Genomic DNA, 55,040 nt, shown 5'->3' with positions numbered 1-55,040 from the left:
TGGCGACTCTGGCAGCGATGCAGGAACCACGAGCCACGATGCCGGCGTTGGCGGGCATGAGACTGGCGGGCGTGAAAGTGGCGGATATGAAGCCGAAAGCCGCGAGCGGGTCCAGGCGGCCTACTTTGACGCGGTGGTAACGGACGATCGTGAGGCTTTTCTTGTTCCCGGACACGCTCCCAAGTCCCGCCTGTCGCCGATCAACCAGCGGCGGCTTGCGAACTTCAAGGCCAATCGCCGGGGATACTGGTCGCTCTGGATCTTCCTGGTGCTGTTCGTCATGGCCATGCTGGCCGAATTCCTGACCAACGACCGTCCGATCCTCGTCTCCTACAAAGGCGAGTTGCTGGCACCGGTCTTTGTCGATTACCCGGAAGAAAAATTCGGCGGGTTCCTGGCAGTCACAGACTATCGTGACCCGTTCATCCAGGAAGAGATCAACGCCAACGGCTGGATGATGTGGCCGCCGGTGCGCTATTCGTATCGCTCGGTCAACAACGACATACCGGTTCCGGCACCCGCACCACCGTCCTGGACGATGGACAAGGAAAAGCGCTGCTCGCGCTATCCTCTCGGCGCGGAAGATCCCAATTGCGTCATCGGCAACTGGAACTGGCTCGGTACGGACGATCAGGGCCGTGATGTGCTCGCGCGCCTTGTCTACGGCTTCCGCATTTCCGTTCTGTTCGGTCTGGCGCTGACGCTGGCCTCTTCCGTCATCGGCATCGCGGCTGGTGCCGTGCAGGGTTACTATGGCGGCTGGACCGATCTCCTGTTCCAGCGCTTCATCGAGATCTGGACGGCGGTACCGACGCTTTACCTCATCCTGATCGTGTCGTCGTTCCTGGTGCCCGGTTTCTGGACCCTGTTCACCATCCTGCTCGCGTTTTCCTGGGTGGCGCTTGTCGGCGTCGTGCGCGCGGAATTCCTGCGGGGCCGGAACCTGGAATATATTTCCGCGGCACGGGCGCTTGGCGTTTCCAATCCGGTGATCATGTGGCGGCACCTGCTTCCCAACGCCATGGTGGCGACACTCACCTTCATGCCGTTCATTCTCAATGGCTCGATTTCCACCCTGACAGCGCTGGACTTTCTCGGCTTCGGCCTGCCTCCAGGGTCGGCGTCCCTTGGTGAATTGCTGGCGCAGGGCAAGAACAACCTTCAGGCACCCTGGCTCGGAATTACCGGCTTCATCGTCATTTCGCTGATGCTGAGCCTGCTGATCTTCATCGGCGAGGCCGTGCGCGACGCGTTCGATCCGCGCAAGAGCCTGGGGTGAGGAAAACAAGATGACAAAAGACACCCTCCTGTCCGTTGAAGATCTCTCCGTCGCCTTTGCCCAGGGCGGCAGGAAGAACCTCGCCGTCGATCGGGTCTCCTTCGACATCAAGAAGGGCGAAACCGTCGCGCTGGTGGGCGAAAGCGGCTCCGGCAAGTCGGTGACCGCCCAGTCGGTCCTGCGTCTTCTGCCATATCCCGCCGCCTCACACCCTTCCGGCCGGATCCTGATGAACGGTCAGGATCTTCTTGCGGTCAAGGAAGCCGAAATGCGCAAGGTGCGTGGCAACGGGATCTCCATGATCTTCCAGGAACCCATGACCTCGCTCAATCCGTTGCACTCGGTGGAAAAGCAGGTTTCGGAAATCCTGAAGATCCATGGCGGCATGAGCGAAACCAAAGCGCGTGAGCGCGTGCTCGAACTGCTCAACCAGGTGGGTATCCACGAGCCGGAAAAACGCCTCAACTCCTATCCGCACCAGCTGTCCGGCGGGCAGCGCCAGCGCGTTATGATCGCCATGGCGCTGGCCAACGAACCGGACCTGCTGATTGCGGACGAACCGACGACAGCACTCGACGTGACGGTTCAGGCGCAGATCCTTGAGCTGCTGAAGGACCTGCAGCGCCGGCTCGGCATGGCGATGCTGTTTATCACCCATGATCTTGGCATCGTGCGCAAGTTCGCGGACCGTGTCTGCGTGATGACCAAGGGCAAGATCGTCGAACAGGGGCCGGTTGCCGATATCTTCGACCGGCCCCAGCACGCCTACACCAAACATCTTCTCACGGCTGAGCCCAAAGGCGAGCCGCCGGCAACGGACAAAAGCAGGCCGATCGTCGTGCAGGCTGACGACCTGAAGGTGTGGTTCCCGGTCAAGCGCGGCCTCCTGCGCAAGACCGTCGATCACATCAAGGCGGTCGACGGTATCGATATGGAAGTGCGCCAGGGCCAGACACTCGGGATCGTCGGCGAAAGCGGATCGGGCAAGACGACGCTCGGCCTTGCGATCCTGCGCATGATTTCCTCAACCGGACGGATCGTGTTCAACGGCAATGAAATCCAGAAGAATTCCTGGAAGGAAATGCGGCCGTTGCGGCGGGACATGCAGATTGTCTTTCAGGATCCCTTCGGTGCGCTGAGCCCGCGCATGTCGGTAGCCGACATTGTCGGCGAGGGCCTGCAAGTGCATTTCCCCGGCATTTCCGCCGATGAGCGCGACCGCAAGGTGGCAAAGGCTCTGGAGGAAGTCGGCCTCGACGCTGCCACCCGTCATCGCTATCCGCATGAATTCTCCGGTGGTCAGCGTCAGCGCATCTCCATCGCCCGGGCCATGGTTCTGGAGCCGAAATTCGTGATGCTGGACGAGCCGACATCGGCTCTCGACATGAGTGTCCAGGCCCAGGTGGTCGACCTGTTGCGCGATTTGCAGAAAGCGCACGGACTGGCCTACCTGTTCATTTCCCACGACTTGAAAGTCGTCCGGGCTCTGGCCAACGAGGTCATCGTCATGCGTCAGGGCAAGGTTGTGGAGCAGGGATCTTCCGAACAGATCTTCGATGCCCCTCAAACGGACTACACCAAGGCCCTGATGGCCGCCGCCTTCCGCCTGGAAGCGGCACCGGAAGGTGTGGTCAACGCCTAGTCGGTCCGGGCGACGCGGAAGGACAGGTCCTTCCGCTCCATCCTCAGCTGGGCGACAACCCGAGTCTTAAGATAGCCACTCGCTTACCCGTCGTTTGTGGCTGTTACGCCTGTCTCCGCACAGCGCGGAAACCCGCCACCGACGCCACTTGCGCTGTCTGCCATCTGCTCCGCCAGATCGACATCGCGCAGCAGAGGTATGTAGCCGCCCAGCTCATCCGCTTTCAGATAGGTGCTGACCAGAATGCGATCAGGCCGTTGCTCGAACGCCAGGCACCCGTCGACGCCGACTTCCATATTGCCCTCGATCTTGTCCCGTTCCGACTTGTCCATCGTCAGGAGATAGGATTGAAAGGCCTTGAAAGCGGGGATGCTGTCGTTCGGCAACCGATAGATTTCAAACCGCCGTCCTTCCTGCAGCTCGGTGCGTAGTTCCGCCCGCTCGGCCTTGGAGGAAACGCGGACGAAAGCAAGTTTCTCCTCCATCACCAGTTTGCCGGTCTTCTTGTCCTTCACCGTCAGCATCATGCGTGCCCCGCCTTCCGGGATGCGGATGCTGACCGGATATCGGACGGCAACCCGCAAGGTCGCCGGGTTGGTTTTCAGGAGGTCGAAATCGGCCAGTTTGACCATGGTGGCGAGTGGAACATGGCTGCAGGCAGTCAACACAAGCAGGGGTACGCAAAGCATGACCGCCAGCAGCGGGCGGCGAGAAAGAGTGGTCAACATGGGAAGGGTATTTCGATCCGAAGACGGGAATGTGTGATTGTCTGTGGCAGGGATGGGCAAGGCCTGGGCAGACCTCGCCCGTTTGCCGGTCATGAACAGGGCGGGATCGGATCCTTGAGGTCGCTGCGATTTCCCTGCTGCGTGTGTCTCAAGTCGAGATTTTCCGCCAGAGCCACGAAGGTCTCCAGTTCCGATGTCTTGAGATATGTCGAAATCAACATCTCGCCGGTATCGGCAGCATCAAGCTTGCAGCCGGTGACTTCGATCGACAGGGATCCGCCAATCGTTTGCTGACGAGACTTGGGCATGGCCAGATACTTGGCCTGCAGTGCCCGCAACTCAGCCACTTGTTTCGCCGGGATCCGGTACACGAACACCAGATTTTCGGGTGCCTCCGCACGCACCTCGGCTGCCTGTTCGCCAGGCATGGTCCTTTGCAGTTCGATCCGTTTTTCCTGGATCACACGTCCGGTCTTCTTGTCGGACAGAACAACATGAACCCTTGCGGCTCCATCCGGGACTTTCATTCTATCGGGATGACGGACCGCTAGCCGGAAGTGGTCCGGGTCGGTCGTGGCGGGATTGAACCGGTCGAGCGGGGCCGCAAAGGACGATGCGGTGCCAAAGATCGTCAGGATGAAGGCAAGAAGAAGGGTTCTCGCGCGTACCCGAAGGTCCGCGCCGCAAGACGAAAATACAGACATGAGGAGAGGCTCCGATTTAAATTTCGATGATTAATTATCGTAAAACAATAAAAAATAAAAGTAGAAAATTTATGCCTCGCACGTGCTGCCAATCCCTTGATTGGTCGCAACCAAGGGGGAATTCTGGAAATTCGGGTGAAAACCTCGTTTTATGAATGTCCTGAAGACGGTGACTGGCCGCGTCAGCGCTCCGGCATCGACCAGTCGTCGGGCTGCTTCTTGCGTTCTCGCAGTCTGATGGCAAGGCCGATGGAAACACCGACGCCGATGGCGACGGTCAGATCAATCAGGACCGTCAGGATCAGGGTGGTCAGCAACAGCAACCGGTCAGCCATCGGGGCGCTCAGATAGGACTTCCACTTGTGCGGTTCGCTCATGCTCCAGGCCGTCAGAACCAGCAGGGCCGCCATGGCGGGCAGGGCCAGATATCCGGCCAGAGGCGCCGCAATCAGCATGATCAGCAAGATCGCGAGCGCATGCACCAGCCCCGATACCGGCGTCTTGCCGCCCGCACGAATATTGGTGGCCGTACGTGCGATGGCCCCCGTGGCGGGCAGACCGCCGAAGAGCGCCGAGGCGATATTTGCTGTTCCCTGTGCCAGCATTTCGGCGTTGGGACGGTGACGGCCCTCGATCATCCGATCGGCGACCATGGCAGACAGGAGCGATTCCACCCCGGCCAGGAACGCAATCACGATGGCTGACGGAAACAGCTCCACCACCCGCTCGACCGAGACGGTGGGCAGCGCCGGAAACGGCAACGTGTTGGGCAGGGCACCAAAGCGGGAGGCAATTGTCTCCACCGGCAGGGCGGCCATGACCACGGCCAGCGAGGCCAGCGAAACGGCAACGATCAGCCCTGGAAAGGCGGGGGCCATACGGCGCAGGACGACGATCATCACGAGCGTGACCAGCGCAAGTCCGCTGGCGGCAAGGGAGGCGCTGTCCCGTGCCTCCCAGAGAACGGGAAGTTTTTCCAGGAAGTCCGCCGGAACTTCTGTGATCTGAAGGCCGAAAAAATCCTTGATCTGGCTCGAGGCAATGATGATCGCAATGCCGATGGTGAACCCGTTGACCACCGCTTCCGGCACATAGCGGATCAATCTGCCGATCCGGAAATACCCGCCGGTCAGAAGCAGTATGCCGGCCATGAAAGTGGCCAGAACCAGTCCGTCATATCCGTGATCGGCGATGACACCGTAAACCACCACGATGAAAGCGCCGGTCGGCCCACCGATCTGCACCCGGCTGCCGCCGAGAAGCGAGATGAAGAAACCGCCGACAATCGCAGTCACCAGCCCTTTGGCCGGATCGGCTCCCGACGCGATGGCGATTGCCAGGCTGAGGGGCAGGGCAACCATGGCAACGGTTATCCCGGCGACAAGGTCGGCACGGAAAAGCGGCAGGGAATAATCCTGCAAGGTGGTTACGATCTTGGGGAGCCGCATGAAGGCACCGGAGAAGCAGCAAGGAAGGATGTCCGCACACTCTTCCGCACTGCACGCCCAAAATCAACTGTTTGTTGAAACAGGGCTGCCGCGGCGCTTGGTCACGGCAAATGGGAGCACGGAAACAAGCGGATCTGACGTCGTATCCCGCTGCAACCAATAGAAGAACCCGGCGAGTGTGCTATCCGATCCAGCAGGTCGCGAAGAAGCCGTTCTTTTCCTGATCCTTGCCGATGGACCGCCGTGTCTTGAAGCCGATCAGGCCGTCGGCTCCGCCGACATCATGCCCAAGGCCTTCAAGCCTCTGCTGCAGGTTTCGTACCGCGCCACGGGTGGTTTCCTTCATCGGTTTCCAGTCACCGGCAAAACCACTGTTGTTGCCATACCTGTCCGCCAGGTGACCGACGAAGAGTGCGTAAGTATCGCTCTCGTTGTAGTCCTTGATGACATAGAAGTTTTCTGTGGCAATGAAGGCCGGGCCATAGCGGCCGGCAGGCAGCAGGATGTTGCCCGGCCGGTTGACCTCATTGGCTGGAAACGGCTTGCCGCTGACGCGCTTGACGCCTTCACGCACGAAGTCGGAAATCTTCTGGCGGTTGTCCGGACCTTCCCGCGTGCAGGAGACGTTGTCCGGCAAATACACTTCATAGCCCCAGTCCCTGTCAGCTACCCAGCCGTGAGCCGAGAGGTAGTGGGCAATGGAAGCCATGGTGTCGATGTCGGAGGTCCAGATGTTGCGCTTGCCGTCACCGTCGAAATCGACCGCGTATTTCCAGAAGGAAGACGGCAGGAACTGCGGTTGTCCCATGGCGCCGCCCCACGAGCTCTTCATGCCCTGCCGGGACACGTCCCCATTTTGCAGGATCTTCAATCCGGCGATCAGCTCGCCTTTGAAGAAGTCCGGCCGCTGCCCCATGAAGGCCTGCGTTGCCAGAACGCGGATCGCGTCATAGGGGATCTTGGCGCCGCCATAGCCCGATTCCCTTGCCCAGATTGCAAGGATGATCCGGCTGGGCACGCCGTATTTCGCTTCGATCCGCGACAGCACCGCCGCGTGTTTCTGCATCAGGGATCGCCCGCGGGGTACAAGGGCGTTGAACTGGCTGTCCCGGAAGTAGCGGCTGGGGGAGCCGAACTCGGCCTGAAAGTTGATCTTGGGCGGCTTGCCCTTGCCCCCCGGTCCAACCAGCCCTGGCAGGGACGTGTCGGGTGTCAGACCCTTCAGTTCCCGGTCCAGCGTAGCCTGGGAAATGCCTTGCTGGCGCGCTGCCGGAACGACTTCAGACGACAGGAACTGCCGGAACTGGGCATCATATTGACCTGCCCCTGCGGGCAGGATGGTGACGGCAAGGCAGGTCAGGGTCGCAAGAACTAACTTCGGCATACGGCAGATCACATCGGGCTCCCGGATCACGACAGGTCAAGGCAGCGTAACATGTTCAGGGTCTTCGTCCGACCGTGCTTAAAGGTCTGTCCAAGCCAAATTGCGCCCGGCCTGGTTCATCAGCCAGGATTTCTCGAAACGGTACCAGCTGCCACCGCGTCTCTGGTCATGATGGCGGGAAATCGGTGCGGCCATCAGATGGCACATCAGCAAGGTGCCGACGGCGCCATGACCGACGAACAGGACCGGGTCTTCCTCGGGAATGTGGCGCAGGGCGCTTTTGACGCCATTGACGATCCGGTCCTGGGCGTCGATCGCACGTTCCCAGCCGCGAACGGAATGATGGGGATCGGCAAAGAAAAGATCTGCAGTCTGCTCGAACTCTTCAGGTGGCAGAAAGCCGGTCGCACTCCGGTCATTCTCGTGCAGGAACGGAAGCGACCGCTGAAAGACGCGGAGGCGGCCGGAGAAGACCTGCGCGGTATCAAGCGCCTTCTTTTCGGCACTGGAGATTACCTGTCGGATGTCCTTGGCAAACGGCAGGGCGGTGGCTTTCGCCGCGCGCTCCCGGCCCGTATCCGACAGGCCCCACTCGGGAACGGGAACGTCCGGATCGATAAGGACTTCCGGATGGGTCAGGTAAGCGCACCAGGTCATCAGAGCGTTCCGTCGAGCCAGCCCTTGATCAGTTCAAAGGCGATGGAAATCGAAGGCGGTATCTTGTGGCCCTCGGGATGCGTATCGGCCAGCATTTGCCGCACTTCGTCCCGGTCGCACCATTTGCAGGCTTCAAGCTCGTCGTCCTCGATGGCGATGTCGAAGGAGGTCGCCTTGCCGATACAGCCGAGCATCAGGTTCGCCGGAAACGGCCAGGGCTGGTTGGCAATCAGGCGGACGTCGCCAACCACGATGCCGCTTTCTTCCAGCGTCTCGCGGCGGACGGCCTGTTCGATGGTCTCACCCGGTTCCATGAAGCCGGCAAGGGTCGTGTATATGCCTTCCGGGAGCCGCGCCGGACGGCCGAGCAGGGCCTTGTCACCGCTCTCGTCGGTGATCAGCATGATCACACATGGGTCCGTGCGCGGAAAATGCTGACCGCCGCAGGACGGGCAATCACGCCGGTATCCGGCTTCGGCCAGATGGCTCTTCTCGCCGCAGCGCGAACAGAATTGGTGGGTGCGGTGCCAATGGACCAGTGCGCGGGCCTGCGCAAGCGCGCCCATGTCTTGTGGTGCGAAGGAATTCTGCAAGGCTAGGGCGCGCAAGTCGATGAGCTGCAGGTCGGTACGCTCAGCAAGGTCTTCATCTGTCGCAGACAGGGTGGTTGCAAACAAGGCTTCCCCGTTTTCCGGCCGCAGCCCGAGGAAGATCAGTTCGTCCCGCACGGCTCCGAGCGAAAGTGCCGCCTCCAGGCGGTGCCCGACGGACAGGCTCTCTCCTGCTGCAAAGACCAGCGTCCGGTCCGTCGATAGCACGATCCGTGTGTCCGGCTTGTCCAGAAGGCTGGCCAGATAAGCGGTGTCGCCACGCCGCGTCGATTGCCGGTCGAGCGTATTGCCGAGGAAACTCATTTCCATGGCCAGGGAACCGGCAGATGTGGCGTGCATGTCAAAGTCCTTGGAAAAGAAAGAGGCGGGAGATCAGGAAACGCAGGCTTATCACCTAGTGCATTTTCCGGTTCGGAGAAACCGCTTCCTACTGTTGTCGCCGATCACATCTGAATGCAGATTGAAACAGCCGCAAAGCAGGTTCGTCCGGATGTCAGTCGTCGTCACCGGCAATGGCGTCTCGCAGTTTTTCGATCAAGGCTTCCACCTTGTCGTGGGAATACTCCTGCGCGGGCACAGCGCCCCACACCGGCCCGGGCCAGGCGGGATCATCCCGGAAACGGGCAATCACGTGAACATGCAGTTGCGACACCTGATTTCCGAGAGCACCGACATTGAGTTTCTCGCAATCGGTGACTTGCCGCAGAACCTGGCTGGCTTGGGCGATTTCACTCATTAACTGCATCTGGTCGGCCTCTTCCAGATCGATGATCTCGACCAGGTCCGACTTGCGGGGAATGAGCAGTAACCAGGGATAATTGGCATCTTTCAGCAGGCGGACAGTGCACAGCGTCAGATCGGTGACGAAGTAACTGTCGCCTTCGAGACGGGGATTGAGGGCAAAGGATGACATGAAATGGCTCCGGCAGAATTTTCCGAAGGCTACACGCTTCGTGCCGGGTTTGGGAGTGCGATTTCCCGGCAAACAAAAAACCGTGTTGCCCTCTTGCCAAACCCCATCCCCCTTCTGATATAAGGCGCTCGGGAGGTTGGTGGTGGACGAGCCACTCGCCAACCGGGTCAGGTCCGGAAGGAAGCAGCCCTAACGAGCCTCGGCACGGGTCATCGTGCCAGCCTCCCACCCTATTCAAAGCCTCAAGCTTTACCAAAAAGCACCGCCGGTTTTCCGCGGTGCTTTTTTGTTTTCCGAGGTGCGGTCCGCTTCGTTTCAGATCGGTAAGTTGACAAAAAGGTACATTGGTACCAAAGTAACATCATGCAAAAATCAATTGAACGCGTTCAGACCGGTGTGCGTCTGGAAAAGCGGCTGCTCAAGGTCCTCAAGGGCCTGGCCGAGCATCTGGATATCAGCCTCGGTGATCTGATCGAGGGCATGGCGCTGCATGCCTTTGAGAACAAGCCACCGTTTTCGGAAGAGACGCTGGAAAAGATCCGGCAACTCAAGAGTGTCTACGATCTGGATCTTGGCGCGGCCGACAGCCACAAACTGAAGGATGAAACGGTTGTCGGAGCTTAGGGATTACGCAGAGCTTGCCGCCCGCTTCGAAGCCGGACGGCTGGATGCGAAAGGCTTCAGCCATGTGGATCATGTCGGCGTGGCCTGTCAGATGCTGCAGCAATACGAGTTTCTTGATGCAGCCTGCCGATATGGCAACGCGTTGCGCGGTCTTGCAGCCAGGGCAGGTGTTCCGGAAAAATTCAACACGACCATTACTTTGGCTTTCCTTGGCATCCTGTCGGAGCGAATGGCGGAGACGCCGCACGAATCCTTCGGCGAGTTCCTTGCGAAGAACCCTGACCTCAACTCGCGGGCGCTTATGGGGACGTGGTATTCGGATGCGCGGCTCGGGTTGGAAAGCGCACGGCACAGGTTTCTGTTGCCGGACAGATATCGTGGCTGAACCAAATCAGCGGCTAGCGGCGCTTTTTGCCGAGACGTTTGGCGTTGGCACGCACGCGCTTGGCAAAGGGCCGCACACTTTTGGCGGCGACCGACTGGCCTAAACCTGTTGAAATTCGGCTTGCGGCAGACAGAGATTGCCGACCCAGCCAGAAGCGCTGAACCGATTTCATTCCGTGACGCATCACCTCCGCGTTCAGCGCAAGCGCGCTTTCCGTGACAGCGGCTGTTTTTTCGCTGACCATCCGATGCAGTTCCGGATTTGAGTTCAGCGTGCCCGTCTGCAGGCTCGCGGCCCAGTTCTGGCTGCGCAGAGCAATGACGACAGGGGCCTGGAACCACAGGCTGAACAGGTCGTTCGAGAGTTTTCCAGACATATCGTCTCCGGGGTGAAAACCGGCAGGAAATCAAGACCGGCAGGGACTCAACGCCTGGGTTGGGCAAACGGTTCCCCACGGGCGGCGGGAACAGTTGCCGGGCCACACAGAAAAACTTTCAAAAGCCCGTCCCACTTTTCGAAAAAATGGTTATGGTGCCGCTCATGGACGAGACAGGCTTTTCCGAAAGTGGCGGCGGACAGACGCCGGGATTGATGGCGGGTCAGGGCGCGGCAAAACCTGCACCCGATGATGGCGCTTACCGTGTTCTTGCGCGCAAGTACCGGCCGAAGACCTTTGAGGATCTGGTCGGCCAGGAGCCCATGGTGCAGACGCTGGAAAACGCGTTTGAAACCGGCCGGATCGCGCAGGCCTGGATGCTGACCGGTGTTCGTGGTGTCGGCAAGACCACCACTGCCCGTATTCTGGCACGGGGCCTCAATTACGAAGTGCCGGGTGTCGCCGACAAGCCGACGGTGAAGCTGACCCAGGAAGGCACGCACTGCAAGGCCATCATGGAAGGCCGCCATGTCGATGTCATCGAGATGGACGCCGCCTCTCACACCGGCATCAACGACATTCGCGAGATCATCGACGCGGCCCGCTATCGCCCGGCGACAGCGCGGTACAAGGTCTACATCATCGACGAAGTGCACATGCTCTCGAACGCCGCTTTCAACGGTCTGCTGAAGACACTGGAAGAACCTCCGGAGCATGTGAAATTCATCTTCGCGACGACGGAAATCCGCAAGGTTCCGATCACGGTCCTGTCGCGCTGCCAGCGTTTCGACCTGCGCCGGATCGAACAATCGAAGCTGATCGGTCTGCTGCGCCGGATTTCCGATGCCGAAGGCATCCAGATCTCCGACGAAGCTCTGATGCTGATCGCTCGTGCGGGTGAAGGCTCGGCGCGTGATTCCCTGTCCCTGCTCGATCAGGCCATGGCCCATGGCGCCGGTGCCATCGAGGCAAAAGACCTGCGCCAGATGCTTGGTCTTGCGGACCGCGCCCGGGTGATCGATCTGTTCGGCCACATCATGGCGGGCCGGATCGAGGACGCATTGGGCGAATTGCAGGCGCAATATGAAGTCGGTGCGGACCCGGCCATCGTGCTGACGGACCTGGCGGATTTCACCCACCTTGTTACACGGATGAAGGTTGCGCCGAAATCGGCCGACGAAGCCTCCGTTACCGAAGCCGAGCGCGCGCGCGGCCGTGAATTTGCCGAGCAAATCTCCGTCCGGCTGCTGTCCCGCGCCTGGCAGATCCTTTTGAAAGGCGTTCAGGAAGTTCAGACCGCCTCCAAGCCGCTGGCAGCAGCGGACATGGTTCTGGTCCGCCTAGCCTACGCGGCGGACCTGCCGGACCCGGGCGACCTGATGGCCCAGATCAAGAACGGCCAGAACCCGTTTGCCGGTGCTGCGCCATCCGGCGGCGGCTCGGCCCCGTCCGGAGGTGGAGGTCCGTCAGCCATGGCTGTCGGCATGACCTACGCGTCTGGCAATTCGGGTGGTGGCCCGACCATGCAGGCGAGCGGACGTCCGCAGCTTTCAGCCATTCAGGGTGGCAGGCCGGCACCTCAGGTCGCGCCGCAAACCGCACCCGAGCCGCAGGCCCAGCCGGCCTATAATCTCAAGAGCCTCTACGATTGCGCCGCCCTTGCGTCCGAAAAGGGCGATATCCCGTTCAAGGTGAAGATCCAGCGGCTGATGCGGCTGGTGAAATTCGAACCCGGCAAGATCGAGATCCAGCCGACCGACGATGCTCCGGCCGACATAGCCGGCGAGTTCGGCCGCAAGCTGACCGAATGGACCGGACAGCGCTGGTTTGTCGTGGTCTCCCGCAATCAGGGCCGGCCGACCATCCACGAAGAGCAGGAGGCCAACCAGCAGCAGCTTCTGTCCGATGCGAAGTCGCACCCGACTGTTGCCGCCCTGCTGGCACAGTTTCCGGGTGCCCGCGTGGTAGACGTGAAGGTTCAGGTCACCGAGGAAGACGATGCCGCCCTGGCGGACCCGATGGTCAGTGATCCGCTCCTGAGTGAAGCGCTCGGCGATGATGAAGACGATTGATCCGCGCTTCTTGTTCTTCTAAATGCAGTCCCCAGATAGGTAAGGTCGCGGAAATCCGCGCCATGTGAAGGTTTGGAAGGAGTCGTTCCATGGATTTCCTCAAGATGATGAAACAGGCCAAGCAAATGCAGGAGCAGATGGGCTCTCTGCAGGAGCAGATCGTTGAGATCGAGGCTGAAGGCTCGGCCGGTGGCGGTCTGGTCACCGTGCGTCTCAACGGCAAGAGCGATCTGAAGTCGCTGTCGATTGACCCGTCTCTTCTGAAAGAAGAGGAAAAGGAGATCCTCGAGGATCTTCTGATCGCCGCCCACACCGAAGCCCGTGCCAAGGTCGAGCAGGCAATTCAGGAAAAGACGCAGGATCTGATGGGAGGCCTCGGCCTGCCCGCCGGGATGAAACTGCCGTTCTGATACCGGCTGAAGGGCGCACTGGCCATCAGAACTGTGTGCTGTGCCCGTCGTCCGGCCTATCCAGCCGTCTCCCGATCAACGGAGACGGGGTTGCGGCCGGTGTGATGCGGCAGATCTTTCAGATGGTCGGCAACGCGCGTTGAAGAGAAAACCATGGCGCAGAAAAGTGTGGCAGGGCCGGAAATCGAACGGCTGATCCAGCTCCTGGCGAAGTTGCCGGGGCTCGGCCCGCGTTCGGCTCGCCGTGCCGCGTTGCATCTGATCAAGAAGAAGGATCAGCTGCTGGTGCCGCTGGCGGACGCCATGGGCATCGCGGTCCGGGAAATAGGCATCTGCTCCACGTGCGGCACAGTTGATACCTCCGATCCCTGCACAATCTGTTCCGATCCCAAACGGGACCAGAGCGTTCTGGTCGTGGTCGAGGATGTTGCCGACCTGTGGGCACTGGAACGCGCAGGCGCTGTCAATGCCCGCTACCACGTCCTTGGTGGAAACCTGTCACCGCTCGATGGCATCGGACCGGATGATCTCAACCTCGCGTCGCTGATCGATCGCTGCGGGTCGGAAGGTTTTTCGGAAGTCATCCTGGCCATCAACGCCACCGTGGAGGGCCAGACCACGGCTCATTACATCATGGACCAGCTTTCCCACCTTGACGTCAATGTCACCCGCCTGGCCCATGGTGTGCCGGTCGGCGGCGAGCTGGACTATCTGGACGAAGGCACGCTGGCGCAAGCGTTGAGAGCCCGGACGCGGTTCTAAAATCGCTTCGAAATCTGATTGCCCGGGTTATTGCCGGCCTCTACATTCTCACTTCTCGTACAGGAACGCGGCGCAAAACAGATCGCCGGGAAACCGGTAGATTTCGCGGCTTGAGGAAAAGCCCGCCGTCTCGCCCATTGCCACCCAGTCCTGCGGTGTTTCGGGAAAATCATGCGTGCTGATGTGCTGCCAGAGGTGGTCGTATTCGGCATCGGTAAGTGACCGGAACCGGTGGCGCAGCTCTTCTTTCCAGCGGCGCGTATAGTCAACCCGGGTCTCGCCGGTCAGGCACACAGGTTCGGCACAGACGAAGACGCCGCCCGGCTTGAGCGCATCGCGGATTGCCGCCAGCATTTCCTGTTTCTGTGGCCGTTGCAGGTGATGGATGGAATAGCCGCACCAGATGAAGTTGGCGCCGGCCGGGCGTTTCCGGATGCCCTCGACCATATCCTCTTCGGCAAGCTCGACGTCATAGGGCACGTCTTTCATGACCCGGGCCGCACATTGAAGCGCGGGGCGCGACAGGTCGAGGCCCTCGTAACCCTCAACCTTGCTGCCTTCAAGCACCGCATGTGCCAGACTGGCATCGCCGCAGGCCAGATCCAGAAACACGAACGGTCTGTCAAAACGCGTGGCGATCTCATCGCGCAAAAGCTGACCGATTTCCCGGTGGTGCATTTCGTTGGCCTGCACCAGCTTCTGGTAGATACCCCATTCAAACTGGAACATGTTGAGGGCTTCAGGCGCCAGAACCGTACTGACGTCAGTGTCGGGGTTGAAGTGAAGATGCAGCATCGGACAGCCCGGACGATAGAATTTGGAACCGGCTTCAAACAGCCGTCTGACAAATGCTAGTTTCGGAAGGCTGATTTCACAACATTAAGTTTAGATCCGCTCCGGTGTAGGCGCCTGTGTTCGTGCACGGGCTTGCACATGATCAGCGCTGCACTTATGTCGAAGCGGTCGTTCACGAGAAATTTGAAGGTGTCATGTTCCAAGCTGCTTCCCGCGCCATGTCCGAGGTGTTCGAACCGCCGTTCCGGGCAATTTTCTGGAAGATGCTCGGGTTTACAATTGGCGTGCTGGTGGTCATCTGGATTGCCCTGCAAGGTGTGATCGCCGCCTTCGTTGCGCTGCCTTATGCCTGGATGGATACGGCGATTTCCGTTCTGACGGGCATTGGCGCTGTTTTTGTGCTTGGTTTTCTGATCGCACCGATCTCTGCCCTGTTTGCCGGCCTCTTCCAGGACGAGATTGCCGATATCGTCGACAAGAAGGACTACCCCGGCGACCGGCCCGGCAGAGCACTGCCGCTGTCGCAGTCGATCGTGCAGACCATCAAGTTCACCGGTGTCGTCATTCTGGGGAACCTGTTCGCGCTGGTTCTGCTGCTCGTTCCCGGCGTCAATCTGGTTGCCTTCTTCATCGTGAACGGTTACCTGCTCGGACGGGAATTCTTTGAATTCGCAGCCATGCGGTTCCTCCCGGCGGCAGAAGCGAAGGCGTTCCGCAAGGCACGCGGTGGAACTGTTTTTCTGGCTGGCCTGGTCATCGCCGGCCTGCTTGCGGTGCCGATCCTCAACCTTGTGACACCGATCTTTGCCACCATCTTCATGCTGCATCTCTACAAGCTGCTTGCAGCCCGCACGCCGATGTCCGCTTCGGCCAGGTAAGAAGAGGCACTCCGGGTGCCTTTCCGGGGGGGCAGCGACCCACCGTTAATTTGCAAAGACAGTCCAAGACACTTGCATCGGGCGCTGCGATCTGAAGAACTGCTCCCCGGAACGGAGGGGCACAATGCAGGATTTGCTGACGGAGATCGCGGAGGCGGCTGCCGCCAACACCGACAAAGGCAATGTCGCGACCTATATTCCCGAACTGGCCGGGATAGATCCAAATCAGTTCGGCATGGCCATTGCGCTGGCCGATGGCCGGGTATTTACCGCCGGCGACGCCGATGTGCCGTTCTCCATCCAGTCGGTTTCCAAGATATTCGCGCTAGCCCTGGCACTAGGCCGGGTGGGGGATCAGATCTGGCACCGGGTTGGCCGCGAGCCGTCAGGGCTTTCCTTTGATTCGGTCCTGCTTCTGGAGCGCGAGGCAGGCATTCCGCGCAATCCTTTCATCAATGCCGGCGCACTGGTGACGACAGATACCTATTTGGCAGGTTCCACACCGCGCGAGGCGCTGGGGGAACTGTTGCGCTTCATCCGTGCGGCCTGCGACGACGACAGCATCCACATGAACGAGGAGGTCGCGAAGTCGGAACTGGCCACCGGACACCGCAATTTTTCGCTCGCTCATTATCTGGCGTCCTACGGCAACCTGAAGGCTTCCGTCGACAAGGTGCTCGGCACCTACTGCCATCAGTGCGCCGTTGAAATGTCCTGCCGGCAGCTTGCGCTTGCCGGACGCTTTCTGGTGGATGCTCCCGGAATGCCGGGCCTCGTTTCCATCGAACGCCGCCGGCGGATCAACGCTCTCATGATGACCTGTGGCCATTATGACGGCTCGGGCGATTTCGCCTTCCGTGTCGGCATGCCGGGAAAGAGTGGTGTTGGCGGCGGTATTCTGGTGATTTCCCCAAGCCGGGCCTCCATCGCCGTCTGGTCGCCAGGTCTCAACAGGTACGGCAATTCCAAGCTCGGCACTGAGGCAATGGAGCATTTTGCCCGCAAAACCGGCTGGTCGGTGTTCGGGGTTCCCCACGGCGGGGAAGCGGCTCACCTTTAGGTCACTTTATGCCACCGGATGAATTTAAACGATATAGAAGTAGTTTCCGGGCAATTAGGCCTATAGGATATTTTGACCTTTGGAAGCGTTGGCGCTATTACGCACCTAGACAACGCTTTGATTTGCTTACGTTTGCGTAAACGTAAACCGGGGTGAGGTGAGTTGAGGTTGGGTCGTTTGTCCATGAGGCCGCGCCGGTTCGTCCGGGGTCGGAAACAGGTATGAACGGGTCATCTTAAGCGCATTTCGCTCTAGCGTCGTACGGGAGAGGAATTCCATGTCGAACGCCGATCTGCGGGGCAACCGCCCGCTGTCGCCCCATCTTCAGATTTACAAGCCCATTCTGACGATGGTCATGTCGATTTTGCACCGCATCACTGGCGCGGCGCTCTATTTCGGCACCGTCCTGCTGGCCTGGTGGCTGATCGCCGCTGCGGCGGGCCCCAGCTACTTCGATTTCGTCAACGGCATCTACGGCTCGTTCATCGGCCGTCTGATCCTGTTCGGCTTCACCTGGGCGCTCGTGCATCACATGCTCGGCGGCCTGCGTCACTTCATCTGGGACATGGGCGCGGGCTTCGGCAAGGAAGCGCGCGAGTGGCTCGCCAAGGCGACCATCATCGGTTCCGTCGCTGTCACGCTGATCCTCTGGATCATCGGCTACGCGGTTCGCTAAGGAGAGTGTCATGACAGATATGCGCACACCCCTGAACAAGGTACGCGGCCTGGGATCTGCCAAGGAAGGCACCGATCACTTCTGGAAGCAGCGTCTCACCGCTGTTGCCAACGTGTTCCTGATCTCGTTCTTCGTGATCCTCGTGATCGCAATGCAGGGCTCCTCCCACAGCGACGTGGTCGAGACCCTCAAGAACCCGCTCGTTTCGATCATTCTGCTCCTGGTTATCCTCTCCGGCGTCTATCACATGAAGCTCGGCATGCAGGTGATCATTGAAGACTATGTGCATGGCGAAGGCATCAAGTTCCTCACGTTGATGGCGAACACCTTCTTCTGCGCCTTTATCGGTTTCGGCTGCGTCTTCGCAGTTCTCAAGATTGGCTTTGGAGGCTGACCCGAATGGCCAAGACCTATGAATTTGTCGACCACACCTACGATGTGGTTGTCGTCGGTGCCGGTGGCGCCGGCCTTCGGGCGACGCTCGGCATGGCCGAGCAGGGCCTGAGGACGGCCTGCATCACCAAGGTGTTCCCGACCCGCTCCCACACGGTTGCCGCCCAGGGTGGAATCGCCGCGTCGCTCAAGAACATGACGCCGGACTGCTGGGAATGGCACATGTACGACACGGTGAAGGGTTCCGACTGGCTCGGCGACACCGACGCCATGGAATACCTGGCCCGCGAAGCGCCCAAGGCGGTCTTTGAGCTGGAGCACTACGGTGTACCGTTCTCCCGCACCGAAGACGGCCGCATTTATCAGCGTCCGTTCGGCGGTCACATGCAGAATTACGGCGAAGGCCCCCCCGTGCAGCGCACCTGCGCCGCGGCGGACCGGACCGGCCACGCCATCCTGCACACGCTTTATGGTCAGTCCCTGCGCAACAATGCCGAATTCTACATCGAGTATTTCGCGCTCGACCTGATCATGTCCGAAGACGGCGTCTGCCAGGGTGTCATCGCGTGGAACCTCGACGACGGCACCATACACCGCTTCGCCGCCAAGATGGTGGTTCTGGCCACCGGCGGTTATGGCCGCGCCTTCTTCTCGGCAACCTCCGCCCACACCTGCACCGGTGACGGTGGCGGCATGGTGGCCCGCGCAGGCCTGCCGCTGCAGGACATGGAATTCGTCCAGTTCCACCCGACCGGTATCTACGGCTCGGGCTGCCTGATCACTGAGGGCGCGCGCGGCGAGGGCGGTTATCTGGTCAATTCCGAAGGCGAACGCTTCATGGAGCGCTACGCACCGTCGGCTAAGGACCTTGCCTCCCGTGACGTGGTCTCGCGCTGCATGACCATGGAAATCCGCGAAGGTCGCGGCGTCGGCAAGAACAAGGACCACATCTTCCTGCACCTGGATCACCTCGATCCGGCGCTGCTGGCGGAACGCCTGCCGGGCATCTCCGAAAGCGCCCGCATCTTTGCAGGCGTGGATGTGACCAAGGATCCGATCCCGGTCCTGCCGACCGTTCACTACAACATGGGCGGCATTCCGACCAACTACTGGGGCGAAGTGCTGAACGCGGACGGGGACAACCCGAACCGCATTCAGGAAGGCCTGATGGCCGTCGGCGAAGCCGGCTGCGCATCGGTCCACGGTGCCAACCGTCTTGGCTCCAACTCGCTGATCGACCTTGTGGTCTTCGGCCGCGCAGCGGCGATCAAGGCGGCTGAGGTTGTCGATCCCAAATCTGCCGTGCCGACGCCGAATGAAGCCTCCTGCGAAAAGATCATGGACCGTTTCGACAAGCTGCGGAACGCTTCCGGTTCGATCCCGACCGCGGACCTGCGCGACAAGATGCAGCGTGCCATGCAGGAAGATGCTGCCGTCTTCCGTACCCAGGAAAGCCTGGAGCAGGGCTGCAAGCGTCTGAGCGAGATCTGGGGTGAACTGAAGGACATCAAGGTTTCCGACCGGTCGTTGATCTGGAATTCCGACCTGGTGGAAACACTGGAGCTGGAGAACCTGATGGCCAACGCCATCACCACGGTCTACGGCGCGGAAGCCCGCAAGGAAAGCCGCGGCGCCCATGCTCGCGAGGACTACAAGGACGGTCCGTTTGCCGGCCGCGACGACGAGAACTGGCGCAAGCACACACTCTCGTGGGTCGATGAAGCCGGCAACGTCAAGCTGGACTACCGTCCGGTGGTGCTCGATCCGCTGACCACCTTGGAGCAAGGTGGCATCGACCCGAAAAAGATCGCGCCGAAAGCGCGCGTCTACTAAGGGGACGGCACAGTGAGCCAGGTGGCAACCCTTTTGGACACGAGAAGTCCGTTCGGCACTTATCCCGCCGAACGGATGGTCCGGGCTGCCTGGCGTCTTGCCGACAGGCACGATCTGTCCAGGGGCCTGCGCAAGCGTATCCGCGCCCTGGTGGCACGGTTCTTCAAAGGCCCCTACGACCTGGAAGCCGACGGTCTGAAGTTCCGGATCTATCCGGGCGAAAATTATGACGACCGCAAGATCCTGGCCAAGGGCCGCCTGCCGGAACGCGAAGAGCACAAGCTGATCGAACCGTATCTTGGCGAGGGCAAGGTCTTTGTCGATATCGGCGCCAACATTGGCTCCTACTCGATTTTCGCCGCCGGTCTCGGCGCTGAGGTCGTTGCGATCGAGGCCAATCCGCAAACGGCGACAAAGCTCGGTTTCAACGTGCGTGCGAACGACCTTGAAAAGGTCACCGTGGTCAATTCGGCCGTGGGCCCGCGCGACGATACCCTGCCGCTCTGGCAGGAACCGAGCAACTGCGGCTTTGCCACCTTCGTGAAGGATCTGACCACGGGCGAATGGGCGGGCGACTGGACTCCGACTTTCGTCAAGGTCCGTCCGCTGACAGCCATTGCCGACGAACAGGGCCTGACCCGGATCGACGTATTGAAAGTTGACGTGGAAGGCTTCGAGGACCGCGTGGTCCTGCCTTTTCTGAGGCACGCGGACCGGAGCCTCTGGCCCCGCGTGATCCTGCTTGAAACCAATTGCCGGCCCTATTGGACCGAGGATTGCCTGAGTGAACTGGCAAACCGCGGCTACGGGGTGACCGGCCAGACGAATGACAACATGGTCTTTGAGCTCACTGCCTGAGCGAAAGACGATTTGGCCCTGGACGCGAAACCAAGGGCCCAACGCGGAGCAGTAACGAGATGGTTCAGCTGACGCTTCCCCGGAACTCCCAGGTGACGGAAGGCAAGGTGTGGGACAAGCCGGAAGGCGCCACCAACCTGCGTGAATACCGCATCTATCGCTGGAATCCGGACGATGGCCGCAACCCGCGCGTCGATACCTATTTCATCAATGCGGACGATTGCGGCCCGATGGTGCTCGACGGCCTCATCTACATCAAGAACAAGATCGACCCGACGCTAACCTTCCGCCGATCCTGCCGCGAGGGCATCTGCGGGTCCTGCGCGATGAACATCGACGGCACCAATACGCTGGCCTGCACCAAGGGCATGGACGAGATCGCGGGCGACGTCGTCAAGATCTACCCGCTGCCGCACATGCCGGTGGTCAAGGACCTTGTTCCGGATCTGACCAATTTCTATGCCCAGCACCGTTCGATCGAGCCGTGGTTGAAGACAGTATCGCCAGCCCCGGAAAAGGAATGGCGCCAGTCGCATGAAGACCGGGTGAAGCTTGACGGGCTCTACGAGTGCATTCTCTGCGCCTGCTGCTCCACTTCCTGCCCGAGTTACTGGTGGAACGGTGACCGTTATCTCGGCCCGGCAGTCCTTCTGCAGGCCTATCGATGGCTGATCGACAGCCGTGACGAAGCCACCGGCGAGCGCCTGGATAATCTGGAAGATCCGTTCCGGCTTTACCGCTGCCACACCATCATGAACTGCTCGCAAGCCTGCCCGAAGGGTCTGAACCCGGCGAAGGCGATTGCCGAGATCAAGAAGATGATGGTCGAACGCCGGGTTTGATTGACTGGCAACTGGACATTGAAAGGCCGTCCCTCGGGGCGGCCTTTTTGTCTTTTGCGTCCGTCATTGCGGACAAGTGCAGCCGTGGCGTCCTTGTCCGGAATGACGCGGGAAAACAATGTCGAGTTACCCGGCCTCCTGCTCCGTCCGAACCGGAATTGATCCGTAACTGCCGCAATCACGAGAAAAGAACCGCAGGCCTCACGCCTTCGCCCGACACACCAGAAGTGAGCTGTTGCACCAGCCCCGGAAACCGGGGACACGTCCAAGCATGCGGGTGAGGGCGATTTCGGCGGGTTTCAGCGGGCCCCATTCGAAGGTCTTGCCGCGCAGGTGGTGGAACAGCTTTCCGTGGCGGTTGGTTTCCTCGTACCAGGGGCTGAGCATCGGCAGATAAGGCAGGCAGGAGAGATAGCCGATGCCGTGAACCGACTCGATCGTGACGGCGCGGCCGATGATGTCGGACCATTCGTTCAAGGTCATGCGCACCTGATGCTCGGCATAATGCAGGTGCTTCAGCTTCAGCCGGTCGAGACGGTAGAGCTGGGGCACGACCGCAAGGATCAACCCGCCGGGGGCGACGACCTCGCCGCATTGGCGCATCACCGATTCGATCGCCGGCCCGCGCCCGGGCAGATGCTCCAGCACATCCAGCAGCGCGATGATATCCGGTTGCCAGGGAAGGTCGTCGCGGTGTTCGGCAAGGCGTGTGGCATCCAGCACGATGTCCGGTTCGAAGGCCGCTTCGTAATCCGCGCCGCAATAATCGAAATCAAGACCGGTAGCGGCGAGATACTCTTTCGAAATCGATGTCGAGCAGCCAATGTCCAGAATACGCGGCGATCGACCGAGGTCTTGTGACCAGCTCGAAATAGTGCGGGAGACGATGTCGAATTTCACCGTCCCGTAAAGGTTTCTCTGGGCGTTCGCGAGTTTCTTGACCAGATACTGGGAATGTACGGTGACATCGGATTGCTCAACGTCCGTTACGTCTGATCTCTCTGTTCGATCCAGAGTTTGGTGCACACTGCCTCTCCTTCTGTCGCCAAGCGGTGAATGCCGGGTTCGTAGGTGTAGGTGGTCAGGTCGGCCATCAGAACGATCAGCTCGCCAAGGATCAGTTCGACCACTTCATCGGCAACGCTGCCGGAGCCTGGAATGAAATTGGCCGGGTATCCGTCATTGACAAGGCAGATCTGCCGGTCTGCCTCTGCAGAGCCGGACAGCTGGAAAGCCTTGATGGAGGGATGAATGTCGTAGGATGACGACTGTTCCAGATAGTCGACGTCGATCTCGATTCGCCGGGAACTGGCGCTGGCCACCAGGCAGCCGGGCCGAAGCTGCTGCAGCACATCCCGGGTTATCGACAAGCGGCCGGTCGCCCCGACAACCAGGTCGCAGTACTCAAGGTCCGTGGGAACGAGTGTCGCAGGATATCCGGACAAGCGGGCTTCGGCGATTTTCAGTGGGTCGACATCGATCAGCGAGACGACCACATCCAGCCGGCGCAAGGCCTTGGCCACGCCGAAGCCGATCCAGCCTGCGCCGAAAACGGCGGCCCTCCGGCCGGCCAGCGTGTTGCCCAGATCGCGCATCAGCCCGTCGAGGCACCGGGCGATTGTTTCGCCGCAGCGCACCGCTTCCAGACGCTTCAATTCGCTGTCGGCACAATGCAGCACAGGCACCTTAAGCTGCGTCTGGCCTGCCCGCCAGACACCCTGCTTGGTGATCTCCACCACACCTTCAACAAGGTCCAATTGGTCCTGAAACTGCTCGTGCAGCAATTCAACCGCGTAACCACCGACTTCCTGAACGACGAGCTTCTGGTTGGAGGCCCGGCAGTCGTCCAGGCTCTTTTGCAAGGCGCCCGCCAGAACCTGCTTGAATTCCGGCTCGGTCTTCGGACACTGAACCTTGTCGCCATATACGGCCTGCCATTTCAGCCGTGTCACATCGCTGCCGGAAGAATAAGGGATGCCAATGATCGCGTCGAAATCCATGACGCCTTCCAGTGCATCGATCATGCGCCGGGTATCGTCGAAGAGATGGGCCACCAGCAGATACCGGTGTCCCTCGCTCCTGAAGAGATCAAGTCGCTTTACCAGCTCCGGCAGATAGTTCGCGCGGCGGGCATAGCCGGGCGCGGCCACAGTGGTTTTTTCGCTTAATGGATACATTGTCATTTATTCCGAGGGTTCTGCCATTCTGGCACCGCGCCACCGGTACGCACAAGTGCGAGTTGTGAAATAGAACGGAAAAATAAGGCAGCAATCCAGCGTCTTTTTGCTGTCTGCACGGGAACTGCACAAACAATACTGAAAAGCCGCTCGGTCATGCCCTTTTGTCTCCCGGTCAGTCTTCGATGCTCACCCTGTTGACCGGGTACCCGCCCGTCGGGGCCCTTCTGGCAGAGGGTTTATTTGAATGACAAGCGATATTGAAAATGACGCCGTTGAACAACCGGAGGAGCAGCCTCAATTTTCGGAGCGCCGCTCCCCAAGGGCCCAGCCTTTCCGGACGCCCTCCTTTCTTGGGTCTCCAGCAGTGAAATTTGTGCTGATCGGGATACTGACGGTGATGTTGCTCGTGCCGAGCCTGTTCGTCTGGGTTCTGGTGGAAGAGCGAGCCGACAGGGCCCGTGACGTTGCACAGGACATTGCCCGGTCCTGGGGAGGCATCCAGGAGATCAACGGCCCCTATCTGGTCGTGCCGTTCAGCGAGACCTACACCGTCTCATCCGGGGAAAGCGCAAAAACCGAAATCCGGTGGCACACAGCCATCCTGTTTCCGGAACGACTGGATGTGAGTGGTGACATCTCTGTCCAGGAACGCCGGAAATCGATCTACGCGCTGCCGGTCTATCATGGCAACGTGACCATGAAGGGCCGGTTTGCTGCCGCACCTGCTGAAAACTTCCAGCCGCAGTTCGGCGGGCAAATCGACATTGCCGCAGACAAAGCGGTTCTGGTGGTCGGCATTGGAGACATCACCGCCCTGAAAAGCGAGATTGCTCTGGTGCTGAACGGCAGCGGCTCGGTGCCGTTCGAACCCGGGCTCGGACCATTGACCCAGGAGCCGATGCGGCGGTCCGTTTCGACCTTGAATCCATCCGGGATCAACGCGCCGGTCGCAGCCGGCTTGTGGCGCAACGGGTTTTCGTTCGACATACCCATCCAGCTGAATGGCTCCACGGCCTTCTACGTTGCTCCGGCAGGCCAAACGACCAGTGTTTCCCTGCAGTCCGACTGGCCGCATCCCGGCTTTACCGGAGCATTTCTGCCGGAGACGAGAGACATCGGCGAAACAGGGTTCACCGCGTCCTGGACCATCCCATATCTTGCCCGCGGCATTCCCAAGCTGGTGCTTGGCACGCATATGCCACTGCAGGACAAGGTTCTGGGGGTGGAATTCGTCGAACCCGTCAATTTCTACCAGACCATCTCAAGGTCGCTGAAATACGCTGTCTGTTTCATCAGTCTGACCTTCCTGGCGGTCTTCGTTCTGGAGATGCGCTCCGGGTGGCGGGTGCACTGGATCCAGTACGGTCTGGTCGGGCTGTCGTTGATCATATTCTATGTCATGCTGCTCGCCCTTGCCGAGCATGTCGGGTATGGCCCCGCCTACCTTCTTGCCGCGGCTGCCGGAACGCTTCTGAATGCGATCTATATCGGCACATCGCTCAGAAGCCGCCTTGCCGGAGGCGTGATGCTTGCGGTCCTGGCAACCATATTCGGTGTGCTCTACGCTCTCATGCAGGAGCAGGACTACGCGCTCCTGATCGGTTCGTTGATTGCATTCCTGGCTCTCGCCGTCACCATGTTCGCAACCCAGCGGATCGACTGGACAGGACATCAGCAGGCCGCGACAAATCGGGAAGCTGAACCGGCCTGACGGATAACCCGTTCAAATGCCGGTGGCGCGGCAAAGCCGTGCCGCCGGGATCACGTGAAGGACAGTGCAGGGCCGGTCTTGCGTGACTCGCCTCGGTTGCAGATCCCCGCACGGTGAAAACGAAGCTTGCATTTTCTCTTTATTTGTTCCTATTTTGTTCCCAATTTTCATACTGGGAGAAAATCATGTCCATTCTCGATCACATCGGTTTTGCAGTCAGTGATTATCCAAAGTCCCGGGCGTTCTACGAAAAGGCCCTGGCTCCGCTTGGTATCAAGGTGCTGATGGAGGTCACGGCGGAAATGACGGGTGGCGCCGCCTACTGCGGCTTCGGCAAGGACAAGCCTGATTTCTGGATTGGCGAGGGCAAGGCTCCTGGAAAACCGATGCATGTGGCGTTTGCCGCTTCGAGCCGGGAGCTGGTCGATGCCTTTTACCAAGCCGCGATTGCGGCCGGCGGCACCGACAATGGTGCGCCAGGGCTGCGGCCGCAGTATCACGAGCATTACTACGGCGCTTTCGTGCTCGATCCCGATGGTTTGAACATCGAGGCAGTCTGTCATCTGCCGGAATAAGTCTTTGCGACCTGATATCAATTTGGAGAAGAACATGCACAAGAGCCGGTTGGGAGATCTGGTGATCGACTGCGAAGGGGGCGATATTGACCGTCACGCTGAATTCTGGGCAGGGGCACTCGGGCGAACTGTCGAGGCCGAGCCCAAAAATCCCCGGTACCGCCGTCTGATCGGTACGGATGATGAAATCGGTATCCTGCTCCAGTCGGTCGAACACCCCTCTCGCGTCCACCTGGATATCGAAACCGACAATCCGGAAAAGGAAGTCGCGCGGCTTGAAGGCCTGGGGGCGACCATCGTGCAAAAGCTGGATGGCTGGACAGTGATGCAGGCAACCAGCGGCCACAGGTTCTGCATCGTCAAACCGCAATTGGCCGGCTTCGAGGAGACCGCAAAGACCTGGGAGGCCTGAGTTCGGGCAGGGCAATTGTGGTGTCACCGGTCTGGTGTCTGCACGGACATCCCGGTCGTCATCCCGGCGAACATCGATTGGCCGGGATGACCGCCTTGAGGGCATTCGTCGACCCGCAAAGGACGATGTGAAGCGGGATCCCTCACGGCTGTCTCACGTTCATGTGCAGCTTGTGGGAACGGAGTTGAGTTTGTCTCCACGGCGGGGTGCGTTACCTCTGTGGGTAGAATTCGAAATGCGCTTCACGGCGATCATCGCAAATGAAGTGCGTTTCAAAGTTGAAGACCACAGCTCGAAACCGAAGCGCGCTGGTTATCTTTCCGGCTTGGGTCTCGCCATGATGACCAGATTGGCAGCCCGGCAGGAAAGGGCGATCACCAGCAGCTTCCTGGAGGACCTGACATGAAGCGCCTGCTCCCGCTCACTCTTTTTGCCGCTCTCGCAGCATCGATGCCCCCGGGGGCCGCACAGGCCGAAACCGCGGTGCTCGCCGGAGGGTGTTTCTGGTGCGTTGAATCCGACCTTGAGAAACTTCCCGGCGTGCGCGACGTCGTATCCGGTTACGCGGGCGGCGAGACCCAGAACCCCACCTACAAGGATTACGATCGTGGTGGCCACCGGGAGGTCGTGAAGGTCGATTTCGATGAGACCAAGATCGGTTACGCCGATCTTGTCGGGATTTTCCTGCGCACCGTGGACGTGACGGACGCCGGCGGTCAGTTCTGCGACCGGGGCCATGCCTATTCGACGGCGATCTATCCTCTCGACGAGACACAGGCGAAACAGGCGAAGGCGGAAATCGCGAAGGCGGAAAAGGCATTGGGCGGCAAGATCGTGACCCCGGTCGAGGCACCGGCCGTTTTCTGGCCGGCCGAGGACTACCATCAGGGCTATTACAAGAGCCAGGTGCGCACACTGACCCGCTTCGGTTACGTCACCCGTGCCGACGCCTACAAGGGCTATCGGAAGGGTTGCGGCCGGGATGCGCAGGTCAAGGCCGTATGGGGTAGCGAGGCCTTCAAGGGGCTGCCCAAAGCAGGGTCATAACGCCTGAAACGGGCCGTTTTCTGCGGAAACGGCCTATAAGAACGGCATTTTCGGCAAAATTTTAGACATCAATTTGCCGTTGGGTAAGGTGTACACTACATACTTTCAGTGGGCTTACGTCTGAAAGGGCGCTAACATGCTGAACCTGTTTGGAAGTCGCGTAGCAGCAGAGCCGGAATTTATTTCTGAATTGAGAGCCGTCGAGACGGAAGACCGCCTACGAAGAACCACTGCCGCCATGCTGGAAGCAGCAGGGCTGGAAATCTGTGACACCAACACACCAACCGAATTTGCTGCGGCTGCCACCGTGGCCATCATGAAGCTCGTGCTAAAGGTGGTCGAGCGAGACTTCGACAAACTGTGTTTTGAAAACCGTTTTGTCACCGGTCTGTTCGGTTTCCTGATCGCACATAACCTGACACGGCGAACCAACGCAGACCTCGGCGTCGTGCTCGGCATTGCGGGCCTTGATCTCTTCTCGCACGAAGAGATCGAACAGATCTACAAGCTCGGGTCTTCCTACAGACGGCTGCGCCAGCACCGGAACATGCACCTTGCCCTCAGGGACATCATCGACAGTTTCCTGTCGCATCCGGATGAGAACACCTTGTCGGATCTTGCCGGGGTCTATCAGCTCTGCCTGCAGCAGGACGGCTGACCGGTTAAACTTGAAAATTGCAGCTCGGCTAGACGCCGGCTTCAAACGCCTCGACCAGCTCGAGGAACGCCTCGCCGTATTTTTCAAGCTTGGACTGACCAACGCCGGAAACGGCGAGCAGCGCATCTTCCGTCACCGGCCGCGCGGCAGAAATTCCCGCCAGCGTCGCATCGGTAAACACCACATAAGGCGGCACGCCCTGATCGCGGGCAATCTGGGTCCGAAGCCTGCGCAGACGCTCGAACAGCAGCCTGTCCTCATGGTCGAGTTCGTCGGCAATGGAGGCTGTGCGCGAGGAACTTGTGCGTTTCAGGCCCGCCGCGCTCCGGTCCTTGCGCAAGGCGAGCTTTTCATCGCCGCGCAACACTGCCCGTGCTTTTTCCGTCAGCACCAGAGCACCAAATTGGGCGTGATCGACATCGACGTAGCCAGCAGCCACAAGCTGACGGGCAATCGACTGCCAGGTCTTTTGCGGGACGTCCTGGCCAATTCCGAAGACCGATAGCGCCTCGTGGCCGAAGCGAGTGCTTTTCTCGTTGGTCTTGCCCAGAAGAACATCGATGACGTGGGCCGTGCCAAAGCGTTGTCCGGTGCGGTAGATGGCCGACATCAGCTTTTGCGCTGCTTCCGTGCCGTCCCAGGTTTCCACCGGTGACAGGCAGGTGTCGCAATTGCCGCAGGGCTTGGGATAGGTTTCGCCGAAATGGGCAAGCAGGGCTTGCCGGCGGCAGCCGGCGGTTTCGCAAATACCGAGAAGGGCATTCAGCTTGGCGTTTTCCGCGCGCTTGACCTCCTCGGGGGCATCGCCTTCGGCAATCATGCGCCGGCGCTGCACAAGGTCCGCCATGCCATAGGCCATGAACGCTTCGGAAGGCGCGCCGTCCCGGCCGGCGCGGCCGGTTTCCTGGTAATAGGCCTCGACGGAAGAGGGCAGGTCCAGATGGGCGACATAGCGCACATCCGGCTTGTCGATCCCCATGCCGAAAGCGACGGTTGCCACCAGGCAAAGCCCTTCTTCCAGCAGAAATGCATCCTGGTTGGCAGAGCGCTGTTCCGCAGGCAGGCCGGCGTGATAGGGCAGGGCCCTGATGCCTTTGGAGGTCAGCCATTCGGCGATGTCCTCCACCTTTGCCCGCGACAGGCAATAGACGATGCCGCTCTCGCCCGAATGCTTTTTCAAGAAATCCAGAAGCTGCTGGCGCTGGTTGGTGCGCTCGACAATCTCGTAGCGGATATTGGGGCGGTCGAAACTGGTCAAGAAGACGGCGGCGTCTTCCATCTGTAGCCGCGCCAGAATGTCCTTTTGCGTGTGCGGATCGGCCGTTGCCGTCAGTGCCACGCGTGGCACGCCCGGATAGCGGTCACGCAGGCAGGACAGCGACATGTATTCCGGGCGGAAGTCGTGACCCCACTGGCTGACGCAGTGCGCTTCGTCGATGGCGAAAAGCGAAATCTGAAGCGTATCCAGAAACTTGCGGAAGCTTTCCGTGCCCAGCCGTTCCGGTGTCACGTAAAGAAGGTCGATTTCACCACGGCGGAGGGCGCTGCGGATGCTGTCCTGTTCGTCCGCTGACAGTGTGGAATTGAGGGCAGCGGCCTGAACGCCGGCAGCACGAAGAGCGCCGACCTGGTCTTTCATCAATGCAATCAGCGGTGAGACGACGATACCGACCCCGCGCCGGCAAAGTGCCGGGATTTGGTAACAGAGCGACTTGCCGGCGCCGGTGGGAAACAGCACCACGGCATCCTTGCCGTCCACAAGCGTTTCGATGACTGCCTGCTGCTTGCCCCTGAAGCTGCTGTAGCCGAAAACCTTCTGCAGTACCGCAAGCGGTTTCGGCTCCGGACGCACGGTCGGAGCAACAGCATGCTGCACTGGAATGACATCCTCCGCGGCAACAGCGGGCGAAACGGGCATGGGTGAGACGGGTCCTTTGATTCCCCCGCACAATGTCTTATTCGCGAAAGAAGGGCAATGAAGGCGGTGCCACGCCTGTGGATGACGGGCGGACCGGCGCCGAAGAGGCCTGAAATCAGGTGCTTAGATAGTGTCGGAAGGCGGTTCGCCGGGCCTAGAATTCGGCGTCCGGATCCGCTGCCAGTGTTTCGGCGCAGTGAATGCGCATCTGCTCGGTCAGATCGCCCAGGTCGCCATCGAGCTTTTCCGGCCGGATCGGCTTGCCGAAATGGACTTTGAACTTGGCGTGCTCCTTGTTGAGCAGCTCGTTGAAGACCGTCATGTCGCGCAGTTCGGTGGAAACCCTGGCCAGGAAATAGAACAGACCGGAATTGCGTCCTCCCATGTGCATGGGAATGATCGGCGCCTTGTTCTTGCGCGCCAGCGCCAGGGCCGAGGTCATCCACGGCCGCTCGGTCAGTTTGCCGTCATGCCAATAGGCCAGGCGCCCGGAGGGAAACAGCACCACCACGCGCTCCTTGGCAAAGGCGGATGAGGCGAGCTTGATCGTTTCCTTGGATTTCTCGCGGCTCTTGAAATCCGCCCGCCATTCAACGGGAATGATCATGTCGGCCAGGCGCGGATTGATGCGGATCGCATCGCGATTGGCGAAGATGGCCAGATCGTTGCGGCGCGACTTGATGGCGTCATAGAGCACGATACCGTCGGCAATGCCGGTCGGGTGATTGGACACCAGGACGACAGGGCCCTCCTGTGGCACGCGTTCGAGGCCGACCGTGGTGACATCAAGCGACAGCAAGTCGCTCAGATGGGCAAAAACGTCCAGCGCTTCCATTTGCTCGATCGTGTCGGCCATTTCGACTGCGGACTTGTAGCGCAGGATCTTGTGGGCGAAGGGTCTGATAAAGGGCCACCACGGGCTCGCCATCACCAGTTTGCCCCGTTCGGCGATCAGAACGTCGACTATATGCTGTTCGGAAATATGCCTCTGGGACGCGGCCTGACGGCGCGCCGGCAAGGTGTCTGTCGTCTGATCGGTCGTCCGCACAATGCACCTCTGCCCAAGAGATAACTGCCTCACTCCGATGCATCGTTAACGAAATCAGCCCCTTGGTGCAAATGCTCGTTGAACGATTTTCGGGTTCGGAACCTGCTCACAAGCGGCTCAGCTCCATAGGGAACTGGTAAAAATTGCCAGCGATGTCAAGAACGAGGCCGCCCAGGCAAGCGAGCGCGGCGACGCCCGGTCGGCCCAGTAGCAGCCGACATAAATGATCCGCAGAAGGACAAAGAGCACGGCGAGCCGGTCGATCCAGTGCGGGTCACCGCCCTGGTTGAGGCCGACAAAAACGGCAACCGCAAACAGGGGGAAAGCCTCGAAGCCATTTGCCTGTGCCCACTGCGCCCGGGCGCGAAACCCCTCCCGCCAATAGTCCGGGTCGCGCGGGCGGGCATTGTCGAAAGATTTGTTCAGTTTGGCCGGAAAGACGGAGAGCAGCGGCAGGATGGCGGCGGCGAGCACGCACCAGAAGGCGATGGGCATAGAGGCTCCTCAAGGGCTTTTTTCAGGTCGTGCGCGCGAAACCCCGGAATGAGGCACCAGCGGGGCGCCGGGCTGCGCGCGAACGCTTTTCCGCATATTTATCAGGCTCCGGGGAGATATCCTCATGATTTTCGACCCCGCCCCGAGTTTGTCATAAAGTCTTCCGGTCGCGGCGCTAGGGGGAGGCCGCCCATGGCATGAATGACATGGGCCGCAGCCGTGAAGGAATGCCACGTGTCGAAAACTACCGTCCTGTTTGTCTGCCCGGACAACAGCCTGCTGTCGCCATTGGCCGAAGCCTATCTGAACTTTCGGGCGGGCGGTCTGATGCGGGCCTTTTCCGCCGGGGTCGTTCCCTCGCAGGAATTGAACCGGCACGTGCGCCGGCTTCTGTCGGCAAGAGGCATCGATTCCAGAGGCCTTGCCCCCAAGCCGATCGACATATTCCTGATGCCCCATGCGGAAATTCCCGACAGGGTGGTCTATCTCGCCGACCAGGAGCCGGTCGCCCTGCCGCCGCAATGGAAGGCAACAACGTCCAGTCACTGGTGGAGCATTGCCGCAAGACCGCCTTTTCCGGATGGTTTCGGTGCTTGTGCGGCTTACTTCGATCGGATCGCAGGGGCGATCGACCGGCTTGTGGAGCCTCCGAAATCGGCCGGTAAGACCGCCTCCAACAGGGTTGCCTGAGTGCTTTGAGAGCGGCCAATTCTCAGGATTTTGGATTTTCGACAAATTGTGGGCTAAGAGTTGCTCCCATATTGGGACGAAGGTGAGGGATTGATTCGTCATGATGCGCGCGGGAAAGTTTGTTTTGATCGTTGGCCTGGTGGTCCTGGCGGCTGGTTGCCAGAGATTGTCCGGGGGCCGCAACTATGCCGAACCGCTGCCGGCGACCCCGACCACGCCTGTGGGATCCGGGCAGCTTGCACCGCTTGACCCCAACGCACCGGGCGGTGGTCTCAATGATCCGACAGCTCAGCCGAATGATCTTGCCAGCAACCCGGTTGCAGCTCCCGCGGATGCCAAGGAAGTCGGCCGGACCGACCTGCTGGGTGGCTGGAAAATCACCTCCGCAGGCGACAACTGCATGGCCTTCATGACGCTGACCACATGGTCCGGCGGCTACCGCGCAAATACCAGAGGTTGTGCTTCGCCTGTGCTGTCCGGTATCTCGGCATGGGACCTGAGCGGCAATCAGGTGGTTTTGAAGGACGGCACCGGCTTGATCGTCGCACAGCTGTACTCCAGCGCTCCCGGGCAGTTTAACGGCCAAACTTCGACAGGTTCGCCTATTTCGCTGTACCGTTAATACCCCTCCGTATTTATGCTGGACAGCTCGCGTTATAGGTGTATATTTGCATTGCTACCGGAAAGGCTGTGCAAATGTCAAAATATGAACCACTGCGGGAACACTTGGCACGACTGGAAGACGTTGTCTGGGCGGCCAAGCTGAATGAAGTCGAGGATATCATAGGCTCGTCGCTGCCCAAGAGCGCCCGGGAACACCGGACATGGTGGGCAAATTCCGGCGGCAGTCTCGTTCACCAGAACGCCTGGCTTGATGCCGGCTGGCGGGTAGAGCGAACCGATCTCATGCGCGATGTCATCGTCTTCCGCCGGTTGCGCATCGGCGGCACCGTGGCCGGGGTGTCCGCCCGTATGGATCGGACCGCCAAGAATCCGCAAAAAACTGCAGAAAAGCGGCTCACCAAGGAAATGGCGGCCCTTCGTCAGCCCGCAACCGTGACGTTGCGCTCCGAATGGACCACGCTTGGCGATGTCCAGCGTACGCCCTGTTCCAATTCCATCATTCCGCAGGAAGGCGGCGTTGTGCGCTTCGCGGCCATGGAAGGCGACGAAGTCGTCACTGCCATCGTCGCAACCTTGTCGGTTCACAAGGCCTATCGCAGCCTGCGCATGGCGATGAAGGGTCTGGACGACGATACCGGCAGCCGTGTCGGCACGGAGCTGTTCAAGAAAGCCGGTTTCGATGCCGCCGCACCAATCGAATGCGATGTCGTCAAGTCCGGCAATGCCTGGCTGCTGACCGACGGTCGTGGCCGCAAGGCCAATCTGGACGACCAGTCCGAGTGTTATCTGGTTGCCCAACTGCTCTATCTTCAGGAAGTCCAGAACGGTCGCAAGACGGCCCTTTACCTGCGCTAAGCGTTGTCTGAGTGCTTTTTGCGCTCAGCCGGGCACAGGCATGATGGCCGGGTCAAGTCAGGCCGAGCCGTTTGGGCGTTCATGATTGCGTTCCTCCCGCACAGGACCCCTCCCTGTGCCCTGCGCCCGTAACCCTCCCACCGGTTGCGGGCGCTGTTTGTTCAGAGGGCGTGCTGCCTTCCTGTTTCGAGTTCCTCAAGGCTTGGCCTGTGTTTTTCCGCCCATTATCAGTGAATTGCGAACCGGGCTGCTGGGTGCGGTGTTCCGTCAATGGGGGCAGTGATGGCGGGGCCGGAAGGAGCGTCATCGCTGGATCAGTCGCATACCTTCCCCTGAGAGCACGCCTTCGATGAAGGATGTCTTGCCGGTATTGTATGTTTCCCAGTCGGGGTTCGAACCGGCCTTGAGGGCAAGGTCCCGTTTCAGGGCGGCATAGCGCCCGGCAAGGCTGGCATCGCCGCGCAAGGCGTCGCGAAACTGGCGCCGCTTATCAGGTGAGGGGCAATCGGATGCACACAGACACAGCCGATGCGCGATAATCAGCTCGTGATTTTCCCTCTCCTTCGACCGGGGACCTGGTCCGGCTGGCCGGGTCATTTGCACTTCGTCTTCCCGAAAGCGGGCGCCGAGATCATGGTAGCCATACAGCAGGAGATCGTTGCTGAGTGCAGCCGGTGAAAATCCGGAAGCCAGCGTTACATCGATATGAAGTTTGGGTTTGGCAATCAGCCCAGGGACGGCCGTGGACCCGACATGGTCCAGGCGCAGGGCCCTTGCTCCCAGAAGATGTCCGAGGTCGTCGATCAGCAGGTCAGCCTGGCGAAACCAGTCTGGATTATGTGGGAGCAACGGAATGGACATGAGGTCTGAAATCCTTAAATTTCAAACGGTTGAAAAACAAATCCGTAAGAATGTGTGATCGTATGCAACCATATCATGACTTGCATCTGCGACGTTTTGACCTTATTCCGCCGTGCAAATAGATACGTCCAAGACCCCATGAATTCTCATGGAGGGAGCAGCACCCTTGAAGATGGAACTGCCGGTCAACCGCGCCCTGAGCGCCCGCTACGACGCGCTCATCGCGTCGGGTGAGATCAAGGAAGACCCCGTGCAACGGGAGGCGGTGCGCCAGCTCGATCTCCTGAACACCCGTCTTGCCGAAACCCGCCTGGCCTCCAAGAAAAGTTCACTTGGCTGGCTGTTCGCCAACAAGAAGAACCAGCTCTGGGCCTCCGTACAGGGGCTGTACATGTGGGGCGGTGTCGGGCGCGGCAAGACGATGCTGATGGACCTCTTTTACGAGGTCACGGTCATCCGCCGCAAAAGGCGTGTGCATTTCCACGAATTCATGACCGATGTGCACGAGCGCATTCATGCCCACCGCCAGGCGCACAAGCGCGGCGAGGTCAAGGGTGACGATCCGATCCCGCCCGTGGCGAGCCAGATTGCCGAAGAAACGCGGCTGCTGCTGTTTGATGAGTTCTCGGTGACCGACATTGCCGATGCCATGATCCTCGGTCGCCTGTTCACCCAGCTTTTCGAGCGCGGCGTCATCGTTGTCGCCACGTCCAACGTCGAGCCGTCTCTCCTCTACAAGGACGGGCTCAATCGCCAGTTGTTCCTGCCCTTCATCAAGATGCTGACCTCCAAGGTGGAAGTGCTGCATCTGGACAGTCCGACGGATTACCGGCTGGAGAAGCTTGCTGGTGCGCCGGTCTATGTCACGCCTCTGGGCGAGAGTGCAAACGCCCAGATGGATGAGCTCTTTGCCAAGCTGACGCACGGCATGACACCGCATTCCGAAGAGCTGGAGAACAAGGGCCGCAAGATTGCCGTTCCCTGTGTCGCGGCCGGAGCGGCCAGGTTCACCTTCGACGACCTGTGCATGCAGCCGTTGGGGGCGAGTGACTATCTGCGCATCGCTCATGCCTTCGGCACGGTGTTTCTGGACAACGTGCCCGTGCTGTCCAAGGCGCGGCGCAACGAAGCCAAGCGCTTCATCAATCTGATCGATACGCTTTACGATAACGGCATCAAGCTGGTTGTATCGGCTGAGGCCGAGCCGCAGGATCTTTACGTCGGCGAGGACGGCACGGAAGCCTTTGAATTCGACCGGACAGCCTCCCGGTTGATCGAGATGCGGTCCGAGGCGTACCTTGCGGGAGAAAGACGACAAGTACACGCATAGGTCTGCATTCCCTATAGGTGAATTATGCAGACGGGAAGATCTGAGAAAATTTGTCCGGCATCGCGCAATATTCTTTTGGCGAGGTTGCGCGGGCGGATCAAAGGGAGTAGTGCCATCCTCAGTCATCAGAGGATGGCATGGAGTTCCATCTTACGTAAAGGGAAACTTTCGAAATGGCGCGGAACAAGATTGCCTTGATCGGCTCTGGTCAGATCGGCGGCACGCTCGCACATCTGGCAGGTTTGAAGGAACTGGGAGACATCGTGCTCTTCGACATCGCGGAAGGTGTTCCGCAAGGTAAGGCGCTCGACCTGGCCGAGTCCTCCCCGGTCGATGGCTTCGATGCCAAAATGGCGGGTGCCAACAGCTACGAAGCCATCGAAGGCTCGGACGTTGTCATCGTTACCGCCGGTGTTCCGCGTAAACCCGGCATGAGCCGCGACGACCTTCTGGAAATCAACCTGAAGGTTATGGAGCAGGTTGGCGCCGGCATCGCAAAGTATGCCCCGAACGCATTCGTCATCTGCATCACCAACCCGCTCGACGCGATGGTCTGGGCCCTGCAGAAGTTCTCCGGTCTGCCGAAGAACAAGGTCGTCGGCATGGCAGGCGTACTGGATAGCGCCCGTTTCCGTTACTTCCTGGCAGACGAGTTCAACGTCTCCATCGAAGATGTGACCGCATTCGTTCTCGGCGGCCACGGCGACACCATGGTGCCGCTGACCCGCTACTCCACCGTCGCCGGCATCCCGCTCACCGACCTGGTCAAGATGGGCTGGTGCACTGCCGAGCGTCTGGAAGAAATCGTCCAGCGCACCCGTGACGGCGGCGCGGAGATCGTCGGCCTCCTGAAGACCGGCTCCGCTTTCTACGCTCCGGCTGCTTCCGCCATCGCAATGGCCGAAAGCTACCTGAAGGACAAGAAGCGCGTTCTGCCGTGTGCAGCTGCTCTCGACGGCCAGTACGGCCTGAAGGACACCTATGTGGGCGTTCCGGTCGTGATCGGCGCCGATGGCGTTGAGCGCATCATCGAGATCGACCTGCAGGGCGACGAAAAGGCCAACTTCGACAAGTCTGTCGCTTCCGTCGACGGCCTGGTCGAGGCCTGCAAGAAAATTCAGCCGGCGCTCGCCTGAACCGGGCCCGCCTAAGGGAATTTGCGGCCGTTCTTCCTGCCGGGAAGAACGGTCCTCCGACAACGGGGGAAACACATGAACATTCATGAATACCAGGCCAAGGCCGTTCTGAAGGAATACGGTGCACCGGTGGCGGAAGGCGTTGCCATCTTCTCCGCCGACGAAGCCGAAGCAGCCGCCAAGAGCCTTCCGGGCCCGCTCTGGGTCGTGAAGTCGCAGATCCACGCAGGTGGCCGCGGCAAGGGCAAGTTCAAGGAACTGTCCGCCGACTCCAAGGGCGGTGTCCGTCTGGCTTTCTCGCTGGACGAAGTCACGTCCAACGCCAAGGAAATGCTCGGCAACACGCTGGTCACCAAGCAGACCGGTGCCGCTGGCAAGGTGGTCAACCGTCTCTACATCGAAGACGGCGCCGACATCGAGCGTGAACTTTATCTCTCCATTCTGGTCGACCGTACTGTCGGACGCCCGGCTTTCGTGGTTTCCACCGAAGGCGGCATGGACATTGAAGCGGTCGCCGAAGAAACCCCCGAAAAGATCGTCACCCTGCCGATCGATCCGGAAGCTGGCGTCACCGAAGCCGATGCCGCCAAGCTGTGCGATGCGCTGGAATTGACCGGTGCGGCACGTGAAGACGGCATGAAGCTGTTCCCGATCCTGCACACGGCTTTCGTCGAGAAGGACATGAGCCTTCTGGAAGTGAACCCGCTGATCGTCATGAAGGACGGTCACCTGCGCGTTCTGGACGCCAAGGTTTCCTTCGACGGCAACGCCCTGTTCCGTCATCCGGACATCATGGAGCTGCGCGACGTCACCGAGGAAGACGCCAAGGAAATCGAGGCCTCCAAATACGACCTCGCCTATGTTGCTCTCGACGGTGACATCGGCTGCATGGTCAACGGTGCCGGCCTTGCCATGGCGACCATGGACATCATCAAGCTCTACGGCGCCGAGCCGGCCAATTTCCTCGATGTTGGCGGTGGCGCTTCCAAGGAGAAGGTGACGGCCGCGTTCAAGATCATCACCTCCGATCCGAACGTGAAGGGCATCCTGGTCAACATCTTCGGCGGCATCATGCGCTGCGACGTGATCGCGGAAGGCGTGGTTGCAGCCGTCAAGGAAGTCGGCCTGCAGGTTCCGCTCGTTGTTCGCCTGGAAGGCACCAACGTGGAACTCGGCAAGAAGATCATCAACGAAAGCGGTCTGAACGTGATCGCCGCTGACGATCTCGACGACGCCGCCCAGAAAATCGTGAAAGCGGTTAAAGGTTAAGCCCGGAGGCGCGCAATATAGATGGTATTTGGGCTTTTGGTCCTACTGCTCCTCTATAGCCCGGCATTGATGACTTTATGGGTTGCCATTGTTGGGCGTAGAAAATGGACGGTTCGAAAGGAAGTCTTGGTTTCTAAAGTGATTATCGCCGTTTCAACAGTTTTGTGCCTTGTCGTATGGATGAGCTATTTTCTGGAGGACTTTGATATTGCTCGAGCAGCCTACATTACCGTTGCATATAATCTGACTGCTGCCTGCATTGTATCTCTGGTTATTTACATTGCAGGACCTCGGTCTAGACAGCGTGCCGCCAATACGAAGGAAACATGATAGATGTCTATCCTCGTCAATAAAGACACGAAAATCATCGTTCAGGGCCTGACCGGCAAGACCGGCACGTTCCACACCGAACAGGCGCTTGAGTATTACGGCACCAAGATGGTCGCCGGTGTGCACCCGAAAAAGGGTGGCGAGACCTGGTCTTCCGGTGTCGACAGCGCTGCATCGCTTCCGATCTTTGCGACCGTTGGCGAAGCCAGGGAAGCAACCGGTGCCGACGCCTCCGTGATCTACGTTCCGCCGGCAGGCGCGGGCGCCGCGATCATCGAGGCCATCGAAGCGGAAGTTCCGTTCATCGTCTGCATCACCGAAGGCATCCCGGTTGCCGACATGGTCGAGGTCAAGGCTAAGCTGGAGAAATCCAAGTCGCGCCTCCTCGGCCCGAACTGCCCCGGTATCCTGACCCCGGAAGAATGCAAGATCGGCATCATGCCGGGCTCCATCTTCAAGAAAGGCTCCGTCGGTGTTGTTTCCCGCTCCGGCACCCTTACTTATGAAGCTGTCTTCCAGACCACCAATGCCGGCCTCGGCCAGACGACGGCTGTCGGCATCGGTGGCGACCCGGTCAAGGGTACCGAGTTCATCGACGTCCTGGAAATGTTCCTGGCCGACGACGAAACCCAGTCGATCATCATGATCGGCGAAATCGGTGGCTCTGCGGAAGAAGACGCGGCGCAGTTCCTGAAGGACGAAGCCAAGCGCGGCCGGTCCAAGCCGATGGCTGGTTTCATCGCCGGACGGACAGCGCCTCCGGGCCGCACCATGGGCCACGCCGGTGCCGTTATTTCAGGCGGCAAGGGCGGTGCAGAAGACAAGATCGCTGCGATGGAAGCTGCTGGCATCAAGGTGTCACCGTCTCCTGCGAAGCTCGGCGAGACCCTTCTCGAAGTCTTGAAGGGCTGATTCTGCAAGAATCTTTAGCGATGGGGACGGAAACTGTTTACGTTTCCTGTCGCATGATGAAAGGATGGGTTCCGGCGCGGTTGACGTGCCGTAACCATTTTTCGAGGGGTCGGTGGAAACCATCGGCCATTGTAGGGAAACCGGCCGCGGGTCAATATTTCGGGCCCGCCTAAACAAAAGGGCGGAGGATACCTCCGCTAAAGGACATGGCACGGCAGGAAGCGAACAACGTATTCGCACTGACGTCGTTGCTTTACGGCGCCAACGCAGCCTATATCGAAGACCTCTACGCACAGTACAAGACAGATCCGAGCTCGGTCGACGCCGAGTGGCAGGACTTCTTCGCTGCCTTCCAGGACGAGAAGGAAGCCGTGCTGAAAGAGGCTCGCGGGGCAACCTGGAAACGCAAGGACTGGCCGATCGAGGCCAATGGCGACCTCGTAAATGCTTTTGACGGCAACTGGGGCCCGATCGAGCAGAAGCTCGGCGACAAACTCAAAAAGAAGGCTGAAGCCAAGGGCGAGCCGGTTTCGGATCAGGAAGTCCATCAGGCGACACGCGATTCCGTTCGCGCCCTGATGATGATCCGCGCCTATCGCATGCGCGGCCATCTTCATGCAGATCTCGACCCCCTTGGCCTGGCCGGCAAGGGTGACCACGAGGAGCTGCACCCCTCGTCCTACGGTTTCACCGAAGCCGACTGGGACCGCAAGATCTTCATCGACCATGTTCTGGGTCTGGAATACGCCACCATCCGCGAGATGATGGACATCCTGAAACGGACCTATTGCTCGACCCTGGGTGTCGAGTTCATGCATATCTCCGACCCGGCCGCCAAGGCCTGGATCCAGGAGCGCATCGAAGGTCCGGACAAGCAGGTGGCCTTCACGACGGAAGGCAAGAAGGCGATCCTGAACAAGCTGGTCGAAGCCGAAGGTTTCGAAAAGTTTCTGGACGTCAAATACACCGGTACCAAGCGCTTTGGTCTGGACGGTGGTGAAGCGCTGATCCCGGCGCTGGAACAGATCATCAAGCGCGGCGGCTCCATGGGCCTGAAGGAAATCGTGTTCGGCATGGCCCACCGCGGCCGCCTGAACGTGCTTTCCCAGGTGATGGCCAAGCCGCACCGGGCGATCTTCCACGAGTTCAAGGGCGGTTCCTATGCTCCGGACGAGGTGGAAGGCTCCGGCGACGTGAAGTATCACCTCGGCGCTTCCTCCGACCGTACCTTTGACGGCAACGACGTTCACCTCTCGCTGACGGCGAACCCGTCGCACCTGGAAATCGTCAACCCGGTGGTTCTCGGCAAGGCACGCGCCAAGCAGGATCAGCTGGCTGCCGACGAGGACGGCAATTTCGTCGACACGACCGAAATCGACCGCGGTACGGTTCTGCCGCTGCTGCTGCATGGCGATGCTGCTTTCGCCGGTCAGGGTGTTGTTGCCGAATGCTTCGGCCTGTCCGCGCTGCGCGGCCACCGCACCGGCGGTTCGGTCCATGTGATCATCAACAACCAGATCGGCTTCACCACCAATCCGCGCTTCTCCCGCTCCTCGCCCTACCCGTCGGACATGGCGAAGGTGATCGAGGCGCCGATCTTCCACGTGAATGCGGATGACCCGGAAGCCGTTGTCTTCGCAGCCAAGATCGCGATCGAATATCGCCAGATGTTCCACCGTCCGGTGGTCATCGACATGATCTGCTATCGCCGCTTCGGCCACAACGAGGGCGACGAGCCGGCGTTCACGCAGCCGATCATGTACCGCAAGATCCGCAAGCATGCGACGACCCTGCAGCTCTACTCGGAACGCCTGATCAAGGAAGGGGTTCTGACGCAGGACGAAGTCGAGCACATGAAAGCCGACTGGCGCAAGCATCTGGACAACGAGTTCGATGCCGGCCAGGCCTTCAAGCCGAACAAGGCCGATTGGCTGGACGGCAAGTGGGCGGGCATGAAGCGTGCCGACGACGAGGACGATCCGCGGCGCGGTGAAACCGGTCTGCCGATCGAGGAACTGAAGTCGATCGGCCGGGCTCTGACCCACGTGCCGGACGGTTTCAACATCCACCGCACCATTGCACGTTTCATGAACCAGCGTGAGCGCATGATCGAGACCGGCGAAGGCATCGATTGGGCAACTGCCGAAGCGCTTGCTTTCGGTTCGCTGCTGAAGGAAGGCCACCCGGTGCGTCTGTCCGGGCAGGATTGCGAACGCGGCACGTTCTCGCAGCGCCATTCGGTTCTGTACGACCAGGAAGACGAGAGCCGGTATATTCCGCTCAACAACGTCTCTCCCGATCAGCAGCGCTATGAGGTCATCAACTCGATGCTGTCGGAAGAGGCCGTTCTTGGCTTCGAATACGGCTACTCGCTGGCAGAGCCGCGTGCCCTGACCTTGTGGGAAGCGCAGTTCGGCGACTTCGCCAACGGTGCGCAGGTGGTGTTCGACCAGTTCATCTCTTCGGGTGAGCGCAAGTGGCTGCGCATGTCCGGCCTCGTCTGCCTTCTGCCGCATGGCTACGAAGGCCAGGGCCCGGAACACTCTTCTGCCCGTCTGGAGCGTTTCCTCCAGCTTTGTGCGGAAGACAACATGCAGGTTGCGAACTGTTCGACCCCGTCGAACTACTTCCACATTCTGCGCCGTCAGCTGCGCCGCGATATCCGCAAGCCGCTGATCCTCATGACGCCGAAATCCCTGCTGCGGCACAAGAAGGCCGTGTCGACACTGCAGGAACTCGGACCGGATTCCACCTTCCACCGCCTGTTGTGGGACGATTGGGGACCGAACCTGAATTCGGAAGGCAAGCTGGTTTCCGACGACAAGATCAGGCGCGTCGTGATGTGCTCGGGCAAGGTCTACTACGACCTGTTCGAGGAGCGCGAAAAGCGCGGCGTCAACGATGTCTACCTGCTCCGTGTCGAGCAGCTCTATCCGTTCCCGAAGAAGGCTCTGATGCTGGAACTGGCCCGCTTCCCCCAGGCTGAAATGGTCTGGTGTCAGGAAGAGCCCAGGAACATGGGCAGCTGGTTCTTCGTCGAATCCTACATCGAATGGGTTCTGGAGCAGATCGACGCCAAGTACAAGCGCCCGCGCTATGCAGGCCGCAAGGCGATGGCATCGACCGCAACCGGCCTGATGTCCTCGCATCTGGCTCAGCTGCAGGCGTTCCTCGAAGAGGCTCTGGGAACTTAGTCACAAGAGGGCCTTCGGGCCCTCTTCCAAAAATTTGGCCAGGTAATTTTAAGAGAAGGCGACCATGGCAACCGAAATTCGCGTCCCCACGCTGGGTGAATCCGTTTCCGAAGCGACTATTGCGCAGTGGTTCAAGAAACCGGGCGACGCCGTCAGCCAGGACGAGCCCCTGGTGGAACTGGAAACCGACAAGGTGACCGTCGAAGTTCCGGCACCGGCCGCAGGCACCCTGGAAAGCATCGTAGTCAAGGAAGGCGACACCGTTGAGGTCGGCGCACTGCTTGGTCAGATCGCCGAAGGCGCAGCTGCTCCGGCCGCGAAGGCTGAAGCAGCGCCGGCAAAGGCAGATGCCAAGGCGGAAACCAAATCCGCGAAGGCCGAACTGGTCGATGTCGTCACTCCGAGCGCAGGCGAATCCGTTACCGAGGCTGAAGTCGGCGAATGGAGCGTGAAGGTCGGCGATGTCGTCAAGGCTGATGACACGCTGGTGGAACTTGAAACCGACAAGGCGGCACAGGAAGTGCCGGCCCCGGTCGCTGGAACCATCGTCAAGATTGCCGTCGAAACCGGTACGACTGTTGAACCTGGCGTTCTGCTTTGCCAGATCGATCCGTCCGGGGAAGCTGCGTCCGCAGGCTCGGCTGCTGCTGCACCGGCACCGGCTGCTTCTGCTCCCGCGGCAAGCGGCGGGTCTTCCATGCCGCCGGCGCCGTCCGCCCAGAAGATGATGGCGGAAAACAATCTTTCAGCTGACCAGGTCGCCGGTTCCGGCAAACGTGGCCAGGTGCTGAAGGAAGACGTGATCAACGCGATCGCCTCCGGTGCGACGTCGTCCGCCGCCGCTCCGTCTGCAACGCCTGTCGCCCGTGGCCCGGTTGCCGCGCAGGATGAAGTCCGCGAAGAACGTGTCCGCATGACCAAGCTGCGCCAGACAATCGCGCGCCGCCTGAAGGATGCGCAGAACACTGCGGCCATGCTGACCACCTACAACGAAGTGGACATGGGCCCGGTCATGGAGCTGCGCAAGCAGTACAAGGACCTGTTCGAGAAGAAACACGGCGTCAAGCTCGGTTTCATGGGCTTCTTCACCAAGGCGGTGACCCATGCGCTGAAGGAAATCCCGGCGGTCAATGCCGAGATCGACGGCACCGACATCATCTACAAGAACTTCTGCCACATCGGCGTCGCCGTCGGCACGGACAAGGGTCTTGTGGTTCCGGTCGTGCGCGATGCCGACCAGATGTCCATCGCCGAGATCGAACAGGAAATCGGCAATCTCGGCCGCAAGGCACGGGACGGCAAGCTGGGCATGGCTGACATGTCCGGCGGTACCTTCACCATCTCCAACGGTGGGGTGTATGGTTCGCTGATGTCGTCGCCGATCCTGAACGCTCCGCAGTCCGGCATCCTGGGCATGCACAAGATCCAGGAACGTCCGATGGCTGTGAACGGCCAGGTGGTGATCCGCCCGATGATGTATCTGGCGCTCTCCTACGACCACCGGATCGTCGACGGCAAGGAAGCCGTGACCTTCCTGGTTCGTGTCAAGGAAAGCCTGGAAGATCCGCAGCGTCTGGTTCTGGATCTCTGATCCGGTTGAATTGCCCTGCGAGCACCTTGCCGACGGTATTCCGGCAAGGCGTCCGGACATTTTAAGGTTGCCTGGCCACCGGCGTTCAGTCGTTTCCGGTTGAACGTCTGTCGGTCCGGGACAGGAGGAGCCGCATAATGAGCCTGGAATTTCTGATTACTGCTCTTGTCGTGGTGCTCGTTCCAGGAACGGGTGTGGTCTACACGGTTGCAGTCGGGCTCGGCAGGGGCCGTCAGGCATCCGTTGCGGCGGCCTTCGGCTGCACTCTAGGTATCATTCCCGCAATCCTGGCCTCCGTCGTGGGTCTCGCAGCCCTGATGCACACCAGTGCCCTGGTATTCCAGGGCGTGAAATATGCCGGTGTCGCCTATCTTCTCTACCTTGCCTGGCAGACGCTGAAAGACAGCGGGCCGATGGAGCTGAAGGCAGACAGGGGCTCGCGCAAGAGCTTCCTTGCAACGGCGCGTACCGGTTTCCTGATCAACATCCTCAATCCCAAGCTGACGGTGTTCTTCCTTGCCTTCCTGCCGCAATTCGTCAGCCATGATGCCGCCAGTCCGACGCTCGACATGCTGTTGATGGGCGGTGTTTTCATGGCGATGACCTTCGTGGTCTTCGTCATCTATGGCGCATTTGCCTCGCTGGTTGGCGAGAAGGTGTTGAAGAGCGACCGCGTCATGGTCTGGATGCGCCGGACAGTGGCTGCGACCTTTGCCGGCTTCGGCTTGCGGCTGGCTCTGGCGGAGCAATAATCGGATCATCGCCGTTGCGGTGCTTGAGACGGTCAGGAGGAACAGGAATATGAACGCCTTAAAGCGTTATGCCGTTTCGGTTGTTCTTGTCGTCTGCACTGTTCTGGGCTTCTTGTGCACCGCCCATGCGGCGGAGCCGCGCACCGCGCTGGTGATCGGCAACGCGCAATATGGCTATGGGCCGCTGGCCAATCCGGTCAACGATGCGCTGGCGATTGCCCGGGCGCTCGACAAGGCCGGGTTCAAAGTCATTCTGCAGACCGATGCCAACCGCGAAGCGATGCAGCAGGCAATCGACGCTTTCGGCGACCGGCTGAAGACAGAAGGCGGGGTCGGGCTGTTTTATTATGCCGGCCACGGCGTTCAGATTCAGGGTGAAAACTACCTGTTGCCGGTTGCCGGCGACGCCCCCGCAGACGACGACCTGCAGCAGCAGTCGGTTGCGGTCAGCGAGGCCGTCGCGATGATGACGTCCTCCCACGACGGTCTCAATATCGTCGTGCTCGACGCGTGCCGCAACAATCCGCTGGGCGGGAAGGCATCAGGCCTGTCACGGATCGACAGCAACGCGCGCCTGTTTGTGTCCTATTCGACGTCACCCGGTTCCGTGGCTCTGGACGGGCAGGGCAGCAACAGTCCTTTCACCAAGCATCTGGCCAGCGCCATAGAAACCCCGGCGCTCAATCTGGAAGAAACCTTCAAGCGAACGCTGAAAGGTGTTTTTCAGGAAACGGACGGCCGGCAAACGCCTTGGATTTCGTCGTCTTTCTTTGGCGAGTTTACCTTCGTTGACGACGGCAAGGGTAATCCTGCAGGATCGGCACCCAAGATGACCGCTCTTGCGGCGATCGGAACCGCGCTCAAGGAGAGTGCCGCTCGGACCGGCCCTGCGCGCCAGATCTCCGGTGTCTACAGGGTCGATGGAACCAACCCCAACGGGTCCTCCTACGACGGCATGCTGGCGATCACGCCGGAAGACCGGAACGTGCGATTTACCTGGTGGATCGGCGGCGACGTCTTCACCGGTGTCGGCGAGTTCGCAGGCCGCATGCTGGTGGTCAACTGGGGGGACAAGCACCCGGTTGTCTATTCCTTCACCGGTACGGATACGCTGGACGGTGAGTGGGCGGACGGTTCGGCTAGCGAAAAACTGATGCTCTTTTCGCGCGCTGCACCGGTCGAGGCCGAAGGGCTGACAGGCACCTATTCGGTCGCAGGCCGAAATCCGAACGGCACGACCTATCAGGGCTCGGTCGAGTTGACGCAGCAAGGCCGGAAATACACGCTGCTGTGGACGGTCGGCGCCACAAGCTATCGCGGCGTTGGTGAGCTGGAAGGCAACGTTCTGACGGTGGACTGGGGCGACAAGACGCCGGTGGTCTACGCGGTGATGACGGACGGACGCCTGAAGGGGCTCTGGGCAGCAGGCCGCGGCGCTGAAGAACTGACACGCCTTCAAGGGCAATAGAAACGGGAACCGGTGGGAATTCATGGCTGAAACGGTTGTATTGGTGACGGGCGGGAGCCGGGGGATCGGCGCTGCAGTCAGCCGCAAGGTTGCGGCACTGGGTCATAGGGTGGTCGTCAATTACTCCCACAACAAGGACGCTGCCGATGCTCTTGTCGAGGAAATCAAGTCGGCAGGTGGCGAAGCTGTGGCGGTACAGGGCGATGTCCAGAACGAAGCGGATGTACTGCATCTTTTTGCCGAAGCCGACCGGCTGGGTACGCTCAAGGGCCTGGTCAACAACGCCGGTGTCGTCGACTTGTCCCAGCGTGTCGATGAGATGACGCTTGAACGCCTGACTAGGATGTTCTCCATCAACGTGATCGGTTCGTTCCTGTGTGCCCGCGAGGCGGTCAAGCGCATGTCGACCAGGCATGGCGGCGAAGGCGGGGGCATCGTCAATCTGGGCTCCGCGGCCTCAAAGCTGGGGTCTCCTGGCCAGTATGTCGATTACGCAGCCGCCAAGGGAGCGATCGACACCATGACGGTGGGCCTGGCGCTGGAAGTTGCCGACGAAGGCGTCCGCGTCAACGCGATCCGCCCCGGCATCATCGATACCGATATTCACGCTTCGGGCGGCCATCCCGACCGGGTGGCCCAGCTCAGGTCCAAACTGCCGATGAAACGCGCCGGAACCGCTGACGAGGTAGCCGAAGCGATTCTGTGGCTTCTCTCCGATCAGTCCAGCTATACGACCGGTGCCATCCTCGATGTCTCCGGCGGCCGGGCAATTCTTCCCTAACTCCCCATTCAAACCAGAAATGAAAGAGGCAAAGGCGACCAAAATGTCCCAATATGATCTCGTCGTCATCGGAACCGGTCCTGGCGGCTACGTCTGTGCGATCAAGGCCGCACAGCTCGGCCTGAAAACGGCGGTAGTCGAAAAACGCGCAACGCTTGGCGGCACCTGCCTCAACATCGGCTGCATTCCGTCCAAGGCTCTGCTGCATGCCTCGGAAATGTTCGAGGAAGCCGGTCACGGCTTTGAAAAGCTCGGCATCAAGGTGTCGAAGCCCAAGCTCGATCTTTCGGCCATGATGGATCACAAGACCGGCGTCGTCGACGCCAACGTCAATGGCATTTCCTTCCTGATGAAGAAGAACAAGATCGACGTTCACACCGGCACCGGCAAGATCCTTGAAAAGGGTAAGGTCGAAGTCACCGATGCCGACGGCAAGGCGACTGTTCTGGACACGAAGAACATCGTCATTGCCACCGGTTCCGACGTCATGCCGCTGCCGGGTGTCGAGATTGACGAGAAGCAGGTGGTCTCTTCCACCGGCGCGCTGGAGCTGGACAAGGTTCCGGGCAAACTGGTCGTCGTCGGGGGCGGTGTCATCGGCCTGGAACTGGGCTCCGTCTGGAACCGACTCGGTTCGGACGTCACCGTTGTCGAGTTCATGGACAAGATCCTCGGCCCGATGGACGGCGACGTGTCCAAGAACTTCCAGCGCATGCTGAAAAAGCAGGGCGTGGAGTTCAAACTGTCCTCCAAGGTTACCGGCGTCGAGAAGAAGGGCAAGGGCCTTGCCGTGACCGTCGAACCGGCCAAGGGCGGCGATGCGCAGGTGATCGAGGCGGACATCGTTCTGGTTGCCATCGGCCGTCGCCCCTACACCGAGGGCCTGGGCCTGGATGGTGCCGGCGTGAAACTGGATGAGCGTGGCCGCGTACAGATTGATGCGCACTACAAGACCAATGTCGACGGCATCTATGCCATCGGGGATGTGGTCGTCGGCCCGATGCTGGCTCACAAGGCCGAAGATGAAGGTGTTGCCGTCGCCGAGATCCTGGCCGGTCAGGCCGGTCACGTGAACTACGACGTCATCCCGGGTGTCGTCTACACCCAGCCGGAAGTCGCTTCTGTCGGCAAAACCGAGGAAGAGCTGAAAGCAGCGGGTGTCGAGTACAAGACCGGCAAGTTCGTCTTCTCTGCCAATGGCCGTGCGCGCGCCATGAACAAGACCGACGGCTTTGCCAAGGTTCTGGCGGATGCGAAGACCGACCGGGTGCTTGGTGTCCACATCGTCGGCTTCGGTGCCGGGGAGATGATCCACGAAGCAGCCGTGCTGATGGAATTCGGCGGGTCTTCCGAAGATCTTGCCCGCACCTGTCACGCTCACCCAACCATGTCGGAAGCGGTTAAAGAAGCGGCCCTCGGCGCCTTCGCAAAGTCGATCCACGCCTAATAAACGCAAGTATCGTGTCTATTCGACATCGGTTCGGGGCATCCGGTCAACGGGTGCCCCGATTTCGTTTTGACGGACCGTCGCGCGGTCCGGAACTGAAAATTTGCAAGCATACGTAAAATTGGCGACACATCTGCAACCGTTGAGCTAAAATGAAACCCGATGAGGGGGGATGCGTTTCAATAAAAGGCAGGTGATCCTTTGGTTGGAAAGCAGTGGGGCAAAAACGGAAATTCGAAACAGTCCGGGGGCTGGCTTCTGGTCGCCGCTGGATTGCTTCTGCCGTTGGTCTGCGGTCTGGTGTTTTTCTGGCCGGACCGGACCATTCCCTATGTGGACGACCTATTTTTCATTCCCTGGGCGGCTGAGTTTGCCCAAACAGGTCGTCACTGGAATCCGCTTCTGGCGGTTCAATTCCCGGGGCTGGACACCTATCATCTCCAGCCAAGGCTTCATCTCATTCTGGCCGGCTGGTTTCTGTCGATAACCGGTGTCAGCACAGCAACAATCGTGCTGTACGAATACCTGTGTTATGTCGCGACCAACCTCGTCTTTGTCGTGTTCTGCCTCAGGTCGAACCTTCGAACGGCGGCGTTCTTCACACCACTGGTCTTCGCGCCGATGTATGTCGTTTCCGGATTCCGCCTGGAACTCACGGGGTCGTTCATCTGGATGCTGGGCCTTCTTCTGCTTCTGCCGATGGCGGCCAAGGCCGTCTCGGGTGACAGGCGGCAAACCGGCGGCGAGACCGCTGCCAGTATCGCTGGCACCGCGCTTTTGGGAATTGCGCCGCTGACCGCGCTTTCCATGCTGGCCTGGAGTGTCGGCGTTATTGCCGTTCTGCAGATCTGGAGGCTCAAGACGCGGCAGGCAAGCGTCGTGCGAGTGGTGAGCGAAGGCATGGTGGCCCTGGCCATCGCAGCCACACTCTTTGCGGTTTCGGTCAATTTCGAGTTTGCGGAGTTTTTCCGGCAGATCGCCTATCACGCCACCCGAACCCATGGCTCGGGCCGGTTCAATGTGGAAGCTGTTTTCCGGGCAGCCATGTTTGCGGGCGTAGCGTGGTTTGTTTTCCGCAAGTCCCGGACCCTCGGGCTGATCTGTTTTTGCCTTGCGGCGGGACAATTTCTGGGAGCAATCGTTCACGACCGCCCGCTCATCCGCAATCTTGCCGCAACCATGCTGTTTCTGCTGGCCGTCGACACGCTTCTCGAAGATCGCTGGAACAAGGTAAAGCTTGGCCTTGGCAGCGCGCTCGTGCTGGCGCTCTCCGCCAACTTCATCGTTTTCTACGTGTTCTCGAAACCTCTGACGAACAGGCCGGCAGTGGTCGAGGCTTACCGGGAGGATCTGAAGAATGGAAAGCGGGTCTTTATTGACGAAACAATGGCCCATCACTTTCTCGACCAGCAGACATCCGGCGCCCTGTCCTGGACATGGGGAGGCACTTTCCCGAAGGGACGACCGACCAGCATGGCAGACCTGAAGGAAGGCGACGTCTGGTATGTCAGCGAATATACGCTACTCGGGTATCTGAAGGGCCGGCACGACGTTGCCGAAAAGGTTTGGCCCAACGCCGAGTATCACCACGTCCCGCAGTTCTCCTGCATTCTGGGGCGTCATTCCTGCAATCTGCCCGCCAGACGCTGGACCATGATGCGCCTTGAAAGGCTTGAGGGTACCGTGATGGCAACGGAACTCGGCACGGGGGCGACACCAAGGCCAGTCGAAGAATAGCGCTTTCCTGCCCGGTGCATGCAGCAGACAGGAGAATGCGTGCGGCTTGGCGGCAAGGAGATCGATTTCGGTGCGCCTTGATGCAGGCGTTCAGGCTGCTCAGTGTTCTTCCAGGCAAAGGCCATGGTCGCCGAACGCCTTCAGCACGTTGCATTCGGTGACTGTGTGATCGCCTTCACAGCTCGTGGCGATGCGCTTCAGTTCAGCCTCCAGCTTGCGCAGATGCGCAATTCTCTGACGTACCGCCTTCAGTTGATCCTCTGCGATCCGGTTCGCGGTCTCGCACGGTTTGTCAGGATGCTGGCTGAGGTCGATCAGATCCCGGATCGCCGGCATGGGCAGGCCGAGGTCGCGGCAATGCTTGATGAAGCCGAGCCTTTCCAGGTCGCTGGGCCGGTAGCGCCTCTGGTTGCCCTCGCTGCGCAACGGCGCTTCCAGCAGGCCTTCCTTTTCGTAGTAGCGGATGGTCGGAACCTTCACGCCGGTTCGCCTTGAAAGGTCGCCAATTGAAAAATCCATAAAAAGCCTCTTGAAGCTCTAGTCGCTATAGCAATTACAAGAGATGGGAGCTGAAAATCAAGCGACTCGAACAAGGAGTGAAACATGGGTGCCTGTTGCGGACATTCCCACGGAACCTTTGACGGAATGTCGAAGGACTATCGCCGCCGGCTCTGGCTGGTGATTGCGCTGAACGGTGGCATGTTCATTGTCGAGATGATCGCCGGCCAGGCGGCCGGTTCCAAGGCGCTGCAGGCCGATGCGCTCGATTTCTTCGGCGACGCGGTCACCTACGGCATTTCTCTGGCCGTGATCGGCGCATCGCTGAAGACCCGGGCACTGGCAGCGCTCGCGAAAGGGACCAGCCTGTTTCTGATGGGCATCTGGGTGGCGGCAACCACCCTTTACCAGGTGTTCGTGCTCGGTGTGCCGCAGGCGGCGGTGATGGGTTCCATCGGGTTTCTGGCGCTGGCCGTGAACCTTGCCAGTGTCCTTCTACTGGTCCGCTACAAGGATGGTGATGCCAATGTGCGCTCCGTCTGGCTGTGCTCGCGCAACGATGCCATCGGCAATGTCGCCGTCATGCTGGCGGCCGCCGGCGTATGGGGCACCGCCAGCGCCTGGCCGGACCTGATTGTCGCTGGTCTGATGGCAGGCCTCTTCGTCAGTTCCTCCATCCAGATCCTGAGACAGGCGATCCGGGAATACCGTCACAAGACGGAGCATGAAATGGCGGCGGAATAAACCGCGCTGCCGAAGAACGGCCTCAAACGGTGGTGCCTCCCAGATGCACCACCGTTATTTCTGGCGGTACACCGAAGCGGACCGGCAGGATCGAGCAGCCAAGACCTCCGGAAACAATCAGATGGCGGGGGTCCGTTTCAAGGCCCAAGTGCCTTGCGAGCTTCGTGCCTTCCGTTTCGACGATGTGGCCATAGGCGTAGCTTTTGACGCTACGTTTGGGAAAGGCCGGCTTGTAACCGAAACAATTGACCTGCCCGCCATGAGTGTGTCCGCTGAGCGTGAGACTGACGCGGCCCGGCACCTCGCGGATGATGTCGGGCTCATGTGCCATCAAAAGCACGGGTGCGTCGTCTGTCACCTGGGCGAGCGTACCGGTCAGGTCATCGAGCCCCTTCCAGCGACGCCGCTTGATCTTGCTGTGCGGTCTGAGTGCAAGCTGGTCGTCAATGCCGGCAAGCCAGAAAGCCTGGCCATCCTTCTCGATCCGTTTTGCCCTGTTCTGGTAAAGGGGAATTCCGGCGTTCAGCAGAGCCTGACCGTATTTTGTCGGTCCGCCACCGGTCAGCTGTGCATCAGTGTCGTCCCACCAGTCATGATTGCCGAGAATGGCATGGGTGCCGAGCGGGGCCGAGAGGTCACCGAAGATATCCGCCCAGGCCTGCGGCGGGATCGGGTCATATTGCCATTTGTGACTGGCCACATAGTCGCCCAGCATCAGGATGATATCCGGCTTCAGTGCGTTGGTCTGCCGGACGATGGATCTTACCCGCTCAAGTCCCATCCAGGGATCGCAGATATGCGGGTCGGCGATCAGGGCGGCTTTCAGCTTCAGATCGCTGGGCCATCGTGGTGGTGCCAGGCGATAGTGTTTCAGGCTGAGCCGGAACGGCTCAACGCCGATTGCGTAGGCGGGGGCGGAAACGGCGCCCAGCATGGCGATGCCACAGGTTTGCAGGAAACGGCGTCTGGAAATCATGAGACTGTATCAACCGGTTCTTCAGGATAATCCCGAGTGAACCGGGCCAATGAGGCGGGGATGCGGCCCGATGGAGGCAGGTATCAGCAGATTTCGTGCAGAATGCATCTGGCCGAAAAAAAGCCCGCTGCACAGCAGCGGGACTTGGTATGGAGCTTGTTTGCCGGCAGGGGTCAGTCCGACACGACCTCGCCCGTGGTCGGCTGAATAACGGTCTCGGTCACAATCGCATCGCTGAGATCGTTGGTGGCGATCGCCACATCGGAGCCTGTGTCCGGCAGGACAGGCATTTCCGCAACCGTCATCTGTTTGGATTGGGCGGTCTTGTTCCAGCTGCACGCAGCGGCCGGTGCAATTGCAAACGCGGTTACGGCAAGGGCCGCGATGCCGGTGCTCAATAGGCGCATGTTACCTCTCCGTCCGTTGGCCTGCGCTACAATTGCGCAGTCTTACGTAGGGTAAGGGAAATCGCGGTCCTGACAAGGAAAAAGCGAGAGCTGATTGTTGTCGCAGTTTTCCGAGGCGGTTATTTGCGCTGAAGATTATAGGTGTTTTCGGTTCGCGGTTCGGACAGATCGTTGACGACGTTTATCACGTGAACATCCAGTAACTCTCCAAAGGCCCGCAATGTCAGTTGCTTGCTGCTCAAAAAGCCGATCAGCAGTACCTGGATGGCACCGTCGGAGCGCATTTCCGCTTTGGTCCAGCCCCACTTGCAATCCCGTGGGATGCACGAGGTAAAGGCGCGCACACGTACGTGGACCGCTTCATTCTCGCAACGGCTTTCCACCTCGACGCGCGAGATTTCCTTTGGTTTGGCATTCGGATGAACCCAGATGCCGTCTTCGGGAAGCGGACAATAGACGCGCTGCGCCAGCGAGGGCGCGGCGGACATGAGAAGAAGACTGACTGCGAGCAGCATCAGACGCATTCGTTATCTCCCGGCGAAACAGGATCTCCCAACAACCTAACCGTTTGTGTTGAAACCGGCTACAACGGAGTTGAAGCTGTCACGGGATTCGGCCGAAATTTCCAGCAAACAACAGAGACTTATCATGCAATCACTCGAAACTCCGCGGTTTCGTCTGCGCTTGCCGGAAGCGACGGATTTTCCCGTTTACCGGACATTCTACGGGGACGGCGAGGCTTCGCGCTTTTATGGCGGTCCCATGCGCGCGGACATGGCGTGGCGGGTGCTGGCAAGCCACCTCGGCCACTGGCAGCTTCGCGGTTACGGCATGTGGGCTATCGAGCCGAAAGCGGGAGGAGACATATTGGGCGGTTGCGGGTTCGTCTGGCCGGAAGGCTGGCCAAGGCGGGAATTGACCTGGTGGCTGATGCCGCAGGCACGCGGCACAGGTGCGGCGGTCGAAGTCTCGCAGGTCGCAATTCGCCATGCTTACGAAATGTATGGCTGGCCTCTGGTCGAAACGCATATGAAGGACGACAACGAGGCAGCGAAGGGGTTGGTGCGCAAACTTGGCGGTGAGCCGATTGCACGTGAGGGGTTTCCTGATGGCAATGAGCGGACTGTCTACGGATTTCCGAAACCTGACCGACCTTAGCGACGCGGATGAGCCTTGTCATAAGCTGACAGGAGGTGGGCGCTGTCGATTTCCGTATAGATCTGTGTCGAGGCGAGGCTGGCGTGGCCGAGCAGTTCCTGGATCGTTCTGAGATCGCCGCCGCCGGCCAGCAGATGCGTGGCAAAGGAGTGGCGCAATGCGTGCGGGGTTGCGCTGTCCGGCAGGCCCAGTGCGCCTCGCAAGCGCACCATGGCCAATTGGATCATGCGCGGGTTGAGCGGCCCGCCGCGAGCGCCGAGAAAAAGCGGCCCCTCGGGCGAAATCGCATAGGGGCAGAGCTTCAGGTAGTGCTCCACCGCCTGACAGACCGCAGGCAGGATCGGCACGATGCGTTCCTTGCCGCCCTTGCCGACGACCCGAAGGGTTTTTGTTCCACTTTTGGGGGCCATGGACCCGGTCAGCGACAGCGCTTCGGAAATGCGCAAGCCGCAGCCGTAGAGCAGCGTCAGGACAGCAGCATTGCGGGCTTCCAGCCAGGGTTCTTTTTCCATCGCCAGCTCACCGCTGGTCACGTCGATGGCATCCTTGGACGAGACGGGTTTGGGCAGGGAGCGGGCCTGTCGCGGTGGCCGCACGGCGGAAGACGCCGCCGCGTTCACTTCACCGCGCCGCTCGAGAAATCTGAGGAAGGAGCGGATCCCGGCAAGGCCGCGGGCAAGAGAGCGGCTCTGCACGCCGTCGCGGCGGCGATTGGCCAGGAAGCCCCGGAAGTCGGCCGGGCGGAGCGCTGCTATTTCCTTGAGGTCCGGAGCTCCGCCCAGATGGTTGGTCAGGAAGCGCAGGAATTGCCGCAGGTCGCGCTCATAGGCAAGCAGTGTCTTGTCGGAAAGGCGCCGCTCGTCGGAAAGATGGTCGAGCCATTGGTCTATGCGCCGGTTGAGTTCC

The 55,040-nt window shown here is 60.1% G+C and carries 57 protein-coding genes and 1 other RNA gene (2 of these 58 running past the window's edge); 37 read left to right on the top strand and 21 right to left on the bottom strand.

All coding sequences use genetic code 11. The features are described from left to right. Both ACYQ54_RS17615 and ACYQ54_RS17610 read left to right on the top strand, forming a co-directional pair. On the top strand, positions 1-1,279 hold the 3' portion of the coding sequence (locus tag ACYQ54_RS17615; RefSeq protein WP_460084619.1) for an ABC transporter permease. It extends 5 nt beyond the left edge of the window; 1,279 of the gene's 1,284 nt are visible here — the last part of the coding sequence; the start codon falls outside the window, past its left edge; the stop codon is at positions 1,277-1,279. A gap of 10 nt (positions 1,280-1,289) precedes the next feature. Then, on the top strand, positions 1,290-2,921 hold the full coding sequence (locus ACYQ54_RS17610) for an ABC transporter ATP-binding protein (RefSeq protein ID WP_460084616.1): 1,632 nt from the start codon (positions 1,290-1,292) through the stop codon (positions 2,919-2,921). 83 nt (positions 2,922-3,004) lie between these two features. On the opposite strand, the gene ACYQ54_RS17605 is transcribed toward ACYQ54_RS17610, so the two are convergent. From ACYQ54_RS17605 to ACYQ54_RS17575, 7 genes are all read right to left on the bottom strand, one after another. Further along, positions 3,005-3,649, bottom strand: a complete 645-nt coding sequence (locus ACYQ54_RS17605; protein WP_460084614.1) for a hypothetical protein — start codon at positions 3,647-3,649, stop codon at positions 3,005-3,007. Between the two features lie 89 nt (positions 3,650-3,738). Continuing rightward, entirely contained in the window at positions 3,739-4,353 is a 615-nt protein-coding gene (locus tag ACYQ54_RS17600) for a hypothetical protein (protein ID WP_460084611.1), read from the bottom strand. Positions 4,354-4,535: 182 nt separating this feature from the next. Beyond that, a complete protein-coding gene (locus ACYQ54_RS17595; RefSeq protein ID WP_460084608.1) occupies positions 4,536-5,801 on the bottom strand; it encodes a SulP family inorganic anion transporter in 1,266 nt (421 codons plus the stop codon). Positions 5,802-5,982: 181 nt separating this feature from the next. After that, positions 5,983-7,185 (bottom strand): lytic murein transglycosylase, encoded by a 1,203-nt coding sequence (locus tag ACYQ54_RS17590; protein WP_460084605.1) that lies wholly within the window; start codon positions 7,183-7,185, stop codon positions 5,983-5,985. A 78-nt stretch (positions 7,186-7,263) separates the two neighbouring features. Beyond that, a complete protein-coding gene (locus tag ACYQ54_RS17585; RefSeq protein WP_460084602.1) occupies positions 7,264-7,842 on the bottom strand; it encodes a histidine phosphatase family protein in 579 nt (192 codons plus the stop codon). Continuing rightward, entirely contained in the window at positions 7,842-8,792 is a 951-nt protein-coding gene (gene nudC / locus ACYQ54_RS17580) for an NAD(+) diphosphatase (RefSeq protein ID WP_460084600.1), read from the bottom strand. Before nudC ends, ACYQ54_RS17585 begins: the two co-directional genes overlap by 1 nt. A gap of 154 nt (positions 8,793-8,946) precedes the next feature. Next, entirely contained in the window at positions 8,947-9,366 is a 420-nt protein-coding gene (locus ACYQ54_RS17575) for an HIT family protein (RefSeq protein WP_460084597.1), read from the bottom strand. 131 nt (positions 9,367-9,497) lie between these two features. Here ACYQ54_RS17575 and ffs point away from each other — a divergent pair. From ffs to ACYQ54_RS17560, 3 genes are all read left to right on the top strand, one after another. After that, positions 9,498-9,595: signal recognition particle sRNA small type (gene ffs / locus ACYQ54_RS17570), an RNA gene on the top strand. A 134-nt stretch (positions 9,596-9,729) separates the two neighbouring features. Continuing rightward, on the top strand, positions 9,730-9,990 hold the full coding sequence (locus ACYQ54_RS17565; protein WP_460084595.1) for a hypothetical protein: 261 nt from the start codon (positions 9,730-9,732) through the stop codon (positions 9,988-9,990). Beyond that, complete coding sequence (locus ACYQ54_RS17560) at positions 9,977-10,375, top strand: hypothetical protein (RefSeq protein ID WP_460084593.1); 399 nt, start codon at positions 9,977-9,979, stop codon at positions 10,373-10,375. Before ACYQ54_RS17565 ends, ACYQ54_RS17560 begins: the two co-directional genes overlap by 14 nt. A gap of 13 nt (positions 10,376-10,388) precedes the next feature. Here ACYQ54_RS17560 and ACYQ54_RS17555 read toward each other — a convergent pair whose 3' ends face one another. Further along, a complete protein-coding gene (locus ACYQ54_RS17555; protein WP_460084591.1) occupies positions 10,389-10,751 on the bottom strand; it encodes a hypothetical protein in 363 nt (120 codons plus the stop codon). 164 nt (positions 10,752-10,915) lie between these two features. On the opposite strand from ACYQ54_RS17555, the gene ACYQ54_RS17550 reads away from it, so the two are divergent. The 3 genes from ACYQ54_RS17550 to recR all read left to right on the top strand — a co-directional run bounded on the left by ACYQ54_RS17550 (position 10,916) and on the right by recR (position 13,995). Further along, positions 10,916-12,823 carry a DNA polymerase III subunit gamma/tau gene (locus ACYQ54_RS17550; RefSeq protein WP_460084588.1) on the top strand — a complete coding sequence of 636 codons (1,908 nt, stop codon included), beginning with the start codon at positions 10,916-10,918 and terminating at the stop codon, positions 12,821-12,823. An 89-nt stretch (positions 12,824-12,912) separates the two neighbouring features. Beyond that, positions 12,913-13,233, top strand: a complete 321-nt coding sequence (locus ACYQ54_RS17545) for a YbaB/EbfC family nucleoid-associated protein (RefSeq protein WP_460084585.1) — start codon at positions 12,913-12,915, stop codon at positions 13,231-13,233. A 153-nt stretch (positions 13,234-13,386) separates the two neighbouring features. Continuing rightward, positions 13,387-13,995: a recombination mediator RecR gene (gene recR, locus ACYQ54_RS17540; protein WP_460084583.1), complete on the top strand. Its 609-nt coding sequence runs from the start codon at positions 13,387-13,389 to the stop codon at positions 13,993-13,995. Between the two features lie 48 nt (positions 13,996-14,043). Here the strand turns inward: recR and ACYQ54_RS17535 are convergent, their stop codons facing one another. Beyond that, positions 14,044-14,790 carry a class I SAM-dependent methyltransferase gene (locus tag ACYQ54_RS17535; protein WP_460084580.1) on the bottom strand — a complete coding sequence of 249 codons (747 nt, stop codon included), beginning with the start codon at positions 14,788-14,790 and terminating at the stop codon, positions 14,044-14,046. A 194-nt stretch (positions 14,791-14,984) separates the two neighbouring features. Here ACYQ54_RS17535 and ACYQ54_RS17530 point away from each other — a divergent pair, with 194 nt between their 5' ends. The 7 genes from ACYQ54_RS17530 to ACYQ54_RS17500 all read left to right on the top strand — a co-directional run bounded on the left by ACYQ54_RS17530 (position 14,985) and on the right by ACYQ54_RS17500 (position 21,330). Further along, on the top strand, positions 14,985-15,668 hold the full coding sequence (locus ACYQ54_RS17530) for a sulfate transporter family protein (RefSeq protein WP_460084864.1): 684 nt from the start codon (positions 14,985-14,987) through the stop codon (positions 15,666-15,668). Between the two features lie 124 nt (positions 15,669-15,792). Beyond that, on the top strand, positions 15,793-16,728 hold the full coding sequence (locus ACYQ54_RS17525) for a glutaminase (protein ID WP_460084577.1): 936 nt from the start codon (positions 15,793-15,795) through the stop codon (positions 16,726-16,728). Between the two features lie 277 nt (positions 16,729-17,005). Continuing rightward, positions 17,006-17,404: a succinate dehydrogenase, cytochrome b556 subunit gene (sdhC, locus tag ACYQ54_RS17520; protein WP_460084574.1), complete on the top strand. Its 399-nt coding sequence runs from the start codon at positions 17,006-17,008 to the stop codon at positions 17,402-17,404. Between the two features lie 10 nt (positions 17,405-17,414). Next, the gene (sdhD, locus tag ACYQ54_RS17515) at positions 17,415-17,798 is read left to right on the top strand and encodes a succinate dehydrogenase, hydrophobic membrane anchor protein (RefSeq protein WP_460084571.1); all 384 of its coding nucleotides are present in this window, start codon (positions 17,415-17,417) and stop codon (positions 17,796-17,798) included. A 5-nt stretch (positions 17,799-17,803) separates the two neighbouring features. Continuing rightward, positions 17,804-19,630 (top strand): succinate dehydrogenase flavoprotein subunit, encoded by a 1,827-nt coding sequence (gene sdhA, locus ACYQ54_RS17510; protein WP_460084568.1) that lies wholly within the window; start codon positions 17,804-17,806, stop codon positions 19,628-19,630. Between the two features lie 12 nt (positions 19,631-19,642). Next, on the top strand, positions 19,643-20,488 hold the full coding sequence (locus ACYQ54_RS17505; protein WP_460084565.1) for an FkbM family methyltransferase: 846 nt from the start codon (positions 19,643-19,645) through the stop codon (positions 20,486-20,488). A 59-nt stretch (positions 20,489-20,547) separates the two neighbouring features. Beyond that, complete coding sequence (locus ACYQ54_RS17500; RefSeq protein WP_031268685.1) at positions 20,548-21,330, top strand: succinate dehydrogenase iron-sulfur subunit; 783 nt, start codon at positions 20,548-20,550, stop codon at positions 21,328-21,330. A gap of 201 nt (positions 21,331-21,531) precedes the next feature. Here the strand turns inward: ACYQ54_RS17500 and ACYQ54_RS17495 are convergent, their stop codons facing one another. Genes ACYQ54_RS17495 through ACYQ54_RS17485 form a run of 3 tightly spaced genes read right to left on the bottom strand, consistent with a single transcriptional unit; the run spans position 21,532 to position 23,665 of the window. Further along, on the bottom strand, positions 21,532-22,356 hold the full coding sequence (locus ACYQ54_RS17495) for a class I SAM-dependent methyltransferase (protein ID WP_460084562.1): 825 nt from the start codon (positions 22,354-22,356) through the stop codon (positions 21,532-21,534). After that, the gene (locus ACYQ54_RS17490; protein WP_460084559.1) at positions 22,317-23,507 is read right to left on the bottom strand and encodes a Rossmann-fold NAD(P)-binding domain-containing protein; all 1,191 of its coding nucleotides are present in this window, start codon (positions 23,505-23,507) and stop codon (positions 22,317-22,319) included. The genes ACYQ54_RS17495 and ACYQ54_RS17490 overlap by 40 nt, the downstream gene beginning before the upstream one ends. Positions 23,508-23,509: 2 nt before the next feature. Continuing rightward, complete coding sequence (locus tag ACYQ54_RS17485; RefSeq protein WP_460084556.1) at positions 23,510-23,665, bottom strand: hypothetical protein; 156 nt, start codon at positions 23,663-23,665, stop codon at positions 23,510-23,512. A 209-nt stretch (positions 23,666-23,874) separates the two neighbouring features. On the opposite strand from ACYQ54_RS17485, the gene creD reads away from it, so the two are divergent. The 6 genes from creD to ACYQ54_RS17455 all read left to right on the top strand — a co-directional run bounded on the left by creD (position 23,875) and on the right by ACYQ54_RS17455 (position 27,913). Further along, the gene (creD, locus tag ACYQ54_RS17480) at positions 23,875-25,221 is read left to right on the top strand and encodes a cell envelope integrity protein CreD (RefSeq protein WP_460084554.1); all 1,347 of its coding nucleotides are present in this window, start codon (positions 23,875-23,877) and stop codon (positions 25,219-25,221) included. A 191-nt stretch (positions 25,222-25,412) separates the two neighbouring features. Continuing rightward, the gene (locus tag ACYQ54_RS17475) at positions 25,413-25,796 is read left to right on the top strand and encodes a VOC family protein (protein WP_460084861.1); all 384 of its coding nucleotides are present in this window, start codon (positions 25,413-25,415) and stop codon (positions 25,794-25,796) included. A gap of 34 nt (positions 25,797-25,830) precedes the next feature. After that, on the top strand, positions 25,831-26,208 hold the full coding sequence (locus tag ACYQ54_RS17470; RefSeq protein ID WP_460084551.1) for a VOC family protein: 378 nt from the start codon (positions 25,831-25,833) through the stop codon (positions 26,206-26,208). A 235-nt stretch (positions 26,209-26,443) separates the two neighbouring features. Further along, the gene (locus ACYQ54_RS17465; protein ID WP_460084549.1) at positions 26,444-26,614 is read left to right on the top strand and encodes a hypothetical protein; all 171 of its coding nucleotides are present in this window, start codon (positions 26,444-26,446) and stop codon (positions 26,612-26,614) included. Further along, a complete protein-coding gene (gene msrA, locus ACYQ54_RS17460) occupies positions 26,611-27,255 on the top strand; it encodes a peptide-methionine (S)-S-oxide reductase MsrA (protein ID WP_460084547.1) in 645 nt (214 codons plus the stop codon). Before ACYQ54_RS17465 ends, msrA begins: the two co-directional genes overlap by 4 nt. A gap of 136 nt (positions 27,256-27,391) precedes the next feature. Next, on the top strand, positions 27,392-27,913 hold the full coding sequence (locus ACYQ54_RS17455) for a hypothetical protein (RefSeq protein WP_460084544.1): 522 nt from the start codon (positions 27,392-27,394) through the stop codon (positions 27,911-27,913). Positions 27,914-27,941: 28 nt separating this feature from the next. Here the strand turns inward: ACYQ54_RS17455 and recQ are convergent, their stop codons facing one another. The 3 genes from recQ to ACYQ54_RS17440 all read right to left on the bottom strand — a co-directional run bounded on the left by recQ (position 27,942) and on the right by ACYQ54_RS17440 (position 31,374). Continuing rightward, a complete protein-coding gene (gene recQ / locus ACYQ54_RS17450; RefSeq protein WP_460084541.1) occupies positions 27,942-29,831 on the bottom strand; it encodes a DNA helicase RecQ in 1,890 nt (629 codons plus the stop codon). Positions 29,832-29,985: 154 nt separating this feature from the next. Further along, positions 29,986-30,879, bottom strand: a complete 894-nt coding sequence (locus ACYQ54_RS17445; protein WP_460084538.1) for a GNAT family N-acetyltransferase — start codon at positions 30,877-30,879, stop codon at positions 29,986-29,988. A 117-nt stretch (positions 30,880-30,996) separates the two neighbouring features. Further along, positions 30,997-31,374, bottom strand: a complete 378-nt coding sequence (locus tag ACYQ54_RS17440) for an MAPEG family protein (protein WP_460084535.1) — start codon at positions 31,372-31,374, stop codon at positions 30,997-30,999. A 234-nt stretch (positions 31,375-31,608) separates the two neighbouring features. Between ACYQ54_RS17440 and ACYQ54_RS17435 the strand changes: the two genes are divergently transcribed. From ACYQ54_RS17435 to ACYQ54_RS17425, 3 genes are all read left to right on the top strand, one after another. Further along, a complete protein-coding gene (locus ACYQ54_RS17435; RefSeq protein WP_460084533.1) occupies positions 31,609-32,064 on the top strand; it encodes an arsenate-mycothiol transferase ArsC in 456 nt (151 codons plus the stop codon). A gap of 100 nt (positions 32,065-32,164) precedes the next feature. Next, positions 32,165-32,686: a protease inhibitor Inh/omp19 family protein gene (locus ACYQ54_RS17430; protein WP_460084531.1), complete on the top strand. Its 522-nt coding sequence runs from the start codon at positions 32,165-32,167 to the stop codon at positions 32,684-32,686. Between the two features lie 74 nt (positions 32,687-32,760). Then, positions 32,761-33,543 carry a DUF7662 domain-containing protein gene (locus ACYQ54_RS17425; RefSeq protein WP_022999021.1) on the top strand — a complete coding sequence of 261 codons (783 nt, stop codon included), beginning with the start codon at positions 32,761-32,763 and terminating at the stop codon, positions 33,541-33,543. A gap of 303 nt (positions 33,544-33,846) precedes the next feature. Here the strand turns inward: ACYQ54_RS17425 and ACYQ54_RS17420 are convergent, their stop codons facing one another. Further along, positions 33,847-34,404, bottom strand: coding sequence for a GrpB family protein (locus tag ACYQ54_RS17420; RefSeq protein ID WP_460084529.1), 558 nt, complete (start codon positions 34,402-34,404; stop codon positions 33,847-33,849). Positions 34,405-34,576: 172 nt separating this feature from the next. On the opposite strand from ACYQ54_RS17420, the gene zapE reads away from it, so the two are divergent. From zapE to ACYQ54_RS17365, 11 genes are all read left to right on the top strand, one after another. After that, positions 34,577-35,734 carry a cell division protein ZapE gene (zapE, locus tag ACYQ54_RS17415; protein ID WP_031268680.1) on the top strand — a complete coding sequence of 386 codons (1,158 nt, stop codon included), beginning with the start codon at positions 34,577-34,579 and terminating at the stop codon, positions 35,732-35,734. A gap of 173 nt (positions 35,735-35,907) precedes the next feature. Further along, positions 35,908-36,870: a malate dehydrogenase gene (gene mdh / locus ACYQ54_RS17410; protein ID WP_022999018.1), complete on the top strand. Its 963-nt coding sequence runs from the start codon at positions 35,908-35,910 to the stop codon at positions 36,868-36,870. Positions 36,871-36,945: 75 nt separating this feature from the next. After that, the gene (gene sucC / locus ACYQ54_RS17405) at positions 36,946-38,139 is read left to right on the top strand and encodes an ADP-forming succinate--CoA ligase subunit beta (RefSeq protein ID WP_460084528.1); all 1,194 of its coding nucleotides are present in this window, start codon (positions 36,946-36,948) and stop codon (positions 38,137-38,139) included. A 333-nt stretch (positions 38,140-38,472) separates the two neighbouring features. Then, positions 38,473-39,381: a succinate--CoA ligase subunit alpha gene (gene sucD / locus ACYQ54_RS17400; protein WP_460084525.1), complete on the top strand. Its 909-nt coding sequence runs from the start codon at positions 38,473-38,475 to the stop codon at positions 39,379-39,381. A gap of 206 nt (positions 39,382-39,587) precedes the next feature. Further along, positions 39,588-42,575 carry a 2-oxoglutarate dehydrogenase E1 component gene (locus ACYQ54_RS17395; protein ID WP_460084522.1) on the top strand — a complete coding sequence of 996 codons (2,988 nt, stop codon included), beginning with the start codon at positions 39,588-39,590 and terminating at the stop codon, positions 42,573-42,575. A gap of 64 nt (positions 42,576-42,639) precedes the next feature. Beyond that, positions 42,640-44,166: a 2-oxoglutarate dehydrogenase complex dihydrolipoyllysine-residue succinyltransferase gene (odhB, locus tag ACYQ54_RS17390; RefSeq protein ID WP_460084520.1), complete on the top strand. Its 1,527-nt coding sequence runs from the start codon at positions 42,640-42,642 to the stop codon at positions 44,164-44,166. A gap of 137 nt (positions 44,167-44,303) precedes the next feature. Beyond that, on the top strand, positions 44,304-44,918 hold the full coding sequence (locus ACYQ54_RS17385) for a LysE family translocator (RefSeq protein WP_460084518.1): 615 nt from the start codon (positions 44,304-44,306) through the stop codon (positions 44,916-44,918). 49 nt (positions 44,919-44,967) lie between these two features. After that, positions 44,968-46,386 (top strand): LIC10280 family protein, encoded by a 1,419-nt coding sequence (gene lfb1 / locus ACYQ54_RS17380; protein ID WP_460084516.1) that lies wholly within the window; start codon positions 44,968-44,970, stop codon positions 46,384-46,386. A gap of 22 nt (positions 46,387-46,408) precedes the next feature. Next, positions 46,409-47,167 (top strand): SDR family oxidoreductase, encoded by a 759-nt coding sequence (locus ACYQ54_RS17375; protein ID WP_460084513.1) that lies wholly within the window; start codon positions 46,409-46,411, stop codon positions 47,165-47,167. A gap of 43 nt (positions 47,168-47,210) precedes the next feature. Beyond that, positions 47,211-48,614 carry a dihydrolipoyl dehydrogenase gene (gene lpdA / locus ACYQ54_RS17370; RefSeq protein ID WP_460084511.1) on the top strand — a complete coding sequence of 468 codons (1,404 nt, stop codon included), beginning with the start codon at positions 47,211-47,213 and terminating at the stop codon, positions 48,612-48,614. Positions 48,615-48,815: 201 nt separating this feature from the next. After that, a complete protein-coding gene (locus ACYQ54_RS17365; RefSeq protein WP_460084508.1) occupies positions 48,816-50,351 on the top strand; it encodes a hypothetical protein in 1,536 nt (511 codons plus the stop codon). 99 nt (positions 50,352-50,450) lie between these two features. On the opposite strand, the gene ACYQ54_RS17360 is transcribed toward ACYQ54_RS17365, so the two are convergent. Further along, on the bottom strand, positions 50,451-50,870 hold the full coding sequence (locus tag ACYQ54_RS17360; RefSeq protein ID WP_460084507.1) for a MerR family transcriptional regulator: 420 nt from the start codon (positions 50,868-50,870) through the stop codon (positions 50,451-50,453). 84 nt (positions 50,871-50,954) lie between these two features. On the opposite strand from ACYQ54_RS17360, the gene ACYQ54_RS17355 reads away from it, so the two are divergent. Beyond that, complete coding sequence (locus ACYQ54_RS17355) at positions 50,955-51,593, top strand: cation transporter (RefSeq protein ID WP_460084505.1); 639 nt, start codon at positions 50,955-50,957, stop codon at positions 51,591-51,593. Between the two features lie 22 nt (positions 51,594-51,615). Here the strand turns inward: ACYQ54_RS17355 and ACYQ54_RS17350 are convergent, their stop codons facing one another. From ACYQ54_RS17350 to ACYQ54_RS17340, 3 genes are all read right to left on the bottom strand, one after another. Further along, entirely contained in the window at positions 51,616-52,569 is a 954-nt protein-coding gene (locus ACYQ54_RS17350) for a metallophosphoesterase (protein ID WP_460084503.1), read from the bottom strand. 173 nt (positions 52,570-52,742) lie between these two features. Continuing rightward, a complete protein-coding gene (locus ACYQ54_RS17345; RefSeq protein ID WP_460084500.1) occupies positions 52,743-52,976 on the bottom strand; it encodes a hypothetical protein in 234 nt (77 codons plus the stop codon). Between the two features lie 119 nt (positions 52,977-53,095). Then, positions 53,096-53,500 carry a serine/threonine protein kinase gene (locus ACYQ54_RS17340; protein WP_460084497.1) on the bottom strand — a complete coding sequence of 135 codons (405 nt, stop codon included), beginning with the start codon at positions 53,498-53,500 and terminating at the stop codon, positions 53,096-53,098. Positions 53,501-53,624: 124 nt separating this feature from the next. Here ACYQ54_RS17340 and ACYQ54_RS17335 point away from each other — a divergent pair, with 124 nt between their 5' ends. Beyond that, positions 53,625-54,134 (top strand): GNAT family N-acetyltransferase, encoded by a 510-nt coding sequence (locus tag ACYQ54_RS17335; protein WP_460084496.1) that lies wholly within the window; start codon positions 53,625-53,627, stop codon positions 54,132-54,134. Here the strand turns inward: ACYQ54_RS17335 and ACYQ54_RS17330 are convergent. Then, positions 54,131-55,040, bottom strand: the 3' portion of a protein-coding gene (locus ACYQ54_RS17330) for a tyrosine recombinase XerC (RefSeq protein WP_460084493.1). The gene runs 50 nt beyond the window's last position; only the last 910 of its 960 coding nucleotides appear in the window; its start codon lies off the right edge, out of view; its stop codon occupies positions 54,131-54,133. The genes ACYQ54_RS17335 and ACYQ54_RS17330 overlap by 4 nt on opposite strands.

It is taken from the genome of Roseibium sp. LAB1 (genome assembly GCF_054658235.1).
The sequence above is the reverse complement of the archived record's forward strand: the minus strand, read 5'-3'. Positions and strand labels throughout refer to the sequence as shown.

What these genes read in the sequence shown, in the direction of transcription:
- ACYQ54_RS17395 (WP_460084522.1), top strand. Translation starts at nt 39,588, where the DNA reads ATGGCACGGCAGGAAGCGAACAACGTATTCGCACTGACGTCGTTGCTT.
- sdhA (WP_460084568.1), top strand. Translation starts at nt 17,804, where the DNA reads ATGGCCAAGACCTATGAATTTGTCGACCACACCTACGATGTGGTTGTC.
- ACYQ54_RS17350 (WP_460084503.1), bottom strand. Translation starts at nt 52,569, where the DNA reads ATGATTTCCAGACGCCGTTTCCTGCAAACCTGTGGCATCGCCATGCTG.
- ACYQ54_RS17545 (WP_460084585.1), top strand. Translation starts at nt 12,913, where the DNA reads ATGGATTTCCTCAAGATGATGAAACAGGCCAAGCAAATGCAGGAGCAG.
- ACYQ54_RS17550 (WP_460084588.1), top strand. Translation starts at nt 10,916, where the DNA reads ATGGACGAGACAGGCTTTTCCGAAAGTGGCGGCGGACAGACGCCGGGA.
- recR (WP_460084583.1), top strand. Translation starts at nt 13,387, where the DNA reads ATGGCGCAGAAAAGTGTGGCAGGGCCGGAAATCGAACGGCTGATCCAG.
- ACYQ54_RS17585 (WP_460084602.1), bottom strand. Translation starts at nt 7,842, where the DNA reads ATGACCTGGTGCGCTTACCTGACCCATCCGGAAGTCCTTATCGATCCG.
- zapE (WP_031268680.1), top strand. Translation starts at nt 34,577, where the DNA reads ATGGAACTGCCGGTCAACCGCGCCCTGAGCGCCCGCTACGACGCGCTC.
- lfb1 (WP_460084516.1), top strand. Translation starts at nt 44,968, where the DNA reads ATGAACGCCTTAAAGCGTTATGCCGTTTCGGTTGTTCTTGTCGTCTGC.
- ACYQ54_RS17385 (WP_460084518.1), top strand. Translation starts at nt 44,304, where the DNA reads ATGAGCCTGGAATTTCTGATTACTGCTCTTGTCGTGGTGCTCGTTCCA.
- ACYQ54_RS17340 (WP_460084497.1), bottom strand. Translation starts at nt 53,500, where the DNA reads ATGCGTCTGATGCTGCTCGCAGTCAGTCTTCTTCTCATGTCCGCCGCG.
- ACYQ54_RS17335 (WP_460084496.1), top strand. Translation starts at nt 53,625, where the DNA reads ATGCAATCACTCGAAACTCCGCGGTTTCGTCTGCGCTTGCCGGAAGCG.
- ACYQ54_RS17500 (WP_031268685.1), top strand. Translation starts at nt 20,548, where the DNA reads ATGGTTCAGCTGACGCTTCCCCGGAACTCCCAGGTGACGGAAGGCAAG.
- sucD (WP_460084525.1), top strand. Translation starts at nt 38,473, where the DNA reads ATGTCTATCCTCGTCAATAAAGACACGAAAATCATCGTTCAGGGCCTG.
- nudC (WP_460084600.1), bottom strand. Translation starts at nt 8,792, where the DNA reads ATGCACGCCACATCTGCCGGTTCCCTGGCCATGGAAATGAGTTTCCTC.
- sdhC (WP_460084574.1), top strand. Translation starts at nt 17,006, where the DNA reads ATGTCGAACGCCGATCTGCGGGGCAACCGCCCGCTGTCGCCCCATCTT.
- sucC (WP_460084528.1), top strand. Translation starts at nt 36,946, where the DNA reads ATGAACATTCATGAATACCAGGCCAAGGCCGTTCTGAAGGAATACGGT.
- msrA (WP_460084547.1), top strand. Translation starts at nt 26,611, where the DNA reads ATGAAGCGCCTGCTCCCGCTCACTCTTTTTGCCGCTCTCGCAGCATCG.
- ACYQ54_RS17535 (WP_460084580.1), bottom strand. Translation starts at nt 14,790, where the DNA reads ATGCTGCATCTTCACTTCAACCCCGACACTGACGTCAGTACGGTTCTG.
- sdhD (WP_460084571.1), top strand. Translation starts at nt 17,415, where the DNA reads ATGACAGATATGCGCACACCCCTGAACAAGGTACGCGGCCTGGGATCT.
- ACYQ54_RS17470 (WP_460084551.1), top strand. Translation starts at nt 25,831, where the DNA reads ATGCACAAGAGCCGGTTGGGAGATCTGGTGATCGACTGCGAAGGGGGC.
- ACYQ54_RS17590 (WP_460084605.1), bottom strand. Translation starts at nt 7,185, where the DNA reads ATGCCGAAGTTAGTTCTTGCGACCCTGACCTGCCTTGCCGTCACCATC.
- ACYQ54_RS17375 (WP_460084513.1), top strand. Translation starts at nt 46,409, where the DNA reads ATGGCTGAAACGGTTGTATTGGTGACGGGCGGGAGCCGGGGGATCGGC.
- recQ (WP_460084541.1), bottom strand. Translation starts at nt 29,831, where the DNA reads ATGCCCGTTTCGCCCGCTGTTGCCGCGGAGGATGTCATTCCAGTGCAG.
- ACYQ54_RS17420 (WP_460084529.1), bottom strand. Translation starts at nt 34,404, where the DNA reads ATGTCCATTCCGTTGCTCCCACATAATCCAGACTGGTTTCGCCAGGCT.
- odhB (WP_460084520.1), top strand. Translation starts at nt 42,640, where the DNA reads ATGGCAACCGAAATTCGCGTCCCCACGCTGGGTGAATCCGTTTCCGAA.
- ACYQ54_RS17595 (WP_460084608.1), bottom strand. Translation starts at nt 5,801, where the DNA reads ATGCGGCTCCCCAAGATCGTAACCACCTTGCAGGATTATTCCCTGCCG.
- ACYQ54_RS17575 (WP_460084597.1), bottom strand. Translation starts at nt 9,366, where the DNA reads ATGTCATCCTTTGCCCTCAATCCCCGTCTCGAAGGCGACAGTTACTTC.
- ACYQ54_RS17360 (WP_460084507.1), bottom strand. Translation starts at nt 50,870, where the DNA reads ATGGATTTTTCAATTGGCGACCTTTCAAGGCGAACCGGCGTGAAGGTT.
- ACYQ54_RS17485 (WP_460084556.1), bottom strand. Translation starts at nt 23,665, where the DNA reads ATGACCGAGCGGCTTTTCAGTATTGTTTGTGCAGTTCCCGTGCAGACA.
- ACYQ54_RS17490 (WP_460084559.1), bottom strand. Translation starts at nt 23,507, where the DNA reads ATGTATCCATTAAGCGAAAAAACCACTGTGGCCGCGCCCGGCTATGCC.
- ACYQ54_RS17440 (WP_460084535.1), bottom strand. Translation starts at nt 31,374, where the DNA reads ATGCCCATCGCCTTCTGGTGCGTGCTCGCCGCCGCCATCCTGCCGCTG.
- mdh (WP_022999018.1), top strand. Translation starts at nt 35,908, where the DNA reads ATGGCGCGGAACAAGATTGCCTTGATCGGCTCTGGTCAGATCGGCGGC.
- ACYQ54_RS17345 (WP_460084500.1), bottom strand. Translation starts at nt 52,976, where the DNA reads ATGCGCCTATTGAGCACCGGCATCGCGGCCCTTGCCGTAACCGCGTTT.
- ACYQ54_RS17455 (WP_460084544.1), top strand. Translation starts at nt 27,392, where the DNA reads ATGCTGAACCTGTTTGGAAGTCGCGTAGCAGCAGAGCCGGAATTTATT.
- ACYQ54_RS17425 (WP_022999021.1), top strand. Translation starts at nt 32,761, where the DNA reads ATGTCAAAATATGAACCACTGCGGGAACACTTGGCACGACTGGAAGAC.
- ACYQ54_RS17565 (WP_460084595.1), top strand. Translation starts at nt 9,730, where the DNA reads ATGCAAAAATCAATTGAACGCGTTCAGACCGGTGTGCGTCTGGAAAAG.
- ACYQ54_RS17465 (WP_460084549.1), top strand. Translation starts at nt 26,444, where the DNA reads ATGCGCTTCACGGCGATCATCGCAAATGAAGTGCGTTTCAAAGTTGAA.
- lpdA (WP_460084511.1), top strand. Translation starts at nt 47,211, where the DNA reads ATGTCCCAATATGATCTCGTCGTCATCGGAACCGGTCCTGGCGGCTAC.
- ACYQ54_RS17600 (WP_460084611.1), bottom strand. Translation starts at nt 4,353, where the DNA reads ATGTCTGTATTTTCGTCTTGCGGCGCGGACCTTCGGGTACGCGCGAGA.
- ACYQ54_RS17610 (WP_460084616.1), top strand. Translation starts at nt 1,290, where the DNA reads ATGACAAAAGACACCCTCCTGTCCGTTGAAGATCTCTCCGTCGCCTTT.
- ACYQ54_RS17525 (WP_460084577.1), top strand. Translation starts at nt 15,793, where the DNA reads ATGCAGGATTTGCTGACGGAGATCGCGGAGGCGGCTGCCGCCAACACC.
- ACYQ54_RS17530 (WP_460084864.1), top strand. Translation starts at nt 14,985, where the DNA reads ATGTTCCAAGCTGCTTCCCGCGCCATGTCCGAGGTGTTCGAACCGCCG.
- ACYQ54_RS17355 (WP_460084505.1), top strand. Translation starts at nt 50,955, where the DNA reads ATGGGTGCCTGTTGCGGACATTCCCACGGAACCTTTGACGGAATGTCG.
- ACYQ54_RS17555 (WP_460084591.1), bottom strand. Translation starts at nt 10,751, where the DNA reads ATGTCTGGAAAACTCTCGAACGACCTGTTCAGCCTGTGGTTCCAGGCC.
- ACYQ54_RS17605 (WP_460084614.1), bottom strand. Translation starts at nt 3,649, where the DNA reads ATGTTGACCACTCTTTCTCGCCGCCCGCTGCTGGCGGTCATGCTTTGC.
- ACYQ54_RS17430 (WP_460084531.1), top strand. Translation starts at nt 32,165, where the DNA reads ATGATGCGCGCGGGAAAGTTTGTTTTGATCGTTGGCCTGGTGGTCCTG.